We start from the raw sequence: 56,907 nt of genomic DNA, 5'->3' as shown, positions 1-56,907 counted from the left end.
CTTGCGGGCCGTTCAGAAAAAACGTTCCGCAAGGCCGTATTTTACACGATTCTGCCAGCAAATGCAAGAAAATTTTACGGTTTGTCCTCTTCTTCCGGGCTTGTTTCAGCGCTGCGCGCTTCCGCCGGCCCGGATTGCTTCCTCGCAGGGGAAACCGCCGTCGCCTCTGGAGTTTCGTGCAAATAGGAGGAAGGGCTTGTAGGCATGCCGCGCTTTTTCAGGCGACTGTTCACTAAAAACTCCACAAAGGTATTGAAGCACGCAAACACCGGCACGCCGAAAAACATTCCCGGCACGCCGAAAAAGCTGCCGCCCACCAGAATGGCGATGATGACCCAGAGGCTGGAAAGGCCCGTCCGATCTCCCAGAATCTTGGGGCCGATTACGTTGCCGTCCAGCTGCTGGAGGGCCAGAACGAAAAACACGAAATACAGCGCCTTGATGGGAGAGTCCAGCAAAATCAGGAAGGTGCTGGGGATGGCTCCGAGGAAGGGGCCGAAGAAGGGAATCACGTTGGTGACGCCCACGATGACGGACACCAGCGGCGCATAGGGAAACTGGAAGAAGCTGGAGCAGATGAAGCAGAGGATGCCGATAATCAGGGAATCCAGCAGCTTTCCCCGGACAAAGCCGCTGAAAATGCTGTCCGCCTTGCCCACGGCCCGGAAAATCCAAACCGACTGAGAGGGGCGGAAGAAGCCGCACACCAGCTTGCGGACGTATGCTCCGCAACGCTCCTTGGTGGCCAGCAGGTATACGGAAACAATGGCCCCCACCAACAAATTTTTCAAAAAGTTCAGCGCCGAAATAACCCCGCCGCCCAGAGCGGACATCAGATTCCGCGCCTGAGGAAGCACCTGATCGGTGATCAGCGTGGACAGGTCCATATAATACGCATTCAACTGGGCCGTGACCCAGGATTCCAGAGAGGGGTTTTGCTCCAACAATCCGGCAATCCAGACGTTGATGGTATTATAGTAATTTTCCATGTTTGCAATCAGCCGCAGGACGCTCTTATAGACCTGAGGCAGAAGAATGCTCAAAAGCAGATAGCTAAAGACGGTAATGACAATCCACGTCAAAAGCAGGCTTACCGCCCGCACGCCGGTGGCCCGGAGCGTGCCGTCCCCTTTCAGAATGGGGCGCTGGCCCCGGGCAATGCGCCGGTCGAAGAAATCCACCACAGGGGCCAGAAGGTAGGCCATCAAGGCTCCGTAAAGAATCGGTTCCAGCGCTGTGAACAGGCGCAGCAGCAGCACCACTGCCGCCCGCTGTCCAAACAGCACGTCGTAAAACAGAAGAATCGCCGCGGCGGTCAAAAATACGGTGACGCCCACCCTCCAATATCTGCTCTGCCGCACGCGGCGTCGCCTCCTTTGTTCCGGCCGCAAATTGCGAGCCAATTTTCGTTATTGTAACACGGGGGGAAAGAGAATTGCAATACCGCACGGGGCATGCTATACTGTTTCAGCGGGTTTGAAGGCCCTTGTTTTTTAACTATTTACAAATTCTTAATGGCTTACAGACGGGAGGCCCGCGATGAAGGATAAAAAACTGCTTCTGATTGTGAATCCCCGGTCGGGAAAAACGCAGTCCCGTTCCCCGCTGTTTGACGCGCTGGGTGTTTTTTCCGACGCGGGCTACCTTGTGAAAATCCACAGCACCGTGGGCGCCTGCGACGCAACGGAGACGGTGACGGCGGAGGGAGCAAATTACGACGCGGTGGTCTGCGTGGGCGGAGACGGGACGCTGAATGAGACTGTCTCCGGCCTGATGCGCCTTGAGAATCCGCCGATTTTGGGCTATATCCCCCGGGGCAGCACCAACGACTTTGCCGCAAGCCTCGGCATCCCCAGCGGCGCGGTGCAGGCGGCCCGCACGGCCATGGCCGGCGAAGCCCGCAGGCTGGACATCGGGAAATGGAACCGGCGGTATTTTGTGTACGTGGCCTCCTTTGGCGCCTTTGTGCGCACGGCGTATACCGCGTCACAGGACGCGAAAAACGCCTTGGGCCACTTTGCCTATATATTGGAGGGCATGAAGGATTTAAACACCCTGCGGCCCTATCGTCTCCGCATCACCGCAGACGGAGAGCGGCTTGACGGGGAATACCTGTTCGGGGCTGTGTGCAACTCCACCTCCATCGGCGGGCTGATGAAGCTGGACCCGGAGCGGGTGGTGCTGGACGACGGAAAGTTTGAAATGCTGCTTGTCCCCAGCCCCAAAACGCCCATCGAGCTGAACAACCTCATTCTGGCTCTGCTAAATCAGGAGTATGACCGGGGCGGGCTGGTGTTCCGCCATGTGTCCTCCATCCACATGGAGACGGAGGATGAGGTGCCGTGGTCCCTTGACGGTGAGTATGCCCCCGCCGTACCCGCGGTAGACATTGAAAATCGGAAGCAGGCCCTCTCCTTTTTGCTGGGCTGAGGGAGTTTGCAGAAAAAAGGATTTGGCAAGATGAAAGAAATCAACATAAAAACACTTCACGCCCTTTGGAAGGACCACACGCCGGGACTGCTGGGGCGAAAAAATGAATTTGCGGTGCTGTGCCCCTTTGTGCAGAGGGAGGATGGGCTGCACCTGCTTTTTGAGGTGCGGGCCGCCACGCTGCGCCGCCAGGGTGGGCAGGTCTGCTTTCCCGGCGGACGGATGGAGCCGGGGGAGACGGCGGAGCAATGCGCCCTGCGGGAGACGGAGGAAGAACTGTGCATTCCCCCAAGCAGCATTCAACTGCTGGGCCGGTCGGACTATCTTTGCCAACCGGGGCACTTTTTCCTTCAGCCGGTGCCGGGACTGGTGGACGAGGCGGGCTTTTGTGCCCTGCGCCCCTCCCCGGCGGAGGTGGCAGAGGTATTCACCGTGCCGCTGGAGTTTTTCCGCAGCAACCCGCCGGAGATGTACTTTTATACGCTGGAGCCGGAAAGCCCCTCGGACTTTCCCTATGACGCGGTGGGCGTTTCGCCCCCCTATAACTGGGAGGGCGGCGAGGTGGACGTTCCCATCTGGCGCTGGGAGGGCCGGGCCGTATGGGGCATGACCGGGCGCATCGTGAAAAACCTGATTGAAACCATGGAGGCTTTTTAGGGGGAAAGTTCATTCCCTCTGATATAAAACCGGCGCGGCCCACAGGCCGCGCCGGTTTTGCCGTTCCCTGCCAATGGAGGCGCAGGGGACGTGCCGTGGAACGGAGGACTGGGGGCCGGGCGGCAGCTTCGATGCCGCCCAGAGCGCGGTTATTGCAGGGCGGCGATGCATTTGGCGCAGAGGTATGTGCAGCCGTTGAGCTGTTTCAGTGCCTCCGCGGAGCCGCACCGGACGCACACCGCCGAGGCCTTTTGCAGGATGATCTGCCCGCCGTCCGTATCCATCAGGATTTCAAGGCCGTCCTTTTCCTCAATGCCGAAGCGCTTTCTCGTCTCAACAGGCAGGACGACCCGACCCAGCTCATCCACCTTTCTGACAATGCCGGTTGACTGTATCATACGTTCTCTCTCCCGTTCTTTTTATAGCCTTACAACTGGAAAATGGGATTCACAATTACAATGCTAGCATCCATTTTCAGTATGTCAAACCTCTATCCGGGGATTTTTCTACAAATAGATTCTGTTGTATTCGCTTTGTAATGTGTATTCTATTTGTAGATGTTATCCCTGAATAAATGGGGGGTGATGCTATTGGATTCCATGAGCCTTGGTAGGAAGCTGAAAGCATACAGGGCCAAGGCCGGGTGGAGGATTGAGGAATGTTCGGAAAGAATCGGTATCAGCGCCAGATATTTAACCGACATTGAGCGCGGCGCCAAGGTACCCAAGCTGGAGACGTTCATCCTCATTCTCAATACACTGGCGGCCCCGGCGGACGATGTGCTTCAGGACAGTCTGGTGGCGGGCTATGAGGCCAAGAGCAACTACATTCTCAAAAAGCTGGAGGCCCTTGACGTGACCCGCCGAAAGCAGGCGCTGGATATTCTCGACGGCGTGATTTCCTCCCTAAAAAACGATTAAAAACCTTTGAACGTGCGCGTTCAAAGGTTTTTCTTGCAAAAATTGAAGATTCAGCATATAATATAAGGCTGTGCAAAAAAACGTGCAATACTTGCGTGCCCGACAGGTGGGCGCGTGACGCGGGGGCTGCCCGGAACCCTCGCCATACAATAAGGAGAAGAACAAAATATGCAGAATGAACAACTGAGAAACGTCGCCATCATCGCCCACGTTGACCACGGCAAAACCACGCTGGTGGACCAAATGCTTAAGCAGGGCGGCGTGTACCGCGAAAATCAGGAGACGGTGGAGCGCGTGATGGACTCCGGCGATCTGGAGCGGGAGCGTGGCATCACGATTCTGGCGAAGAACACCGCCGTGCGCTTTAAGGACACGAAGATCAACGTGGTGGACACCCCGGGCCACGCGGACTTCGGCGGCGAGGTGGAGCGCATTTTGAAAATGGTCAACGGCGTCATTTTGCTGGTGGACGCCGCCGAGGGCCCCATGCCCCAGACCCGCTTCGTTCTCAGCCGCGCGCTGGAGCTGGGCCATCGGGTCATCGTGGTGGTGAACAAGATTGACCGCCCGGACCAGCGCATCCACGAGGTGGTGGACGAAGTGCTGGAGCTTCTGATGGACCTGGACGCCACCGCCGAGCAGCTGGACAGCCCCATGCTGTTCTGCTCCGCGCGGCAGGGCATCTGCTCTTATACGCCGGAGAATCTGGGGACTGATCTGAACCCCCTGTTCGAGACGATTCTGCAATACATCCCCGCGCCGGAGGCGGACACCCAGCAGCCTTTCCAGATGCTGGTGTCCTCCATCGACTATAACGAGTTTGTGGGCCGCATTGCCATCGGCCGCATCGAGCGGGGCGTTTTGAAGCAGAATCAGGAGATTGCGGTTTGCAACTATCATGCGCCGGAGGCCACGCCCCGCAAGGCGAAGGCCACCGCCATTTATGAGTTTGAGGGTCTTGCCCGCAATGCCGTTACCGAGTCCACCGCCGGCAACATCATTGCCATGAGCGGCATTCCCGACGTGACCATCGGCGACACCATCTGCGAGCCTGCCAACGTGGAGCCGCTGCCCTTTGTGGCCATCTCCGCCCCCACCATGGAGATGACCTTCTCCGTGAACGACTCGCCCTACGCGGGCCGGGAGGGGAAATTCGTCACCTCCCGCCAGATCCGGGAGCGGCTGTATAAGGAGACGCTGAAGGACGTGTCCCTCCGGGTTTCCGACACGGACACCTCCGAGGCCTTCAACGTGGCGGGCCGGGGCGAAATGTCCCTGAGCATCCTGATTGAGACAATGCGCCGCGAGGGCTATGAATTTCAGGTGTCTCCCCCCCGCGTGCTGTACAAGGAGATCGACGGAAAAGAGTGCGAGCCCATCGAGCGGCTGGTGGTGGACGTGCCCAGCGACAGCGTGGGTTCCGTCATTGAAAAGCTGGGCCAGCGCAAGGCGGACATGCTGGAGATGACCCCGCTGGGCAACCGTATGCGGATTGAATTTTTGATTCCCGCCCGTGGCCTGTTCGGCTATCGGAACGACTTTTTGACCGACACCAAGGGCGAGGGAATTATGGCCTCCGTCTTTGAAACCTACGCTCCCTATAAGGGTGATATCCAGCGTCGGGCCAGCGGCTCGATGATTTCCTTTGAAACCGGCGAGTCCATCACCTACGGCCTGTACAACGCGCAGGAGCGTGGATCGCTGTTCATCGGAGCGGGCGTGCCGGTGTACGGCGGAATGATCATCGGCGTGAATCCCCGCAACGAGGACATGACGGTGAACATCTGCAAGAAAAAGCAGCTCACCAACACCCGGTCCTCCGGCTCGGACGAGGCGCTGCGTCTGGTGCCGCCCCGGCAGATGAGTTTGGAGCAGTGTCTTGAATTCCTGGCGGACGACGAGCTTTTGGAGGTCACGCCCAAGAGCCTGCGGATGCGCAAGCGGATTCTGGACCACGAGCGGCGCATGAAGTCCCTCCACGGCAAGAAATAAAAAGCGGGACGAGCGTTCCTCGACCCGAACAAATAAAAAAGGCTGCGGAGGAACTTCCTCCGCAGCCCTTTTAATATATTCAGTTTCGCAGGAGCTTGACCACCTGCTCCGCGTCCTGCGGGGTCATGTCGGTCATGGGTCCCGCCAATCCGTTGGGAAGCTTGCAGATGACAAACACCCCTTTGATATCCAACACGCTTGTATCTCCCTGGGGGTTTACCAGATAGGCAGTCATGTTTTGGGGAAGCTTCTTTTTGTCGCCGTTCCCATCCAGAAGGATGTAATAGAAGCCGCGATATAAGGAAAACGTGTTGACCTCAGTGGATTGCAGCCCGGCAATGCTGCTGTAAATTTTCTCAATCCGGTCGGTGGGGACCTGCATATAACAAAGCGGCTGACCAGGGAATTTCACGAGCACGGTGATTTTTACCATGAAGCTGCACTCCTTTCCGGATGTCCCGGCGGGTCACAGGACGCTTTTGGTGTGAAGATATTTTAACGGATTTACCCGATGATGTCAATGTTCGGAAACTTTTTTGCCGGTTCAAGCGTCTCAAGAGACAATGGCAGACGCGGTGAGAGCCGCGAGGATTTTTAAAGGAGGAATATGCTGTGAAAAAAAAGAGAATGGGTGCGCTACTGGGGTTGGTGCTGTGCGCCGCTTTGATGGCGGTTCCGGCCGCCGGAGCGGAGGCGGAGCCAGTGGCTTCAGCCCCTCTGGGGCCTGTGTTGTTGGACGGCACGGTGAAGCAGACAAGCGAGAAGACCCTGCTGCTGACCAAGGAAAACGGCAGTCAGGTAATTGTGGGTTATAACGAGACAGCATACATTGTGGATGCCACCGACGGTGTGGCCACAAGTATGACCGGACTGAAAGACGGGGAGAGCGTACGGATATATGTGGACCCCATCATGGCTTTGAGTGAGCCGCCGCAGGCCCGGGCCGTAGTAATCCTGCGCAATTTACCAAAAGACGCTAAGGCCCCCACCTATCAGCAGGTGATAGCGGTGGACACCGTGAACGAGAGCGGCGTGGCCCTTACTACCCTCGAAGGAGAGCGGATGACCGTTCCCTTTGACGCCAAGACCTCGCCCTATCTGACGAAAAATCTCGTTACCTATCGGGACCTGATTCCCGGTACGTGGTTTTTGGCCTGGAGCAGCGGCGCGGAGGTGACCCGGGCGGTGCTGTTTGCCTATGACGGTCTGCCCTTTACCGACGTGGAGAAAAACCACTGGGCCTATGACGACATTCTCGCCGTGACTTCCCGTGGCCTTCTGCGGTGCGATTCCACGCTGGCGTTCCGCCCCGGCGATGCCCTGACCCGGGCGGAGCTGGTGAAAGCGCTCTATGAGCTGGCGGGCAGCCCCGTGGTGATTCAGTCTATTCCCGGGTTTGAAGACGTGCAGGACGGCGGGGACTATTTGAACGCGCTGACTTGGGCCGTGGGCAACAAGCTGGTGAACGGCTATTCTGACAACACCTTCCGTCCCAATGAAATTGTGTCCCGTCAGCAGCTGGCCGCGTTTCTCTACCGCTGGGAGCAGCACCGGGGCGGCGGTTTCCAGGGCGCGTGGATGTTCCTGCTGGATTATCCGGACCGGGACAGCATTTCCGAGTACGCCTATGAGGGCGTTGCATGGTGCGTCACAAACAACATCCTCTCCGGCCGCTCCGACGGAACGCTGGCGCCGGGCGCCTCTGTGACTCGCGCGGCTGCCTCGGCCATGCTCCAGCGGTATCTTACCAATCAGGCCAGCGGCCGCAGCAGCGGTTAACGCGTCAGGTGAAAACACCGCAATTTTAATTTCCGATAAAAACGCCCGCCGCGCGGTCCCTTGGGACTGCGCGGCGGACTTATTTTAATCAGCTGTTTAACGCATGACAAATAACATTCCGGCAAAAAGTGGCGGGGACAATCCCGCGAATGCGGGCCAGCGTTTCCGTTTAAGCAAACACCGTTTGAATCAGCACCATGTAAAGCGCGGTTCCCCCGGCGATGGACAAAAGGACGTTTCCTTTCCACCAATGGAGCAGGCCCACGGTAAGAATCGCCGCCGCCTCCGGAATCCCGTGGGACGGGGCAAAAAGGGAGACATTTCGCAGGCAGTATACCACCAGCAGGCCCATAACGGCGGGGGGAAGAAGCTTTCCGAGATACTCGATCGTCTTGGGGACTTCTTTCCCCTCCGGCAACAGCAAAAAGGGAAGCCACCGGGTAAGCTGTGCCCCCACAGCCACGGCCAGAATGAGTATCAGTGTTTGAGGCACGCTCAGGTACACAGCTTTTTCCTCCCTATCAGCAGAATTGCAACGATTGCAAGCATGGAGGGAATCACCAGGTTGTCCGGCCCAAACGCCAGCAGGCACGCCGCTGTGGCAACTATGCCGATGAGTCCGGCGGCTCGATTCTCCCTCTTTTTCCACTGCTCCATAAACAGCACCACAAACAGCGCCGTCAGAGCAAAGTCCAGCCCGGCGGTGTCAAAGGGAATGAAGTCCCCCAGCAGGCCGCCCAGCGCCGTGCCCCCCACCCAGTATAAATAGTCTAGCAGAGAGATGGAGAGGTAAAAGTGTTTTTTATCCACGCCCTCCGGCGGTTCCACCGTGGAGACAAGGGAAAACGTCTCGTCACACAAAACGTAGATCAGCGGAATGCGGGCCTTGCCCAGCCCCCGGTATTTTTCCAGCATAACAATGCCGTAAAACAGGTGGCGGGCGTTTACCATGAAGGACAGCAGCGCCGCCTGAACGGGGTCGAACACCGTGGTCAGCAGGGTAATTGCCACAAACTGCATGCTTCCGCAAAAGGCCACGGCGCTCATTAGGGTGGACCAGAGGGGGCCGTAGCCCTTGGCGTTCATCAAAACGCCGTAGGCGATGCCAAGGAAGAGAAAGCCGGTCAAAACCGGGATGGTGTGGGGAAAGGCGGCGCGCAGGGCGGGGCCAAGGCGGCGCTCTGTGTTGTTCTGGGGTGCGTTCATGAAATTCAGGTCTCCTGTTCCTGCTCCGCCCGCAGGCGATCCAGCTTTTTGTTGCGGAAGTAAAGAAGAACGTCGGTTCCCACCATCAGGAAATTCAGCACATATAGGTAAAACACCCAGTCAAACCGCACCAGGACCTTATTCATCATTCCGCAGACATAGCCTATTTCGACGATGATAAGGAAAAACAGGCTCTTGCCCACGGCGGAACGGGTTACCCAGGATTTACGGATGTTTACCGGCCACGACAGGCCAAAGCAAACCAGCATCAGCGCTTCAAAAATACTCATGAAAGATTCCTTCTTTTTCTTGAAATTAAATCCGCGTCCGATGGGCGTGGGCCGGGCGTTGCCGCCGTGTTACATTTTCTCCGGCGCATCCACGCCGAGCAGTTTCAGTCCGCTGCGCAGAACCGCGCGGGCGCAGTCCGCCAGCTTCAGCCGTGCCTGCGCCAGCTCCGTGGACTCGCCCTTAATGCGGCAGGCGGTGTAGAACCTGTGGAAGCAGGCCGCCAGCTCCTGTAAATAGCGGTTGATGAAAGAGGGGTCATAGTCTCTGGCGGAAAGGCGGACGATTTCGCAAAACTGGGCCAGCTGCTTAATCAGCGCCTGCTCTGCCTCGCCGCTCACTTGTGCCATGTCCACGTCTCCAGCCGCAGGGACGTGCAGCCCCTCAGCCTCCATGGCCCGCAGCAGCGAGCAGATGCGGGCGTGGGCGTATTCCACATAGTACAGGGGGTTTTCGCTGTCCTCCCGGACGGCAAGCCCCAAATCAAACTCCATCTGGGTGTCCGGCTTGGCGTTGAAAAACCATCTTGCCGCGTCCACGGGGACCTCGTCCAGCAAATCGCAAAGAGAGATGGCCTTGCCCGTGCGCTTGCTCATGCGCACGGCCTCGCCGTCCCGCAGCAGCTTCACCAGCTGCATCAGCACAATGTCCAGCCGGTTGGCGCCGTCCAGACCCAGCGCGTCCAGCGCACCCTTGAGCCGGGCAACGTGACCGTGATGGTCCGCCCCCCAGACGTTGATCACCTTGTCAAAGCCGCGGACGGCCAGCTTGTTGCGATGATAGGCGATGTCAGCGGCAAAATAGGTGTAAAACCCGTTGGCCCGGCGCAGCACATCGTCTTTCAGCTCCAGCTTCTCAATGTCCGCTTCCTTTTTCCCCTCACGGCGGAGGTTTGCAGCCATAATTTCCGCAGTTTTCAGCCAGAGAGCTCCGTCCTTTTCGTAGGTGAAGTCCGCGTCGGTAAGCTTGTCCACCGTCTCGGCCACGTAACCGGACTCGTGGAGGGAGGACTCATAAAACCAAGTGTCGTACTGAATTTTATACCGGGCCAGATCGGTTTTCATTTTAGGCAGGTTCACGCTCAAGCCAAACTCTGCCAGCGTGTTCCGCCGGGCCTCTGCGTCCGCGTCGGCCAGTGCATCTCCGTGCGCTGCACGGTAGGCCTGCGCCAAGTCCCGGATGTCCTCGCCCTGATACCCGTCCTCCGGGAAGGGAACCGCGTCCTCGCCCCGGATAAGCTGGAGGTAGCGAGCCTCAATAGACTGGGCAAATTTTTCAATCTGATGGCCTGCGTCGTTGACGTAGAACTCCCGGGACACCTCCGCCCCGCAGAAAGAGAGGACAGAAGCCAGAGTATCTCCCAGCACGCCGCCACGGGCGTTGCCCATGTGCATAGGACCGGTGGGGTTGGCGGAGACGAACTCCACCATGATTTTCCGGCCCGCCAGCTCGTCGTTTTGGCCGTACTGCTCCCCTTCGCTCTCCACGGCGGAAAGCACGTCGCCAAACCACGCCTGCCCCAGATGGAAGTTTAAAAAACCGGGGCCGGCGATTTCGGCGGAGTCAAAATAGCTGCCCTCCAGCGCAAGACGCTCCAGCAGCGCCTGCGCGATGGCCCGGGGCGGCTGGCGCAGGGCCTTGGACGCAGCCAGCGCGAAGGTGGTGGTAAAGTCACCGTTTTTTGTGTCCTTGGGAATTTCCACAGGGACGGAGGCAATCTCCGCCTCGGGAAGCGTTCCGTCGGAAACGGCGGCGCGATAGGCGCTTCTGGTCAGCTCCGCCGCCTGGTCCTTTGCCTTTTGAATCATATGCAGCATGGTATATCCCTCGTTTTCATTGGTGTGGTGACGAAAGGGGCGTTCCCCCGTCAGCTTTTGGGCCGCACGCGAATTTTAAACGCGTTTTTTCCCGTGGCGGTGTGGTCCACCGCGATGGAATATCGGATTTCAAGAAGACCGCCCCGCTCCGTCAGGCTGTGGCGCAGGAAGCTGGTTAAAATGTCCACGCTCAGCTCCCCCATGGGCGTTTCATACAGCGATGTGTGCTGCCGCCCCTCCTCGAAAATCATCTGGGAGTTCACCTTGCCCGCCCGGGTCAAAATCACTTTTTCTCCCCGCAGCTCAAAGGTGGTGACGGTGCCCTCCATCCCGGTGAGGGCGCTTTCCTCATAGCGCAGCAGCAGCCCGTCCGGGAGCGGGCGCAGCGTCCCCTCGGTGGTCAGCTCCGTGCCGTCGGGGTCGCAGCCGTCAAAATACTGCTCTCCCCGCACGGAGATAATCACAGGAAGGGGCAGGCTTTCAGTATCGGTCGATATCAATTTGATTGGCTCCATGGCGCAAATCCTCCCGCAGGAACCAGGAGGCGGTTTCCTCGAAGCTCTCCACCCGGTCGCTGACATAATATGTGGCGTCGCCCTGACGGTCCTCGCTGTTTCGCAGCTCTCCCGCCTTTAAAAGCCGCTTGAGCTCAAAGGCGGACTCCTCCCCGGCGGACACCAGCTCTACCTCCGGCCCCATCACTCCGCCGATAATTTCCTCCAGCAGGGGATAGTGGGTGCAGCCCAGAATCAGGGTGTCCACACCCATCTCCTGCATAGACGCAAGATACTCCCGGGCCACGGTTTCAATCACCGCGTCCCCCTTGCGGAAGCGTCCGTTTTCAACCAGGGGGACGAACAGGGGACATGCCTTGGAAAACACCTGAATCTCCGGGTCCAGCTCCGCAAGGGCCTTTGCATAAGCCCCCGCCCGGACGCTGGCCTGCGTGGCGATCATGCCAACCCGCTTGTTTTTTGTCACCGCGGCGGCTCTGCGGCAGGTGGGCTCCACCACGCCCACCATGGGCAAATCGTTTTCCGCCTGTAGCGTGGGCAGGGAGGTGGTGGACACGGTGCCGCAGGCAATCAAAATCGCCTTGAGGTCAAAAGAGCGCAGGAACCGCACGTCCTGCCGCGCGTATTTCAAAATTGTCTCCCGGGACCGGCCCCCGTAAGGGACGCGGGAGGTGTCTCCAAAGTAAATCAGGTCCTCTTCGGGCAGAATCTCCCGTAGGGAGCGGATGGCGGTCAGTCCGCCAAGGCCGGAGTCGAACACGCCGATGGGTCGCTTATCCATGCAAAGTGCCTCCATATCTGTGGCTGAAAGGGCCATATTCCTATCATATAGCCCCAACTTGACCATTATACTATGTATATGAACACCGGGCAAGACAGATTTTAGGCTTTTTTCCCGGTTTTTGATGTGGAATTTCCAAATGGGATTTGGTATAATGCTGAAAGGATCGGCCTTGGAGCCGAAAAAACCGGATGAGGGAGGTGTTTGCCGTGAAGATCGAGCTGACGGAGCAGCAGTATCGCTATCTGCTGGATCTGGTGTACATCGGGAATTGGGTGATGAACTCCGCCCGTGAGGACGACCGCATTGCGGAATATGATAAGGTGGAGAGCCTGATCTTCTCTCACTGCCCCGCCCACGGAATGCATAAGCTGGCGGAGCATCTGGACGGGGAGATTATTCCTTCCCGCGCGTTTGCCGACGGCGGAATTCACGAGGCCATCGCAGATTACGAGGATGTGGTGTTCTATGAGATTCTGGCGGAGGAGCTGGCCCTGCGGGACATGGACGGAGAGCCCATGACCAGAGAGAATTACAACGAGCTGATGGAGCGCATCGATACTTATATGGACGAATTTGAAGAGCACGGGACGGACCACGTGAACGTGGAGCTGGACGAGTAAGCAAAGGCAATTTCGGGAATAGAACAAGGAAAGAGCATGAAAGAGAACAGGAAGAGAAAACAGGGAGGAAAACTGAAGATGGCAGGAAAGGCAAAGGTTTATTTTGCGGATTTCCGGGCCCCCAGCTGGCGGGAAAATCTGCCCCAGAAGCTGGCACGGCTGATGATGACCGCCGGGTTTGGCGACATTGATCTGGAGGGGAAATACGCGGCGATCAAAATGCATTTCGGCGAGCCGGGGAATTTGGCGTATCTCCGGCCCAACTGGGCCAAGGTAGTGGCGGACCTTGTGAAGGCTCAGGGCGGAAGACCCTATCTGACGGACTGCAACACACTGTATGTCGGCGGGCGGAAAAACGCGCTGGACCACATCGAGTCGGCCTATGTAAACGGCTTTTCCCCCTTTTCCACCGGCTGCCACATCCTGATCGGCGATGGGCTGAAGGGCACCGACGAGGTTCTGGTGCCGGTGGTTGGCGGCGAATACGTGAAGGAGGCCAAAATCGGCCGGGCGGTGATGGACGCGGACGTGTTTATCTCCCTGACCCACTTTAAGGGCCACGAGCAGGCCGGCATGGGTGGCGCGCTGAAGAACATCGGCATGGGCTGCGGCTCCCGGGCGGGAAAAATGGAGATGCACAGCTCCGGTACGCCCTATGTCAAGCAGAAGCGCTGCATCGGCTGCGGCGCGTGCGTGAAAATCTGCGCCCACGACGCACCCTCTGTCACCGACGGCAAGGCGTCCATCGATCCGGACAAGTGCGTTGGCTGCGGCCGGTGTTTGGGGGTCTGCCCCAAGGATGCGATTTTTGCCGCCAACGACGAGGCCCCTGCCATCCTGAACAAAAAAATTGCGGAGTATACCAAGGCGGTGGTGGACGGACGTCCCTGTTTCCATGTGTCGCTGGTGCTGGACATCTCGCCCAACTGCGATTGCCACGGGGAAAACGATGTACCCATCGCCCCGGACGTGGGAATGTTTGCCTCCTTTGACCCGGTGGCGCTGGATCAGGCCTGCGCCGACGCGGTAAATGCCCAGCCCGTGATGGCGGGCTCCGCCCTGTCTGACGGGGCGTGGGACTGCGATTGCGGCGACCATTTTGTTGCGCTCCACCCCGACACCGATTGGCGGGTGTGTCTGGAGCACGGGGAAAAGCTGGGCCTTGGAACCCGGGAATACGAACTGATTAAGATTTAAGAATCAAAGCGCGGGCTTCGGAGGATTCCGAAGCCCGCGTTTTTATACATCATCATGCTTTGTTCCGGGACGGATAAGGCCCCATCAACCCCGCATCGGGGCGCGGCTCTACCAAAAGGACAATGAAGCTGTGTTGAAACCCCAATTTATTTTAGCTGGTCCAGCGTCAGGGAAAAGCTGTCCATAAAGGTCTCGAGAAAATAGTCCACCTCGGGCAGGCCAAAGGAATCCAGCGCGGCGCGGGTTTGCCTTGCCGCGTCCCCAAACTCTCCGTTTCCCGCTTTAACCTCCTCCACGCACTTGATATAGGCGGAGAGCTTGTCCGCCGCCTTTACCAGCGCCCGCAGCTCCGGGTCGGGGATTTCCAACACCGGGGCATAGCTCTCCCGCAGCTCCGGGGGCAGCATTTCCAGAAGCTTCCGGTTGGCTTCCGCTTCCACCTCCTGATAGGCGGAGCGGATGGAGGGGCTGTAATACTTAATGGGAGTGGGCATGTCGCCGGTGAGAATTTCCGACGCGTCGTGATACAGCGCTGCCACCGCCGCAGCGCCGGGGTCCACATGCCCGCCGAAGCGCTTGTTGCGGATGAGGGCCAGCGCATGGGCCAGCACCGCCGTTTGGTGGCTGTGCTCCTGCACGTTTTCCGGGGCGGTGTTGCGCATCAGCGCCCAGCGGGAGATAAACCGCAGCCGGGATATATACGCAAAAAAGTGGCTCTTCATGGCGTTTCCTCCAATTCTCCCATCAGGGAAAATCCCTCTATGCCGATGATGCGGGTGCGAAGCACCCGGTTGTGAAGATTCTCGCCGCCCGGAACCAAAACCTCCGTATAATTGGGTGCGTGGCCGGAAAAGCGGCCCCCTTTGGCCTGCTCGAACAGCACGGGGTACACCTGCCCCACACAGTCGGAAAGGTACTCTGTACGCATTTCGTCTGCAACTGCGGCGGCCCGGGCGGCCCGGCTCTCCTTCACAGCGGCGGGAATCTGCGCGAGCTCCGCCGCCGGGGTTCCGGGGCGGATGGAATAGGGAAAAATGTGCATCCGGGCAAAGCCGCACCGGCGGATAAAGTCCAGCGATTGGGCAAATTCTTCCTCCGTCTCGCCGGGAAAGCCCACAATCATGTCGGTGGTGACGGCGGGGCGGTCGAAATATTCCTTCAGCAGGGCCACGGAGCGGAAATACCGGGCGGTGTCGTACTTCCGGTTCATGCGCTTCAAGGTTTCGTCGCAGCCAGACTGCATGGACAGGTGAAACTGGGGGCAGAGATTGGGCAGCTTCGCGGCCCGGCGGCAAAAGTCCTCGTCGATGGTGCGGGGTTCCAGACTGCCCAGCCGCAGCCGAAGACCCGGCGCGGCGGCGCTGAGAAGCTCCATCAAATCAATCAGGCTTTGACCGGTTTTCAAATCTGCGCCCCAGGAGGAAATCTCGATGCCTGTGAGCACCATCTCGTGATATCCCGCTGCCGCAAGGTCCTTGGCCCGCGCCGCCGCCTCTTCCGGCGGCAGGGAGCGCACGGGGCCCCGGGCATAGGGGATGATGCAGTAAGAACAGAAGTTGACGCAGCCGTCCTCCACCTTCAGCATGGCTCTGGTGCGGCCCTCCAGCCCCCCGGCGGGGAGAATTTCAAAGGCGCGGCGGTCAAACACCCGGTCCACGGCCTCCATGGGCCTGCGGTCCTCCAGCTCCTGCTCCAAAAGGTCCAGAAAGCCCATCCGGTCCCCGGTCCCGGCGATCAGGTCCACGTCCAGCTTGCGCACGTCCTCGGGCCGGGTCTGGGGATAGCAGCCACATACGGCCACCACCGCTCCGGGATGTTCCCGCCGGGCGCGGGAGAGCATCTGGCGGGATTTTTGGTCGCTGACGGCGGTGACGGAGCAAGTGTTTACCACATAGGCGTCCGCCCCGCCAGAGAAAGACACGATTTCGTGGCCCCGGCGGGAAAGCTCCTGCTCCATGGCCTGCGTCTCATATTGATTCACCTTGCAGCCCAGGGTGTAAATGGCGATTTTCATGGATTCTCCTTGCTATTTCAGACGATTTTCTTTATAATAATACGATTGAGCCGCAATGGGCGGCGCAATTCTATTATACGTGTATTTTACCGCTGGGGCAAGCCCCAATCAAAGGAGTGTTTTCATGATTTATCTCGACCACGCCGCCACCACGCCGGTGCCGAGGGCGGTGGCGGAGGAGATGTTCCGCGTACTGACGGAGGAATACGGCAATCCCAGCTCCCAGTACGCCTATGGCCGCCGGGCTAAAAGTCTGGTGGAGGACTGCCGTGAAACCGTGGCGCAGGCCCTTGGCTGCGAGGCGGCACGGCTGTTTTTCACCTCCTGCGGAACCGAGTCGGACAACTGGGCCTTCACGGCCGCCCTGTGGCAGAACCGACGGGTGGGAAAACACATTGTCACCACCGCCGTGGAGCACAGCGCCGTGCTGGAGCGGTGCCGCTGGCTGGAGCAGGACGGGTATGAGATTACCCGCATTCTCCCCGACAGGAACGGGAATATTTCGGCGGAGAAAGTGCTGGAAGCAGTCCGTCCGGATACCGCGCTGGTGAGCGTGATGCTGATAAACAACGAAACGGGGAACGTTTACCCCATTTCCGAAATCGCCGCCGGGCTGGGCGCGAAAAACGAAAAAACCCTGCTGCATACCGACGCGGTGCAGGGCTTTTTGAAAATCCCCTTCTCCGCCAAAACGCTGGGGGCAGACTTTATTGCTCTTTCCGCCCACAAAATCGGGGGGCCCAAGGGCATCGGGGCGCTGTATATCGGCGGGCGGGTCCGTGCTCCCCGACCTTTGCTTTCGGGCGGGGGACAGGAGTCCGGTTTTCGCGCCGGGACGGAGGCCACCGCCCAGATTGCGGGCTTTGCCAAGGCGGTGGAGCTGCGGCTGGAGGATTTTGATGTGAAGCTGCGGCACATGGCGGACATCAAAGCCTACGCCGTGGAGCGGCTGGGGGAAATTCCCGATTTGAGATTCATCGCAAAGGGGACCGCACCCCATGTGCTGTCCATCTCCATGCCGGGGTATCCCAGCCAGAACGTGGTGAACGAGCTGTCCGAGGCGGGCATCTGCATCTCCGCCGGGTCCGCCTGCCATCAGGGAAAGCCCAGTCAGGTGACGGCGGCGCTGGGCCTTGAAAAGCGGGTCGCTGCCGGGGTGGTGCGGCTGAGCTTTGGGCCGGAAACCACGAAAGAGGAGATTGACGCGGCGGCGGACGCCCTGCGCCAACATCACGACGCCCGATTTCCCATGCTGTGACGCGCCCGGTTTTGCTTTGCGCAAACGGACCGGGGCGCGGACATGAAACGTCCGAGACAATTTGGGGCACACGTTGTATGAAATATTTTGAGAACGATTGAGGTAATTATGTTTTCCGTGCTTCGCCAAAAGCCCGGCTTTTACGGTCGGCTGTGGAAGCTGTCGCTTCCCATTATCCTGCAAAATCTCATTACCACATCCCTTGGCTTTGTGGACACCTTCATGGTGGGCCTGCTGGGTAACGACCAGCTCTCCGCCGTCACCGCCGCCAACACGCCGATCTTTCTGGTGCAGGTGGTCATTTTCGGGGTGATGAGCGGCCTTACGGTATTGGTGTGCCAGTACTGGGGCAAGGAGGATACCGTTTCCATCAACCGGGTGATGGGCGTGGCGGCGTATGCGGGGTTTGCTGTCGCCGGGCTTGCGGCGCTGGTGCTGTTTTTATTTCCGGAGTGGGTGATGAGCCTTGTCACGAACAACGCCGGGCTGATTGTGCTGGGTGCGCCGTATGTACGGATTGTGGGCGTGTCCTATGTGTTCAATGCCGTCAGCTCCGTGTATGTGGGAATGCAGCGGAGCACGGAAAATCCCGGCTTTGGAATGATTGTATTTGCCATATCCATGCTGCTGAATACATTTTTGAACTACTGCCTGATTTTCGGTAAGTTTGGCGCGCCCCGTCTGGAGATTGCGGGCGCGGCGCTGGCCACGCTGGCTGCCCGGGTAGTGGAATTTGCTATTGTAGTTGTTTACGCCGTCACCAACCGGCGGATTCCGCTGGCGCCCCGGGCGCTTCTGTGCCCGGGCAGAGCCATGGCAAAAAGCGCGGTGATCTATGCCGGGCCAGTCATTGTGAACGAAACGCTGTGGGGTCTTGGGACTGCGGTAATGACCGCCATTATGGGGCACACGGTCATCAGCGCGGATATGCTGGCGGCCTATGCCATCATGGGCAACATCGACAAATTTGCAACGGTGGCCTGCTTCGGGCTGGCGGGCTCCACCGCCGTCATCGTGGGCAAGCGCATCGGGGAGCGAGCCTCGGAGGAGGAGGTTTACAACCTGAGCTATTGTCTCTTGGTGGTGTCCTTTTTGCTGGGCGCGGCGGTTGCCGTGGTGCTGGCGGTGCTGCTGCCCACGCTGTTTATCCCGATTCTCTATCCGCTGTTCAGCCTGACGGAAACGGCCGTGGAGGTGGCCATGACCATGTGCATGGTCTATATCGTGATGATGCCCATGAAATCCTTTGACGTGTCCAACATCACAGGCGTGTTGCGAGCAGGCGGCGACGCACGGGCGGCGGCGATTTTGGACCTGACTCCGCTGTGGCTGGTGGCGGTGCCGCTGACGGCGCTGACGGGACTGGTGCTGCATGCGCCCATTTGGCTGGTGTGCCTGTCCATTTATTCGGAAAACATCTGTAAAATGCCAGCCGGATTTTTTCGGTTTAAAAGCCGGAAGTGGATTAACGACGTGACCATCCGCGAGGGGGCGGGGGAGGAATGACAAGTCTGCTTCGCTGTCCCCTGTGCGGCGCGGCGCTGGAGCGGACGGAGCGGGTCTATGCCTGCCCCGGGGGTCACAGCTTTGACATCGCAAAAGAGGGCCACACCCATCTGCTCCCGGCAAATCAAAAGCACTCCGCCGCCCCGGGAGACGACCCCGGCATGGCCGCCGCGCGGCAAGACTTTCTCTCCCGGGGTTATTACCGCCCGCTGCTGGAGGCCCTGTGCGCACTGGCTGTCTCCCACACGGGAGCGGAGCCTGCCGTTTTGGACGCAGGCTGCGGAGAGGGGTATTACACCGCCGGAATTTATCATGCGCTGCGCGAGGCGGGAAAGCGCCCCTGCATGACGGGGACGGATATTTCCAAGGCTGCGGTGCGTCTGGCGGCGAAACGGGAAAAGGCTGTGGAGTTTGCGGTGGCATCCTCCTACCGGCTGCCGCTGGCGGACGGATCAGTGGAGCTGCTGCTGAATTGCTTTTCCCCTTTGTGCGTTCCGGAATTTCGGCGGGTGCTGCAACCGGGCGGGAGCTTTTTGTATGTGGTGCCGTCGGCTATGCACCTGTGGGAGCTGAAGGAGATCCTCTATGACGCGCCCTATCCCAACGAGGAAAAGCGCACACCCTACGAGGGCTTTTCCTATGAAGCCGTCGTCCCTGTGGAGGGACGGATCGAGCTGGATTCTCAGGAGGAAATCCACGCACTGTTTCAAATGACGCCCTACTATTGGAAAACACCGAAGGAGGGGGCGGAGCGGCTGGCAGCCGTGGAGCGCCTTTCTGTCCAAATTGGGTTTCACATTCATATTTTTCGGGCGGAGTAGCCCAAAGTGTTCATTTGGATTAAAAGCCGCCTGAAGAATAATCTTCAGGCGGCTTTTTTAATATTTAAAAAAGGCTGCCATAAAAAATTTGTTTGCAGCCGCAGGTGGAATGGCAAAGGGAGAAAAGAAAGCATAGACTGTATTGGGTTTCGCCAGCCTACTATCATGAAAGGAACTTCGTATATGGCTTTCAGAAACTGTTCGCCTTCCAATTCGGGATGCGATAATTCCTCTACAAATTCTGGAGATTGCAGAATGAACATTCATTCCGGCTCCTCATGCAATTCCTATTCTTGCAGCTGTGTTCCCGGCCCTCCGGGCCCTCCCGGCTGCCCCGGCTGCCCCGGACGGCCCGGAGCCACCGGCCCAACCGGCCCTCAGGGCCCTCAAGGCCCCCAGGGCCCCGCTGGTCCACAGGGTGTCGCCGGTCCACAGGGCCCTCAGGGGCCACAAGGTCCTCAGGGACCTGCCGGAGCTAACGGAGCCACCGGCCCTGCCGGCCCTCAGGGCCCCCAGGGACCGCAAGGCCCTCAGGGCCCCTTTGGCCCGCAAGGCCCCATCGGGCCCACTGGCGCTACCGGCGCTAACGGTGTAAACGGGGCAACCGGCCCCACAGGTCCTACCGGCGCAACCGGCGCGACCGGTCCAACAGGTCCTACCGGAGCCACTGGTGTAGGCTCCACAGGCGCAACCGGGCCCACCGGGGCAACCGGCCCCACTGGCCCCACAGGCCCTACCGGAGCCACCGGAGCCACGGGCGTAGGTGCAACCGGCGCAACCGGGCCCACCGGGGCAACAGGCCCCACAGGCCCTACCGGTGCCACCGGAGCCACGGGCGTAGGTGCAACCGGCGCAACTGGCCCCACCGGGGCAACAGGCCCCACAGGTCCTACCGGTGCAACCGGAGCGACTGGTGTAGGCGCAACCGGCCCCACTGGCCCGACTGGCGCTACCGGCGCTGACGGAGCGCAGGGCCTTATCGGTCCGACTGGTCCCACCGGCGCGACTGGCGCAACTGGCCCGACCGGTGCAACCGGTGCTGACGGAGCGCAGGGCCTTATCGGCCCCACAGGCCCCACTGGCGCAACCGGCGCAACCGGCCCGACTGCGCCGCCAGTTTATGCACAACCGTTGTGGAAAAGTTACAATAGGGCTTCTTTGTCCGTGGGCACAGAGTTGTTGGGAATGCCTTCAATGAACTCAGCCACCCGCTTGTACTCGTCGGCAAAGCGGAAGTCTATGGTGAGCTGACCGTCTGCATGAACATAGATGGTATCAATCAGCTCTACCACAATCCCACGATTAAGCGTGTTAATATGTTTGTATTTGAGGAATGCAGCGAGGTACGGATCGACGGCGTTCACGCCGTGTTCCAGAGCGCCAATTTCACGTTCGATATTTTGCATCGCTGCGTTTAGCGCCGCAGATTTTTTATCAAACTCCGCTTTCATGCTGTGGTAATCCTCTTTGCTGATATCGCCGCTTTTCCAGTCCATGTACAGGCTGCTGGCGGCCCTGTCGACCTTATCCAGCTCTTTTTGGCGAAGTGTTTGCATCTCCATCAGCCGATTGAATTGGGGATTTAAAACAGGATGCTTTTGAATTGCATCCAGCGTGTCGCTCAAAGACTGGACCAAATCAATCTGCAAACGAATGGCTTCATAAACAGCCCGAACGATTTTGTCTTCTCGGATGGAGCGCTTGGTACAGGCGCCCTCGCCTTTATCCGTGACCGTGCGGCAGTAATAGTAGACAAGCTGCTTGGAAGTTTTGCGCCGCATGGCCTTTTTGCAGTCTGCGCAGCGCAGCAGTCCGGAAAAAAGATAATTCTCTTTTTTGCCTGGCGCAGCGCGGGTATCCCGGGAATGCAGGGACTGGGCCTGACGGAACAATTCTTCGCTGACAATGGCTTCGTGGACATTTGGCACAACGTACCATTCGTTCTGGTTTGTTTTTATCTGTGTGTGGACCTTATAGCTGATCACCCGATAGCGCCCTTGCACCATGCTGCCAATGTACACCTGATTTTTCAGAATACACAGCACATTGTTTGCGGACCACAGTCCATCGTTTTGGATGGCTCCGGGATTCTGATATTTGAGCTTTTGCACCTGCTGCTTATAGGTGGTGGGGTTCGGAACGCCCAGCTCGTTCAGCCTGAGGGCGATGCCGCGCTTACTCATGCCATCCAGCACATACCAGTGAAAAATGTCCCGGACAATACCGGCCGCCGCGTCATCCACCAGCAGGCTGTTTTTGTCCTCCGGGTCCTTGACATACCCATAGGGGGCAAACGCGCCGATAAATTCACCGCGCCTGCGCTTGGCGTCAAAGGTCCGCCGGATATCCGCGGAGGTCTTGGCGGCAAAACGGTCGTTCATCAGGCCGTTGATGGGAATTTCCATGCCTCCCGTAATCGCATCCGGGTCGTTGTAGCTGTCCACAAAGGGGTTGCCGCTGGAGATAAACCGCACGCCCAGACGCGGAAAAATCTGCTCCAGATATCGCCCCTGATCGGCGTAGTTGCGGAATGCTCTGGACAGCGTTTTCACCACGATGCAGTTGATTCTGCCGTCCTGTGCAAACTCCATCATCCGCTGAAAATTGTCACGGGTGTCGTCGGTGCCGGTCAAGCCGTCGTCCGTAAAATATTCGACTACGGTATACTGCTCTTCCCGAAAGTATTCTGCAACCCACTCGGTAAGCAGTTTGTCCTGCTCCACAATGCTGCCGCTGGAATCGTCCGCCACATTTTGCAGCCGCTTTCGTCCGCTGTGCCCTGCGCCGACCTGTTCTCCGGGCGGCTCCTTATCCTCCCGGGAAAGCCGAATATAAATCCCGATATTCCAATGCTTTGCGGTTTCTGCCTGAATGGATTTGCGTATTCTTGGCATGATTCCTCCCTTCTATGGGCATGGCAGATTCCAATTCCCGTGCTCCCGTGCGGTGCGGAAGTAACAGGTCTACGGCAACCCGCGGGAGTGCCGCTCTGCGGCCTGATGATGTTTGGGGAAAATTCTATCCTTGCTTTAACTGAGAAAAGTAGCTGACCAGACAGTCTGAAAGCGACTTTTCTTCAGTCGTAAAACGAACACGAACCGGCGTATCTCCGCTGAGAAAGCAATAAGGATTGCCCAGTGCCTCAATCACCGAAAGTACCCTCTGCTGGTGTGGCAGCTCCTGAGAAACCGATATGGCCGCAGCCTCCATCAGATCTTTGGTGTTTACCTCCGTGATATCCACCTGGCTCATTTTAAAAAGCGCCTGACTGCTGATCATACGCACCCCTCCCGGAGAAAACATATGCCGTGCCGCCTGTACGCAATGCCCCAACCGGTAAAATTCCGTAAAAAAGCCGCCTGACCATAAAAGCAGGCGGGCGGTTCTTAAAGCTGCATAAAGCGGCGGACATGCGAATTTTATGAGAAAAAGTTCGTATGCCTATTGACGGCGCGGCATCGGTGGTGCTACACTTAGATTGCGACCAATGTTATAATATTGGTCGCAAGATGTGGAAAGGAGATGAGAAGATGCCCCTTAGAGTATTTACGCTGAAGGAACGGGAGGAGCTGCGGGTAAAGATGCTGAACGAGGGCTTTGCCCTGATTAAGCAGCACGGGATGACCCATGCCTCTGTGGAAAAAATTACGCAGGCGGCGGGACTTGGAAAAAGTACGTTTTACAACTTTTTTTCTTCTAAGGAGCAGTTTGTTACCGAAATTATTGAATTTCAGAGGGACCGTTCCAAACAATATTTTGACCAAATTCTTGACGGGCGGGAAAAAATGACTGCCGCCGAGGGCAAAGCATACCTGAAAAAGATAGTTTTCAGCAGGGACAGCATCTATCAATATCTCACGGCAGAGGACATGGAAAAGCTGAAGGCGGTTTCGCCAGCCGAATACTGCAATCCGGACGACAGCGCCTACGATCAGCGGGAAGCCTGGATTATGCACGCCCTTTTTGACCATATGGAGCACGTGCGCAAGGACTTAAATATCCACATCGTTGCAAACTTGATTAAGCTCATGGCACTGGCAAAGGTCAACAGAGATGCGCTGCACGCCGATGCTCTGGATGAAACGCTGGAGCATATTTATGAGCTTCTGTTCCGTCTCGTTTTTGAGGACGGGGTTTGAGCAGGGCTTTTTTTGGCTAATTGGTTAGCTAAAACTAACTTGAGAGAGGAAAAATAATATGAAGAAAACGCCAAAAGCCCCGAAAAGAAAACAGGGGCTTTCCCGCCTTTTTGAGCTGGCGGGCGGAAAAAGAAAAAAGCTGGCCTTCGCATGCTTCCTTGCGGTTCTTTCCTCAGCGGCAAGAATTGTGCCGTTTTTCACGATTTATGGCGTGGTACAAGAGCTGCTGGCGCATTACACGCTTGCGGCGGAGGTGGACGGCGAACGCATTGTTGTTCTTGCCGGGGTAACATTCGGTGCGGCGCTGGTTTACGGCGTATGCGCCTATTTCTCCTCCGCTATATCCCACACGGCGGCTTACGACATTATTTATGAGCTGCGCATACAGTTGATGGGCAAGCTGGCGCGGATTTCCTCCGGCTATTTTACCGGTACCACGCAGGGTGCCATTAAAAAAATTATTTCGGACGACGCTGAGCAATTGGAGGCGTTTATTGCCCATCATATCTGCGATATTGCCGCGGCGATTGCCACGCCGGTGTTTACCCTCCTGTACCTCTTTGGAATGGACTGGCGGCTGACACTGGTGACGCTGCTGCCCATCTGCATTTCCCTGTGTTTGCTTTCCGCCTGTCTGAAGCAGCCCGACAAGGCGGCGTTACAGGTGGAGCTGCACGATAGTCAGGAAAGAATGCAGGGAACCATTGTCGAGTACATTCACGGGATGAGCGTTGTGAAGGTATTCAACCGGTCCCTCAGCGCGTTTCGGCGCTATGAAAACGACCTGAACGCTTTTGCCGATATCGTAAGCCGCACCGCCCATGCCAACGCAAAGCCCATAGGGGCGTATTACGCTTTTTTTGGTGCGCAGCTCATGTTTTTGCTGCCGGCGGCGCTGGTGCTGCTTCCCACGGTGAAAAGCTATCTGGATTTTCTGCCGGTGATTCTGCTGTTCTTTCTGGTGGGCGGTGGGTTGAAGGAGCCAATGGAAAATATGATGCAGATGGTGATTATGTCAAACCGGATTGTGGAGGGCGTGAATCGGATCGATAATATTTTGACGCAGCCGGAGTTGGGGGAGGAAGGCACAGGGGACCCCCAGACCTATGACATTACATTTGAAAACGTATCCTTTTCCTATGGGCAGGACCTTCAAGCGGTGTCGGAGGTAAGCTTTTCAGTTCCGCAGGGAAGCGTGGTGGGCCTTGTGGGGCCGTCCGGCGGGGGGAAATCCACGCTGGCGCAGCTCCTGCTGCGCTTTTACGAACCACAGGCAGGAAGCATTAAAATCGGCGGGGTGGACATACGGGAGATTCCGCCCCACCGGCTGATGAATCTGGTGTCCTGCGTGTTTCAGGATTCCGTGCTGTTCCGGGACACGGTGGAACAGAATATCCGTATGGGGAATACGCAGGCAAGCCTTGAAGAGGTGGAGCAGGCGGCAAAAAATGCAGGCATTCATGACGTAATTCAGGCGCTACCCAATGGATATCAGACGGTGGTGGGCGATTCAAACGCGTATCTTTCCGGAGGAGAAAAGCAGCGGATTGCCATTGCACGCATTTTCCTGAAGGACTCGCCCATTGTAATTCTGGATGAAGCCACAGCCTATGCGGACGCGGATAACGAGGCGAAAATACAGGCGGCCTTTGCCGCGCTTTCCAAGAACAAAACCGTGCTGATGATTGCCCACAGGCTGAAAACGGTGGAAAAGTCCAGCTGCATTCTGGTTTTGGAAAAGGGCCATCTGGTGGGCAGTGGAACCCATGGCGAGCTGTTGCGGGACTGTGCACTTTACAAAAATTTAGTGGATGCGAATGAACGGCGGGACCGCTGGAGCATTCGGCAGGGGGGTGTTTCCGTATGAATATGAAGCAGTGGTTTGAAACCGTAACGCTGGGGCAGCCTGGGCAATACCTGCGGCTGCTGCGCTGGAGCTTATTTGACAGCATTGTAATGAGCGTGCCCTACGGATTGATGCTGGGGGCGGTCTATTATCTGCTGGTGCCCTTAGAAAGTCCGGGCGCGCTGCTGCCCGTGCGGAATTTATGGCTGCTTGCCGGGGGCCTGCTGGCACAGTTTGTTGTCTACAATTTTATTCGCCAAAAGACCTATCTGGACGCGTGCACAGGCTTTGCCGGGATTATCAAGGATTCCCAAATTACGTTGGGAGAGCACCTGCGCAGGCTGTCCATGGGGTTTTACTCCAATCAGGACGCGGGAAATCTCTCCACAGTCCTTCTGCGGGATTATCAGACCATTGGGGACCTGGCCCAGCAATTACTGCCGCAGGTGGCGGTCATTCTGATTCGCTTTGTCTTGGCCATTGCGGTACTCTCCACCTTCGACTGGCGCATGACGGTCTCGGTATTTCTGGTCATTCCGCTGGCGCTCCCCTTTGCGTTTCTCAGCCTGCGGAAGATGAGGCATATCAGCGCGGACCTTCAAAAATCCCAGCAGGAGGTTTCGTCGCGCATTCTGGAATATGTGGGCGGGATTCAGACCCTTAAGGCCTTTAACATGGCCGGGGAGCAGTTTGAAAGCCTGAAAGCGTCCTTTGACCGGCAGCGCAGCTCCGCCATTCGGTTGGAGACGGGGGCGGCGGCTCCCGTAAGTATGCTGGGCCGCTTTGTGCTGAACTGCGGAATGGGCCTTGTAATGCTGGTGGGTGTCGTGCTGCTCACCCGGGGCGAGCTGCACCCATTTTACTACATTGCGTTTCTAATTCTTACCCTTACGATTTACGAGCCTGTGCTGACCCTTTTTACCTTTATTGCCGACTTTGCCCGAACCCGCCGCAGCGGGCAGCGAATTGCGGACCTTTTTGCGGAAGAGCCGCTGGCTGAGCCGGAGGAGCAGGAGGTTCCCGAGGGGACGGACATTACCTTTGACCATGTTTCCTTTTCGTATGGGGAGACGGAGGTCCTCCATGACATTTCCCTCTGCTTCCCGGCGCGCAGCGTGACAGCGCTGGTTGGCCCCTCCGGCTCCGGAAAATCCACAATTACGCGTCTTGCGGCGCGCTTCTGGGACCCGACAAAAGGGGAAGTCCGCCTTGGCGGTGCGAATATCCGGCATATGAAAGCCGACGAGGTTTTAGAGCGCGTCAGCATTGTATTTCAGGATGTCTACCTGTTTCACGATACCATTGAGGAAAATATCCGGATGGGGCGCGCCGACGCCTCGCCGGAAGAAATTATTGAGGCGGCAAAAACGGCGGCCTGTCACGACTTTATTATGGCGCTGCCAAATGGATACCAGACGATAGTGGGGGAGGGCGGGTCAACGCTCTCGGGCGGAGAAAAGCAGCGGATTTCCATTGCCCGTGCCCTGCTGAAGGATGCTCCCATCGTTTTGCTGGATGAAGCCACTGCCTCCCTGGACCCGGAAAACGAGGTGTTGATTCAACAGGCCATCTCCGCGCTGGTGGCGGATAAAACCGTACTTGTGATTGCGCATCGGCTCCAGTCCATTATGAGCGCGGACAGCATTATCGTTCTGGAAAATGGTCGTGTGGCGGAAAGTGGGACTCACGAAGCACTTTTGGCCCGGGAGGGGCTGTATGCCCATCTCTGGGAGGAGCAAAGCCGCGCAGGAAGCTGGCAGCTCGGGCAATAATTGTTCGGAAATCACCCATGTTTTTTTAAGAAAATGGATTTCATGCAATAAGAAAGCATAGGAAAATAGCCTAGGAGTGCGGGCCGTCAGCCTGCACTCCTATACCTTTGTTAAGTGGGGTTTAGATTTTTGTTGAATTAAAAAATGTTTAGGAGTAGAATGAGGTTAGGTAAAACTAACTAAAACCTTCGGGGACCGCTGCCTGCGGAGGAAATGCCGGGCAGTATTTTTTGATTGGGGGAAAGAAGGAATGAAGGTCAGTCACATTATATACCGTGTTCAGGATTTGGAGCGGGGCGTGGAGGCGTTTCGTGAAAAGGGCTTTGTGGTGGAATACGGCAGAGAAAAAAATCCGATCAATGCCTTGGTTTACTTTTCCGAGGGCCCTTATTTTGAGCTTTTGGCAGGCACGAAAATGCCCGCGGCGGCGAAAAAAGTGTTTCGGCTTTTAGGGCAGGGCAAGCTGGTTGACCGACTGGATTCTTACGACGCCCACACAGGTGGTCCCTGCGAGCTGGCATTGGAAAACTACGCTGAAAATTTGGAGAGTGAAAGCGCCATTCTAAAAAAATATGGGTATACAATGTTTCAAACACCTTCCCGCCGCAACGATACGAAGGGCCGGAAGCTTCGATTCAGGGTGGGCGCTCCAAATGATCTCCAAATCCCATTCTTGATGACCTATTTTAACATCGATCCCAAGCCGAAGGGGTTTGTCCACCCCAACGGCGTTTCAAAGATTAGTCACGTTACCTTTGGCACAAGAGGGGAGTTGTTCCCCCTGATACGGGAGCTATGTGATGATGAGCTGTTGGAATTAAAGGAGGGCAACGGGATAACCGATATTGAATTTGCGTACGCGCCGGGCCGAGAGAATACCCTGGTCGTTTTATAGAGCATATCGCCGGATTGAGAGCGGGGCTGAAAAGCCCCGCTCTCAGCGCGTAAGACACAGCTTGTGGATGCCCAGAAAGGCCAGGTAGAAGCAGATGTCCGCTTGCGGCGCAGGGGCTTGTCCGGCTGTGCATATATTGGCGGCTCTACCGGTCCTACCGGCGCAACCGGTGCGGACGGAGCACAGGGCCTTATCGGTCCCACCGGCCCCACCGGCGCAACTGGCCCGACCGGCCCCACCGGGACTTTTGCTCCCGAAGAAGTGCTCTTCAACGTCCTGGGCCCCGTAGGGTCAGCTACCGTAGGGCTTGGTGAAAACCTGACTTTCCAATCTTCTACGCTGGATATCACAGTAACACAGGGCTCTGCAATTGTAACAATTGAAGATACTACCCCTGCCGGACCCACCGGCGCAACTGGCGCAACTGGCGCAACCGGCCCCACTGGTCCCACCGGCGCAACCGGAGCTGATGGCGTAACTGGCCCCACCGGTCCTACCGGCGCAACTGGCGCAACCGGCCCCACTGGTCCCACCGGCGCAACCGGGGCTGATGGCGTAACTGGCCCGACAGGCCCCACCGGCGCAACCGGGGCTGATGGCGTAACTGGCCCGACAGGCCCCACCGGCGCGGACGGCCCCATTGGCCCGACAGGCCCCACCGGCGCAGACGGCCCCATTGGCCCGACAGGTCCCACCGGCGCGGACGGCCCCATTGGCCCGACAGGCCCCACCGGCGCGGACGGCCCCATTGGCCCGACAGGCCCCACCGGCGCGGACGGCCCCATTGGCCCGACAGGTCCCACCGGCGCGGACGGCCCCATTGGTCCGACAGGCCCCACCGGCGCGGACGGCCCCATTGGCCCGACAGGTCCCACCGGCGCGGACGGCCCCATTGGCCCGACAGGCCCCACCGGCGCGGACGGCCCCATTGGCCCGACGGGTCCCACCGGAGCGGACGGCCCCATTGGCCCGACAGGTCCCACCGGAGCGGACGGTCCGCAGGGACTTATCGGTCCCACCGGCCCCGACGGCGCGACTGGCCCCACCGGCCCCACTGGTGCCGGTGCGATTATCCCCTTTGCATCCGGACTGCCCGTTGCTCCCACGGCTCTGCTGACAGGTCTTGTGGGTCTGCCTGCGGTGGTGAGCTTCGGCAATAGCACGGTTCTGCCCAATGTTTTGGGCGCAACCATCGACCTTACCGGCGCGGCGGGGCTGATGGCCAACATGTCCTTCTCCATGCCCAGAGATGGGGTTATCACGGATATCACCGCGTATTTCAGCACCGTGCTTGCCCTGACTTTGATTGGCGGAGCGGCGACCGTCACTGCCCAGCTCTACGCCTCCACCACGCCCGATAACACCTTCTCGCCCGTTGCCGGGACGGCAGTGGCGCTGGCCCCCACGTTCAGCGGAGTGGTGGCGATTGGAGACGTTGCCTTTGGAACGATTACCGGCCTGAACATTCCTGTGACGGCGGAAACCCGGCTGCTGCTTGTGTTCTCCGTCACCACTACCGGGCTTACGATTGCCACCACGGTTACAGGCTATGCCAGCGGCGGCGTGAACATTGCCTGATTTTTAAAGCGCTTCCGGACGGAACGTCCGTCAGCCGGCCCGCCCGCCCACACGCGGGCGGGCCGGTACTTAATTTTTTCCGAGAGGTGAAATGCGGATGAATACCATCAGCTTGTGCATGATTGTCAAAAACGAGGAGGTGCAGCTTGCGGACTGCCTTTCCTCCGTGGAGGGCATTGCGGACGAGATTATTATTGCGGACACCGGGTCCACAGATTCCACAAGGGAAATTGCGAGTAAATTTACAGATAAAATTTTTGATTTTTTATGGGTGGACGACTTTTCCGCAGCCCGCAATTTTTCCTTTTCCAAGGCGACAATGGACTATATTCTCTGGTTGGATGCCGACGACGTGCTGCTGCCCGAGGACCGGGAAAAGCTGAAAAAGCTCAAAGAAGAGCTGGACCCCTCCGTGGACGCGGTGATGATGAAATACAATATCGCCTTTGACAAAAACGGGGCCGTCACCTTCAGCTATTTCCGGGAGCGGCTGTCGAGGCGGGAGCGGCAGTTTTCGTGGAGGGAGCCGGTGCACGAATACTTGGCCACCGACGGAAAAATTATTCATACGGATATTGCAGTGACCCATCGAAAGCAAAAAGTATCCTCGTCAGACCGCAATCTCACCATTTACCGGCGGATTCTGGACGATGGAGGAGAGCTTTCGCCCCGGGGTCTCTATTATTACGCCCGGGAGCTGAAGGATCATGCCCGATATGCTGAGGCGATTCGGTATTTCAGCCTGTTTCTCGACGGCGGAAAGGGCTGGGTGGAGGACAACATTGCCGCCTGCAACGAACTTGGGGAGTGCTATCACCGTGAAAACCGGCGACAGGAGCAGTTAATGGCCCTTACCCGCGCCTTTAGTTATGACACGCCCCGGGCGGAGACTTGCTGTGCGCTGGGCTATGCGTGGAAAGAAAAGGGCGATTTTAAAAGGGCTGTTTTCTGGTTCCGTCTGGCCGCGATGCTGGAGCGGCCGGAAAACAGCTTGGGCTTCACCCGGGAGGACTGCTGGGGCTTCATCCCTTGCATTGAGCTTGCGGTGTGCCTCGATAAGCTGGGTCAGACCCAGACTGCAGAGCAGTACAACGAGCTGGCCGGAAGACTGAAGCCGGAGGATCCCGCAGTGTTGCACAACCGGGTATATTTTCAGTCGCTGAAAGCCGCCAAGCAACCGGAGGGTCAGGAAACCTGAGTAAAAAGGCCCGTCGACTTTAGTCAACGGGCCTTTTTAAAACTTTATCGGGTGGGGAGATTCCATTCTCCCCGCCCGGCGGCAATTTAGGGTTATCCGTTGCGGCTGGCCAAATCAAGCCGCTGCAGCTCCAGAATGGCGGCGCACAGCCGGTCCTCGTCCCGGATACTCATAGACTCGAAAAAACAGCCGAACCGAGTCTCCACCTTGTTGACCGGCTGTGCCCAGCAGATCTGGGTGGTGAATACAAAGGGCTGAGGCTGAGATTCATCCAGCCAAAGATTGGTCAAAAGAAGGTGGTCGCCAGGGCGGTAGCGGTCCTGACTGCGCAGTTGGATGCCTCCAAGGCTTACGTCCACCACCTTGCACAATCGGGCGTAATACTGGCCTTCGCCCCGAAGACTTTCAGGATACAGGGCGTTGATGCACAGCGCGTTGGCCCGTAGGGAAACAGGCTGACGGAAGTTCACCCGCTGCTCCCTGCGATGGCATTTGGACAGGCTGCCAAGCTTCCAGAAGGTGCGAGAACTGCCGTGGATCTTTCCCAGCCACACCTGCGTCGATTTTCGTGGAATGTGCAAAATGAGCTTAAAGTCATCATTGTAGATAACTGGGGGAGCCTCCCGCCCCCCGGCGGGAAAAATCGCCAGCGAGCCGTTGTCCATGCCCTGCACGCGGCCTAAGAAAACCAGCATGTTGTCGTTGGGCTTTCTCACCTCGCACAGGTGGCCCACTGCTTCCCGAAGGTCTGCCGGAGTAGCCGCACAGGGCCCTTCGTCCTCTTCCGGGACGGTTGTTTTGTATGCCATAGACAGCAACTCCTTTTAGAACTGAATTTACAGCGTGATGGCGCGGCAGAGAATCACGGCCATTTGAGCACGGGTAAGAGAGGACTGGGGGTTCAGCTTCCCATTGCTACCGCCCTGAAAAACGCCGAGGCGTACCATGGCAGCCAGATCGGCCGCTGCGTAATCGGAGACGGCGGCGCTGTCGGCAAAGCCGGAGAGGTCGGACCTGCTTCCCGCCGTAAGGCTCCAGCCGGAAGCTCGCATGGCCCGGGCAAGAAACACGGCTGCCTGCTGGCGGGAGAGAGGCTGTGTCGGGTAAAAGTTGGAGCCGCTGCCCTGAGCAATGCCCAGCGTCTGCGCAACCTTCACGGCTTCGGCATAGACGCTGCCTGCAGGCACATCGGCAAAGCCCGGGCCGCCGGAGGCGGTGAACTGAAACGCGCGGTTGAGCATCAGCATAAAGCTGCCCCGGGTGATAGCTGCGCCGGGAGAAAAGGAGCCGCCGCCTGTGCCGTTTACCACACCGGCAGAATACAGGTATTCTACGGAGGAGGAGGCCCAGGTGTAATTCCCCATGTCGGTAAAGGAGCTTGCCTTGGTTTCTGAGGTGACGGTGATGACAACGGAGCCGGAGTAAGAGTTGCCCTGGCTGTCTTTCCCGGTGTAGGGAATGGTGGTTGTGCCGGTATAGCCCGCAGCGGGGACAAAGGACAGGTTGGAAACCAGCGGTGAGCCGGAGGCGGAATAGGTCGTCCCGGAGGTCACGGCCGTGCCGGGTGCGGAGGAGGAAGTGTACTGATACCGTAGCTGCCCCACGCTGGAGGAGGGCTGGGAAAAGGCCGCGCTGACAAAGGAGCCCGCGCCCCGTGCGCTGCACGCAAGCTGGAACGCGGAGACGTCAAAGGACGCTGCTTTCCCGGCGGAAGTTGTGTAGTAAATCACGCCCGCGGACGCCGCTTTCTTTACCTCTACGCTTATGGAGCCGGTATAGCGCTGTCCGCCGGTGTCATAGCCGGTGTAGGAAATCGTCGCCGTGCCGCTCCATCCGGAGGCGGGGACGAAGGTAACGTTATTGAGGTAGGGCGAGGAAGAGCGGTAATAGCCGGTGGAAGCGGAGACGGTGCTGCCGGTGCTGGAGGAGGAGCTGTAATTATAGCGCAGCGTCCCCACAGAAGAGGAGGGTAGGGTAAAGCGGACGTAATTCAGGTTTCGGTCCGTCTCCTCCCGACATACGGTGTCAAAATCGTTGGCGGAAAAATTCACGGGGGTGTCCTGCTTTGTGGAATAGGACACGCCGCTTGCGGCGGAGTCCCGGACGGTGACCCTCACCGTGCCGGTAAAGCGCTGCCCGCCGGAGCTGTATCCGGTAAAGCTGATATCCACCGTGCCACTCCACCCGGAGGCAGGAACGAAATACACGTTGTCCAGATACGGCGAGGAGGAGCGGTAGTAGCTGGTGGAGGAGGAAACCGTGCTGCCGGTGCTGGAGGAAGAACCGTAATTATACCGCAGCGTCCCGTAGGAGGACGAGGGCAGGGTAAAGGTGACATAGTTCAGCCACTGGCCGGTTTCGTCGTCACAGCGGGTGTTGAAGTCGTCCACGTCAAACCGCACGGCGGTGTCCCGCCGGGTGGAATAGGACAACGTACCGGAGGAGGAAGAGGTGGAATCCACGTCCACGGTGACAACGCCGGTGAAGCTCTGGCTGTTGCTTCCGTACCCGGTGAAGGAGATATCCGCCGTCCCGGTCCAGCCGGAGGCGGGAACAAAATACACGTTATCAAGATACGGCGAGGAGGAGCGGTAATAGCTGGTGGAGGAGGAAATATAGCTTCCGGAGCTGCTGGAGGAGCTGTAATTGTACCGCAGCGCCCCCACGGAGGAGGCGGGCAGGGTAAAGCGGACATATTGCAGGCGAACGCCCAGCACGTCCTCGCACAGGCTGTTAAAATCGCTGGCGTTGAACCGGGCGGACCGGTTTTTCGAGGTGGAGTACTGGATGTTTCCCCGACTGCCCGCGCTGGTAGAAACAGTGATGGAAACAGACCCGCCGAAAGAGTTTCCGTTGGTGTCCCGGCCGGTATAGGAGATGGAAAGGGTGCCGGAATACCCATCGGCGGGCACAAAGCTCACATCGGAGAGCAGCGGGGATTTGCTGCGGTAATAAGCCGTGCCGGAGGTGACCTTGTTGTCAAGGTCGCTGCCGTTGTATTTGTAGAACAGCGTCCCCTTGGAGGTCGAGGGCAGAGAAAAGGTCACGTATTGCAGCTCGTGCCCTGTGGCGGCCCGACAGACCGCGCTGAAATCCTCGTCATTGAAATCCACCCGGTTTCGCCCTGTGGTGGAATAGCTGATGCCGGAGACGGCGGCCACGTTTACCTCGATGGTCCCCTGAAAGGACCGGGAGGCGGAGGAGGAATCGTAGCCGGTGTAGCGGATGACGGCGGTGCCGGAGAAATCTGCCTTGGGCACAAAGGTCACGTCGGAGAGCCACCGGGTTCCCCGGTCGCCGGAGTAGGAATAATCCTCGTTGGATCCCACGCCCGTGCCGGGAACGCCCTCGGAAACATAGCCGTAATACAGGGTTCCGGCAGAGGCCGGGACATATAATCCCGTGACATAGGACAGGGAGGATTGCAGCACCCGGCTGCATTCGGTGTTGATTTTTCCGGCGACATAGGAAAAGGACAGGGGATCGTCGTTTCGGGCGGAGTCTGTGATGACGTTTGCAACAGCTTCCTCCGCCGTGACCTGACATGTGGCGGAATAGGCCCCCGCCGTGGCGGTAATGACGGCAGTCCCGGAACTTCCGGCAGTGACAAGCCCGCTGGAAGACACCCGGGCAACCAATTCGTTGCTGCTGCTCCACGTCACCGTCTCGTCAATGCCGATGGGGAGAAACAGCGAGGCGGTAAGCTGGCGGCTTTCCTGTGTTTTCATAGAGAGGGATGCATTGCTGAGGACAATGCCCGGAAGAAGGACGCTCCGGCTGACCGTGGCGGAATTTGTGACCGTAGGGTCCGTGTCCCACGTGGCGGTCACGGTGACGGAAACGTCGGTCCGCCCGGGCCGTTCGCCCCGGAGGATGGAAACCGTCTCTCCAACGCCGCTGACCGAGGCCACGGCGGTGTCGCCGCTGGTCCAGGCATAGGTATAGGTCAGGGCCGCGCCCGTCGGCGCGCCGGAAACGTCCACGGTCACGGTGCGGCTGCTCTCATTGAGGAGCAGCTCGCCGGTGCCGTCTCTGAAGCTGACGGAAAGACCGGAGAGGTCCGGCCCGGCGGGGGGAGGCTCTGCCTCGTCCGCCGCCGCGGGAAGAATCAGGGAGACGGACAGCAGCGCCGAAAGCAGAAGCGCCGACCCCCTGCGGAAAAGTTTGTTATTCATGGAGGACTCCTTTTCGTTCCGGGTCATGTGGTCATATCCCAGTCCTGCGTTACCACAAAGCGCGGCAACGCGCCGCTGGTGTCCAGCTTAACGGTCAGGGGGATTGCGTGGACGTTGCCGCCCTTATCGCCCAGCTCCGTGGCTGCGTAAATGTACGCGCCGTTCTGGGCGTTGGTAAAGCTAAAGGTGACAGAGGAAATTTTCTGGGCGGCTGTGCCTGGGGTCAGGGAGAACGCCGCACTTTTGTTAAAGGCCAGCCCCGCGGAATAGAAGCCGGACGAAGACATGCTGATGGTGGCCTCCAGCGGTGTCACTGTCTGATTGGAGGTGCCGGGGTCCTTCACAACCCAATAGAGGTCCTCGTTAAATACCAGCGTCACGGTGCCGGTGTAGGCGGTTCCGGCCGCATTTAGCTGGATATCGGACAGGCAGTCCGTCACCATGGGGGGCGTTGCATCCGTGTTGAACACGGGGCGGATGGCCCGGAACGCATCGCCGGAACCGGCGGAGCTTTTGGCCACGGTCAGGAAGGTGTACCACGTCGTGCCCACCATGCCGGGGGAGCAGTCCACGGTTTTGTTGCGGATGCTTGTGGCCTCGCCGCTCATAGTCACGTCGCCGCTGGTGGTGGTCTGAGATCGGATGAACTCCGCAAAGTCGTCTTTTGCCGTCTGGGTGGCGTACTCGTCAAACACGGAGCCTGCCAGCTCGTTATTCTTAAAAAAGCTGTTGCTCATGGCGTCCAGCACTGTGTAGACCTTGCCCGTGCCGGTGCCTTTTCCGGCGTATGCAGTATTGAACTCGTCCTTTTTGTCGAGAAGCACATAATCGACCATAGGTCGGCTCAGGTTGCCCGGCTCGCTGCCGTTCACCGCCAGCAGATAGTTTACGTCTGAGGTGGTGTCCGTCTTAATGGAGACGTTGGGATTGCTGATGGTCAGCTCAATGATGGGACGAGAGGTTTCGGAGGTGTCAAAGCCGAAGAGATACGGCTTCTCGGAATAAATGGTAGAGGCGCTGCCCTGAAGGACGAAATAAGCCACATACTGCGTCTTCGGGCTGAGGCCCCGCAGGGGAATGGTCACATTGCTTCCGAAATAAGAGACGCTGCCCTTGATAATGGAATTGTCGTTATAGGGGGGCGTCATAATATTGCCGCTGGTGGGAACAGAGGAGAATGCCAAAAGACTGGTGTCGACGGTGGTGCTTTTGGGAAGCTTGTCCCAGTTGGCAGAGGTAAGAGATACACTGCCGCCCAGCTCCTGGGAAAGCGTGGTGGTAATGGTGGACACGGGGGCAATTACGTAGTAAATCTTACCGGAGGTGCGGGTGAGCTGGACGCTGATGGAGCCGCTCACGTCCAGCGCGTCAATCTTGGGATAGCCGGTGACGAATTCCGGAATCATCGTGTCACTGAAAATGTGCTTCATCGTGTAATCCGAAGGACTGCCCACCTTCACAAGGCCGTCGGACACAGCCTGCGTCAGGTCTTCGTCCTGCATGGCGCCCACGGCCAGATTGTGCAGTGCGCTCTTATCCGACCCGGCGACGGCCTGCACCTGCATTTCCACCTTGCCGCTCCAGGTCTTACGCCCCTCCTCGCCGTCTACGTTTTTGATGGAGGTAAAGCGGATGCCGTAATACCGGGTGGTGGTCACGTCCCGCAGCAGCTCCGCGTTGGTGGAGGAGCTGGTGTTTCCGTCGCGGAAATAGCGGGTGTAGCTTGCGCCGTACATCGTTCCGTCGGTGGAGTTGATCTCGGCGGAGTTGGCATGCTTTTTCCATGCGCCTTCCACCACCGAGCCGTCCGAGGCGATGGTATTCACCTTTTCATAAAGGTCGAATTTGGCGGGGATGTTCATGCGGAACAGCAAGTCCCAGTACACGCCGTCGCCCGCGTTGCCGGTGGAGAGGGGAAGCGCCCGGAACGACATGTCAAAGTCTACGTTCACGCCGTTTACCATGGCAGAGACATCCGTGCTGGAAAACTGAATCTGGGCGAACACGGTGGTAAAGGCCGACAAGGTGATGGGATTGGGCTTGATGATATTTTTGGCGGTGGACGTGTCGGCAATGTTCTGGATTTTAAAATAATACTTCGCGCCGCTTTTCAGCTTCAGCGCCTGCCCGGATTTAAAGGTGACGACGGTTTTGCCGTCCTCGGAGGTAATTTCCACATAGCGATAGTCAATGGTCCAATCTGTGCTGGAGCCGCTGGCCGCGGTTCGCTCTACCACCCGCTCCGCGGGCGCAACGTCGGCGGACCAGAGCTGGATATCGTCCCGCAGAAGGCTGGTGAGGACTTCTGTGGCGGCATCCCGCTCCGCCTGCGTAGTCGAGGTGTCGCGGGATTTTTGGTAGAGGGCCAGAAGCTGGTGGTTGGTCCCGGAATCCTGTACGTTTTCGCTGAAAACAAGGCGAATGTCCGTGTCTGCCAGAGGAGAGGTGCCCGCTGCGTCGTTGGTACGGGTGAACTCCTGGGTGATGGACGGCGGGTTGGTGTCCAGCGTGTGGACGGTGAGCTTGCCCACGGGGTCGGAGTAGTTTCCGGCCTTGTCCTGCGCCACGTAATACACGTCATAGGCCGATTCGGAGGTAAGCCCGGTGATGCTGATCAAGGCCTCCTTATTGGCGGTGGCGGACACCTTTCCGGATTTCAGGCCGTTGATGCCGCTGGACACCTGAAGCTTGGCCTCCGGACTGCTGAGGGAGGGCTTAGTGGTCTGGCCGTTCATGGGCTTGGGGTATTCGTCCCCCTGCTTCACCGCCACCCAGAAGATGGTGGCGGCTTCGTCCACCACGGCGCTCATCCCCACGGAGGTTTCCTTAATGGAGGTAACGGTGGGGCCGGATACAAAGGTGGGCGGCGTGCCGTCCAGCGTCGTAAACGAGACTTTTTTTACAGCGGAGCTTTTTGCCCCGTCCGCGTCGGTGAGCCAGAGGAATAGGTCGTAATCCGTCAGCTCCTTCAAGGTTCCCTGCCGGTTGACCAGGAAGGTGTCGGTCACGTTTTTCACCATGTTCCACGAGCCGGAGCCCAGATTTCCGGACAGCGACCCGGATTTGAAGTCCGCGGCGGTGGGCGCTGTGGCGTTTTTGGGCATCAGCGCGTAATACAGCCGGCAGGATTTGGTGGTCATCACCGTAACCTCGCCGGAAATGTTGGTGATTTTGGACATGTAGGGATAGCCCGTGGCAAAGGCCGGAACAGAAGCGTCCGACGTTGCGAAGGACACGGCCTTCACGGGGCTGCGCTGCTCCCGCTGGTCCACCAGCATGGCGGAGAAGTAGTAGGACCCGTCGGAGGTAAGCCCGGTGAGGGAGGCAGTGTAGTCCGTGTTGGACTTCTCGGCCTTGATATTGCCGCTTTTCAGGATGCGGGCGTTGTTGGTGGGTTTCAGCAGATCGGCCTCGCCCACGGACCCGTCGGTCACAGAGGTGACGGCCCAGTAAAGCGTGCCGGACTTGTTGGTGCGCATCAGTCCCTTTGCCGAGACGGAGGCTACGTCGGTCATTTTGGGATAGCCCGCCAGAAGCCGGGGATCGGCGGAGGATTCCGCGGCCAGCGTGGTGTCCATCTTCTGGCCGTGGATATCGGCGTTGACGCCGGGGCGAATATTAATGACGTCCGGCAGCATGTCGGCCTTGGTGCCGTCGGCATTTACGTTGAGCTGCTCCACGTCGCCCCGTCCGGTGAGGGTGGTGCCGGTATCCAGATTCAAAACCTTGGCAACAGCCCCGTTGAGCACCGCCACGGAGGAGCCTGCGGCCCGCTCGTCCACAGTCAGGGAGAGGACGGAGCCCTTTGCTATGTTGACAACGGATTCGGGAGTGACGGTAACGATTTCCTTGAGGTTGCCTGCGGCAGTGAGGGTGGTTCCGGCTTCGCCGTCCACCCGGATGGCGGTCAGGCCATAGCTGTTTTCAGTGGCGTCTTCCACGTAGGAGGGGGTGCGGATCAGGGTTTCGTCAATTTTGGTGCTGCCCTCTGCCCGGATGGAGACGATGTTGTTGGCCAGATTGTCCATCACCAGCGTGGGGGCGGTGACACCGCGGAGAATCACGCTATTGTTGCCCTTTTCACTCTCACCCGCACCGCACACCACAATTTTGCCCAGCACGGTGACGTTTTCCAGCGTCACATTGCCAAGACCCAGTCCGCCGGTGATGTACAGGTTTCCGGCGATGGTGGTGTCCTTCAGCGTCACGCCGGAGGTGGAAATGGTGACGTTTCCGTACACGCCGCCAAGGGTGTGGGTCCCGGATTTATTGACGGGGGTGCCGATGGCGTTTACCAGCAGCACGGCCATCTGGCCCCGGGTGATGCTCTGTTTGGGGCGGAAGGATCCGTCGCCGTAGCCGCTGAGAATCCCCTCGGTCACGGCGCTGCGGATTAGCCCCCTGCTGTAATTGGAGAGCTTGCCGCTGTCGGTAAAGTCGATGCTGGCGCCCGGCTCGTCGTCCAGCACCAGATTGCGGCCCAGGAGAACCGCCGCCTGCTCCCGGGTGACAGAGCTTTTGGGCGCGGCGGTGTTTTTGCTGGTGCCGTTAAAGTAACCGGTGGTGTAGCCGATGTTGATATCATCGTAATACCAGTCGGAGGCCTTCACGTCCCGGAACGGAACAGTGGCGCTGACGTCGTCATAGCCGAAGGCCCGGTTGACCAGCACCACAAATTCCGCGCGGGTCAGTGTGCGGTCGGGGTGGAGGTTGCCGGAGGAGTCCCCCCGCATTACGCCCCAGCTCACCAGCTTTTCAAGATAAGGCTCCATCCAGCCGGCGGCGGAGGCGGGGACCGCCAGACCGGGCAGCAGGGACAGAGCCATCGTCAGGCAAAGCACGGCGGACAGCAGCCGCGTTCCCCAGCGGCTCTTTCGGATTCCGTTCAGTTTCATAGCGAGGCTTCCTTTCTCTATCTGGGTCTATCTCTTTAAGTACTCTTTTTTAAGACGGTGCTATTTCCGCGCGTCGCGGTTTGTGATCTGCTGGGAAAAAACAGTCTCCCGCAGCAGGACCTCCTCGTCGTGAATCAGGTCCACAAATTTTGCAGCGTACAGCGGGATATTGGAGTTGGACGGCCGCAAACGAAGAATCTGCGTCCGCAGAATCAAGGGCTGGGAGGTGATGGGTACCACCACCTCCACAATTTCGGAGAGATTGAGGGGGAAATTGCAGAAAAAGGCGATTCCCCCGCAGCTCAAATCATGACACACGATGGGCAGACGCCCCGTCCACGAGCCGGTGACGGGATAGAGGAAGCTTTCAAACCGGACGGGAACCCGCAGGTTTTGCCGCGGGCTTTCTCCCGCCTCGTTCAGCGGATTCACTTCAATCATGTCCGCATGGTCGGTGGAGATAATAATCGCGATCATGTTGGGTCGGTCTGCATCCATGGAGATCAGGTTGATAATTTCGTGCTCCAGCACCTCGGGAAGGTCGGTTTCCTCCAGTCGGAGCCGCCAAGGCGTCTTTTCCGGCGGCGTTTCAAGGCGGGCGTGGGCCAGCGGCTCGTTTCGGCTGTCGGAGAGCATATAGCGATTAGAATATTCGGGCATCATTCAGCCTCCTTTTCTGGGGCGGGAGACGGCGCGCGGCGCCGTCTCGGCTTATCGGGCTGCCTGGGGTCAAATTCCAGAAAGTATACGTAGATGTCCACGATGGCCTGATAAAGAGACGGGGGAATTTCCTGTCCCAGCTCCAGCTGGGAGAGCATGGTGGCCAGAGAATTGTCCTCGTAGACGGGGACGCCGCTGTCCGCCGCCACCTCCACAATCTTCTCCGCCAGATACCCCATGCCCGAGGCCACCACCACCGGGGCCGCATTGGCCCCGTATTGCAGCGCCACCGCCTTGCCGGCGGGTCTTTTTCTCTCAGGCTCTGACATTGACACTGTCCTTTCCACTGAAGATTTTAGGAAAAATTTCCGACACAGTCAAGGGCTTGACCATTTTTTCCACGTCCACGGAGCCGGCGGAAAAGCCGTTGTCCGCCAGAATGCCGCTTAAAGAGGCGCGGATAATGTCGGAAAACGGAGCCACAGACTCGGGGCAGCGCACCGCCAGATCCACGGAGGTTCCCTTGCTGGATATCACGATGTCGAACAGGCCCAGAGGCTCCACGTCCGCCTTCAGAAGAAAGCGCAGTGTGCGCGCTTCGTCCTCCTGAGGACGGTCGTCCCGGTCTGCGTCCGGGTCTACCCATATCTCAGAATACATCATTCTTTCATTCCATACAAGCGGGAGAATGAAATGATTTAAGGGCATATACACGCTTTCATTCACAAGCAGGGACGCGACCATGGCGCCAAACCGCTCCTGCGCCTCCACGCCGGCGGAGCCGCGCAGAGCCATATCCGCGGCGGAGGCCAGACGGTCGGCGAAGGCATTATTCCTCCCCATGCGCTCAAAGGGCGTGTTTTTCAGCATCCGAAGCAGCGCCGCGTCCTCCGCCCCCCGCAGGTCCCCAAGGGTGCCCCGCAGAGACGGATGGTCAAACAATCGGCGCAGCGCATAAAGCATCCCATCCTGCGAGCCGCTTTCATACCGGGCGATGTCCAGCGTCAGCATGGACAGGGCGGAGCGGACCCGCCCCATGTCGTGGGAACGGGAGATATAGTCGGACAAATACGGAATGATCTGGCCCTGTAAAAGCTTCAGCGCCCCGGCCCGGTCCCCGGCCAGCATACTGTTTTGAAGCTGCCCGGTGAGATCCGACACTTGCGCGCCCCAGCTCCGGGGGAGAGAGGAGATAATTCGATTCAGGCCCCGCAGGAGGTTATCCTCAATGTGGGCGGTGGAAGAAAAATCCCCGTATTGCTTGAGAAACTGCAAAATGTCGCTCCGCAGGCTTTGAGAATCCGCTGCGCGGTAGGCGTTTCGCAGCGCCGCGAAAAACGCCCCGCCAAAGCGGCTGGCGGAAACCGACTGGTCCTGAAGAAACCGCAGAAACTCTCCCTCGTTCATCCGCAGCAGGTCCAGAATCTGAGACAGGTCCCCCGCGCTTCCCGCCCGCAGACCGGAGGACACGGAGGTCCTTGCACCTCCTGCCAGCGTGCGGAGCAGGTCTGCGGAGATACTGTTGCCGCTTTCCGACACCCTCTGGAGAAAGGCCTGAAAGTTGGAGTCATACCGCAGGGGGAGGGAGCCGGACTCCTCTCCGGCGGCATGCTGCTGGCCGCTGTTGGAGTCCGACCGGTTGACGCGGCCCGGGTTGGGGACATTCTGAATGCCGGGGTCATAGGCCGTGTTGGGAATGGAACGGTTGGCGGCGGCTGGTTCCCGTGCGGGGACGGGATTGGTGACGTTCATAATTTCCGGCATAGGTTCAGCTCCGTTTCGTTACTTCAAAAATTTCACAAATCTGCAACAAATTTCAAGGCAATTCGTTGACGCGGGACGCGGAAGACATTATAATGAAAAAAACAGGAAACCTGTCGTTCTTTGCGGATACGCAAAAAGCGGCTTTTGGAAATATTTTTGCAAGGCGTTAACTTTTTCCTGAAAACGGTCGATATGTCAGGTGAATTGCTGAATATTTGGAAAGGGGGGCGGTGCTCCCCTTCCTTGAAAAAGAGAGGGGCGGCTTTTTATGGACAACGGCGGAAACGAAAGCATTCTGGAAACTTATCTCTACGAGACAAATACCCTGCTGGAGCAGCTGGACAGCATCGTTCTGGCGGCGGAGCAGGCGGATACCTTTACGGAAAACGACGTGAACGAAATTTTCCGCATCATGCATACCATCAAGGGCGCTTCCGCCATGATGGAATATGAATCCCTGACCACGGTGGCCCACCGGATCGAGGATATGTTCTTCATCGTCCGGGAGCGTTCCATGGATGTGATTCCCCACGCGGAGCACGGGTTGCTGTTTGACATGATGTTCACGGCCATCGATTTTTTCCGCGGCGAGGTAGAGAAGGTCCAGAGCGGCCAGCCTCTATCTGATGACATCGGCAAATTACTTGAAAAAATTAATAGTCTGATTGCCAAAATTCAAGGTGAGGCAGAGACTGCCGGGGCCGCCGGCTCCGCACCCTCCGCCCAGCCTGCCGCAGCGCCTGTCCCCGGGACGGAGCCCGGCTTCCCTTACGGGCTGCGGGTGTTCTTTGACGAGGGCGCGGGCATGGAAAACCTGCGGGCATTCATGCTGGTGACGGAGCTGCGTGGCATCTGCGGAGAAGAAAATTTCACCTTCTCCCCCGCCGACGTGGAGACGGACACCTCCACCACCGAGACAATTGTAACCCAGGGCTTTGTGCTCTTCTTCCGCATGGCGGCGGACCGCACGGGAGCCATTCACGTGGTGTCGGGCTCCGGCTCCGTCCGGGGCTATCAGACGTTTGACGGGCCTACGGCTCCCGCGCAGGAGGAAACCAAGCGCACCGCGCCCGCCGCCGAAGCCGTCCGGCATGCAGAGCAGAAAAGCACCGTTTCCGCGCCGAAGGCGGCGCGGGAGGAAGCCTCCCCGGTCAAAAGCGCGGCGGCTGCTCCGGCTCCCGCGCAGGCGGGCGGCGCTCATCCCAAGGAAAGCCTGATCAGCGTGAACCTCAGCAAGCTGAACCAGCTGATGGATGTGGTGGGCGAAATCGTCATCACCGAGTCAATGGTCACTGCCTCCCCCGATTTAAAGGGGATGAAGCTGGACAACTTCACCAAGTCCGCCCGCCAGCTCCGCAAGCTCACCGACGAGTTGCAGGACGTTTCCATGTCGCTGCGGATGGTTCCGGTGCTGGGCACCTTCCAGAAAATGCAGCGCATTGTGCGGGACATGGGCAAAAAGCTGGGCAAGCGGGCGCGGCTGACGCTGGTGGGCGAGGACACGGAGGTGGACAAGACCATCGTGGACGGCATCGGCGATCCTCTGATGCACATTGTCCGCAACGCTATGGACCACGGCATTGAGGAGACGGAGGAGGAGCGCATCGCCGCGGGCAAGGACCCCGAGGGCGAAATCATCCTCTCCGCCAGCCACACCGGCGGCGAAGTCATCATTCAGGTGAAGGACGACGGCCGGGGCGTGGATTATGACCGGGTTTTGAAAAAGGCGGTGGATGCGGGCCTTGCAAGCCCTGATGCGGAATACAGCTCCAAGGAGATCATTAACTTCCTTCTGATGCCCGGCTTCTCCACCAACACGGAGGTGACGGAGTTTTCCGGCCGGGGCGTTGGGATGGACGTGGTAAAGAAAAACGTGGAGGAGGTGGGCGGCGCCGTGGTGCTGACCAGCGAGCCCGGCAAGGGCATGACCGCCACGCTGAAAATTCCCCTGACTATGGCGATTCTGGACGGGATGGAGGTTTCCGTGGGCTCCTCCATTTTCACCATTCCCATCAACAACATCCGCCAGTCCTTCAAGATGAGCGGCGCGGATATCATCCACGACGCGGCCCACGGCGAGATGGTGAAGGTGATGAACAACTTCTATTCCGTCATCCGGGTGAAGGACGTATACGGCCTGAGCACCGGATGCGACGAAATTGAGGACGGAATTTTGATGTGGGTGGAGTCCGGCGAGTGCACCTACTGCCTGTTTGTGGACGAGCTGATGGGTGAGCAGCAGGTGGTGGTGAAGCCGCTGCCCAATTATATCAACACCTTTAATATTAAGCAACACGGCATCACCGGCTGCACAATTCTGGGCGACGGAAATATCAGCGTCATCCTGGACGTGGCCAACCTCTACTCGGCCATCCAGTGAGCGCGGCGTCGATGCAGAAAGAGAGGGTTATGAAAGTATGAATAACCAAGTGATGAGTTTTATGGAGGACGGAACCTCCGCCCGGGCGGCTCTGACAGAGGAAATGGAGCAGTTTCTGGTGTTTCAGTGCGATGCGCTGCGGGTGGGCATCCGGGTGGACTGCGTGGTGGAGGCCCTGATCAATCAGAGCATCACGCCGCTGCCCATGCTGCCGGGCTATGTGTGCGGCATCATCAACCTGCGGGGTGAGGTGGTTCCCGTCATCAGCATTCGCCTGCGGCTGGGCAAGCCCGCCGCCGACGAGCAGTCCGTCATTGTGCTGAATATCAACGGAATGCAGCTGGGTGTTCTGGTGGACCGGGTGGACCAGATGGTGAAGCTGCCCCACAGCTCGCTGCTGCCCATGCCCTCCACCAACGGGCAAAAACTGATGTGCGGCATGAGTTCCCTGCCTGACGGCGGGACCATGCTAGAGCTGGACGCGGCGGCACTACTGGAGCACTGAATATGGGGGAAGAGCAGAAGAACACGGCGTCCTCCTTTGCCCCCATGGAAATCAGCGACGGGGACTTCCGGCGGCTGGTGAGTTTTATCCAGCAGCACTACGGAATCGACCTGAGCAAAAAGCGGCAGCTGATTTCCGGGCGGCTTTCCTACACGGTAAAGGCGAAGGGGTATTCCGGCTTCGGCCCGTTTATCGATCAGGTGCTTGAAAAGCAGGACCCCGGCGATATCGAGCTTGTCATCAACAAGCTTACAACCAACTATACGTTTTTCATGCGGGAGCAGGAGCATTTTAACTTTTTTCGCAACACCATTTTGCCGGACGTGGTAAAGCGCCGCCAAGGCCAGCGGATGCTCTCCATCTGGAGCGCGGGCTGTGCCTCCGGTGAGGAGCCTTATACCATTTCCATGTACGTGAAAGACTTTTTGGGACCGGAGGCCGCCCACTGGGATACCCGGGTGCTGGCGACCGATATCTCCCAGCAGGCGCTGGACAAGGCACAGAAGGGGGTTTACGCCCTGCCGGATACCATTCCCGGGGCATGGAAATCCAAATTTTTTGTTCCCTCTGCGGAGGAGGGCCAGTATCAGGTGGCCCCCGTCATTCGGGATAATGTGATCTTCCGCACCTTCAACCTGATGGACCCCATCCGTTTCCGGCTGAAATTCGATGTGATTTTCTGCCGCAACGTGATGATTTATTTCAACCAGCAGACAAAGGACGAGCTGCTTGCCCGCTTTTGCGAGGCGACGGAGCCCGGAGGATACCTTTTAATCGGCCATTCGGAGACGATGGGCCGCAATCCCGGATATCGCTATCTGGCACCGGCCACTTTCCAGAAGCGCTAGGGAATTCAAAGGATAAAACCTGACGCGGAAAAGGAGAGACACTATGGCAATGTCGGGAAAAGTGATTCGTGTGATGGTGGTGGACGATTCCGCCGTGGCGCGGAGCTATCTCATCAGCGGACTTTCCGCAAAGCCGAACATTCAGATTGCGGGCTTTGCCGTGGACGCGGCGGACGCCCTGCAAAAGGTGGGAGAGCTTCGCCCGGACGTGATTACCATGGACGTGGAAATGCCGGGGACGGGCGGTATTGAGCTGATTCGCAAGTTGCTTCCGGCTTATCGGGTGCCGGTGATTCTGGTGTCGTCTTTGAACCTGAGGGTGTTTGACGCGCTGGACGCCGGGGCGGTGGATTTTGTCCGCAAGCCGGACGGGACCCAGAGTAAGGAAGAGTTTATTAATACGCTGGCCCAGAAAATCGTGGTGTCGGCCTATGCAAAGGTCCGTCCGGGCCGTCCGGCGCGGGCCGCGCGGGCGGAAGTCACGGCGGAGCCCACGGCTCCGTTGGGTCCCCGGCCCATTCTGGATGGGGCGGTGATCGGGTTGGGGGCCTCCACCGGAGGGACGGAGGCCACGCTGGAGGTGCTGCGCCGTCTTCCGTCGGACATTCCCCCAATGGTCATTGTGCAGCACATGCCCCCGGGCTTTACAAAAATGTACGCCGAGCGGCTGGATAGAATCTGCGCCATGGAGGTGCGGGAGGCCGTGGACGGCGACGAGCTGCACCGCGGCCTTGCGCTGGTGGCCCCGGCGGACTTTCAATGCCGCGTGGTGCGGTCGGGAAACCGGTACCGGGTGGCCTGTAAGCCGGGCGAGAAGGTCAGCGGACACCGCCCGTCGGTGGACGTGCTGTTTCGGTCCATGGCGGAGAACGTGAAGGGACCTATGGCGGGCATCATCATGACCGGCATGGGCCGCGACGGAGCGGACGGGCTTTTGTCCATGCGAAAGGCAGGGGCTTATACCATCGGGCAGGACAAAGAATCCTCCGTGGTATATGGGATGCCCATGGTGGCCTTTGACATCGGCGCGGTGCAAATTCAGGCGTCCTGCGAAAATATTGCGGGGGTGCTGCTCCGCCGTCTGCGGGAGCTGTGAGCAGCATGACGCGACCGTGCATCAATTGAAAAACAAGGGGGCCTTCGGCACAGCCGAAGGCCCCCTTGCGCGAATCTTCCAAGAAATTTATAGAAAATAAACGCTTTTACACTTTTTTTGAATTATCATCTTATGTTTTTGGCATAGCTGCCGAAATAAAAGGTAGATATAGTGGACTGTGCCGCAGCACGCGGCGCCGCCCCGAAAAGTGTTTGAACCACCTAAAAGCCGCTTCCCTGAGTCAGGGAAGGGATTCGCAGAAAACGGAGGAAATGCCGCATGATGAGGATAGTCAACGAGGCCGCCGGAGCGGCGGCGTATGCGCAGACGGTGTCTGCGGCGCAGAACCTGCAAGGCGCCAAAACCGTTCGAGGCGCTGAAAAAGGACGGGAGTCCGGCGGCGCGTTCGATCAGGTCGATATTACCGGGGCGTCCTCCGGCGGATCTTTGTTTCAAAAGGAACTGGCGGCCCGCTTGGTGCGGGATGTCCGCGCATCTTCCAGCATCGGCGGTGTTCAGCAGGTGCGCCAGCAGGTTCAAAGCGGTACCTACCAGTTGGACCCCGTCTCCATTGCCAAGGCCATGCTGTTGGAGAGATAAGCCATGGATAGAAATGATTTTCGGGAATACCTTGGCTTTTTAAAGGTTCTGGGCGACACGCTGGAGGAAATTACCCGCGTGGAGCAGGAGAAGACGGAGTTTGTCCGTACGGATGATCTGGACGGGCTAAACGAGTGCATGAAGCGGGAGCAGGCGCTGTCCTTGACCATGCGGTCCCATGACCAGAAGCGGGAGGCCGTGCTGCGGACGCTGGGACTGGAGGACGTGCCCCTGCGCAGTCTGATGGACTACGCGCCCGCGCAGGACTATGAGGAGACAAAACGGACTGTGGAGCAGCTCTGCCGCCAATATGCGCTGTTTCGCGGCGCGTTTGAGGTGGCGCGGGACACGCTGGAGTGCAACCTCCACCAGATTGAAAAGATGATTCAGGCGGAGGACCCGGACGCTGCGGTGTCCGGCGGCTATCAGGATGCACCCGCCGAGCTTCCGCCCCGCATGAGGACGGATTTCAGAGCCTGACCCGACCCACGGGTGAAAGAGAGGAAAGCACCATGCTGACGACAACCTTTGGAGCGTTTACCACCGCACGCCTGGGCATCTATGCGGCGCAAAAGGCCCTGGAAGTGACGGGACACAATATTTCCAACATCAATACCACCGGCTATACCCGCCAGCGGGTGGACCAGGTGAGCCTGCGGGTGGACGGAGTGGACCGCTATGCCTCTGCCTTCGGCGGCGCCAGCGGGTCCGGCGTCCTGATTACGGGCATGTCCCAGTTCCGGGACCCCTATCTGGACATTCGCTTCCGCAATGAGAACTCCAGTGTGGGCGCCATGGATACCAAGCTGGGCGGTCTGGATGATCTGTCCGCGATTCTGGACGAGGTGGGCACAGGCGATACCGGCGAAGAGGGCGAGGGCATTTTGGCCGCGCAGTTTCTGGACCTGCGGGAAATGCTGGCAAAGCTGACCGGTGACCAGACCACGGAGGAGGAAATGCTTTCTCTGGTGCGCACCTCCGCCGATTCACTGGTGGGGATTATGCGCAGCTATGCTGAGCGGATTGCTGGCGTGAAGGCGGATCAGGAGGACGGCTTGACGGACGATGTCAAGGCCGTTAACGACATTCTCAAAAGCATTCAGTCTCTGAATGAAAATATCCAAAAAAGCGAGCTGTATGGGGACAATTCTCTGGAGCTGCGGGACCAGCGAAATCTTCTGATTGACGAGCTGTCCGGCTACATGAAAATTGACGTGACTTATGAGCCGGTGAGCGTGGGCGCGGGAAAGACCGTGGACAAGCTGGTTATTAAGGTTCCCGGCGACCCGTCTACCAAGCTGGTGGACGGCGCGTATATAGGCCAGCTTTCCGTGGGGGACGGGGTTCAGAAAAATCCGGACTATGACCCCAATGCAACGCCCCCTGTTTTAGAGCCTTATTTGGATGCGGATGGAAATCCTGTTACAGACCCTGCCGACGCGGCGAAGCTGCCCTACGCAATCACCGTCTCGGCACTGGAGGACCGCAATGGCAACGCTTTGAAGGAAAAAGACGGCAGTATTTCGGCGGCGTACCAATTTGGCGATACCGAGCTGTACGGCGGGCTGCAGGCAAGGCGCGAGCTTTTGACCGAGGCAGGAGAATTTGCCAGCGCCGACATGACGGCGGCAGATTCGGCTTCCGCAACCAAGCGGGGCATTCCCTATTACGAAAATGCGCTGGACTCTCTGGCACAAAAGTTTGCCTCCGTGATGAACGCGGCCAACACTGGATATCTGCGGGATTCCGACGGCAATATTCTGGATGGAACCTCGGGAGATGTCCTTGCCACCAAGGAAGCCGACGGGACGTATAGCATGAACGGGACCAACTATGCCAATGTGGAAGCGATGATTACCGGCGAGGGGACCGCGTTTACCGATAAGGCAAAGCTGATGGGCGGAAACCTGTTCAGCAGCAGCGGCACCAGCGACGACGCCTCTGGCATTACCGCCGCCAACATCTCCATTTCCTCAAGCTGGAGCCTCAGCCCAAGCTTCCTGCAAAACTCCTTTGAGGCGCTGGCGGGGAAAACCACCGTGGGAAGCAGCGACAATCAGAACATCGTGCATATACTGGCGGAGTTTGACGGGAAGCAGGAATACAGGCCCGATGAAACCGACCCCACCGGCAAGCCGTTTTTCCGCGGCACCTTTGAGGGGATGTTCACCAATATCGAGCGGACGCTGGCTGACGACGTGAAGAGCACCACCACTCTGCTAAACAATTATGTGGTTTCCGCCACGGGGCTGGAGACGAGCCGGGACAGCGTTTCCGGCGTGGACCTCAACGATGAGGCCATGAACATGATGCAGTATCAGAAGTCCTATGCCGCCGCGTGCCGCATGATGACGACCATTGACGAAGTATTGGAAAAGCTGATTAACGGGACCGGCGTCGTCGGTCGATAAAGGAGGGGACTTAAAATGATCCGTGTGACAACGAACGGAACGCTGCGGGGCTACCGATCCAACCTGACGCGCTCGGCCGCCACGCTTAATAATACGAGAAACAAGGTTTTGACCCAGAGCAACTACACCAGCTACGCAGAGGACCCGGCGGCTGCCACGCAGGCATTCAAGCTGCGCCGCTCCTTTTCTCGCGTCAGCTCCCAGTTGGAGAGCGCCCAGACCCTGAACAGTAAATTCTCCGCCGCCTGCGATGCGCTGAGCAGCATCAAAAGCGACCTTGCGGACGGGCAGGCGAAAATCTCCGCTCTGGCGGGCCTGAACGACGCCAACGCCTCCGGCCGCCAGCCGTTGGGCGAGGTGATCGGAAGCGCGGCGGACTCGATTGTGCAAATTCTAAACTCTCAATACGGTTCCTCGTTCATCTTTGGGGGTAAGGACTCCCTGGGCGATGCGCCCTTCAAGATGGAGGAGATCGACGGAGAAAAGGTTTTGACCTACCGGGGTATTCAGGTGGACGCGGAGGAGGGAACTCCCGAGTACGAAAAGCTGAAAGCCATGACCAGGGAGGAAAGCTATGTAGACATCGGCAGCGGCCTCACGGAGGTGGACGGAAAGCTGGTTTCCACCAGTGCCTTCAACGGGGCGCTGAGCGGATTGAGCTTTGTGGGCTACGGCGTAGATGAGGATGGCGACCCTAAGAATATGGCCTCCGTCATGAACAAGCTATCTGAAATTTTCAAGCGCTGCGACGCGGATACCGGTGCGTGGGCCTCGGATCAGGACAAGGAGGACGCCACCCGCCTGACGGAGAAGCTGAAGGACGGCATCGACGAGATTACCAACCAGTGGACCGCGCTGGATGGGCGGACCACCTATCTCGAAACCAGCAGCAACCGCCTGTCTCTTCTGGCCACCAACCTCAATGAGCAGATTTTGGGCATTGAGCAGATTGACCTGGCCAACGCCATCACGGACTTTTCCTGGGCGCAGTATTGCTATAACGCGGCGCTGAAGGTTGGAAACAGCATTTTGTCCCAGTCGCTGATCGACTATATGAATTAACGGGCATAGCAGGGCTGCGGGAGCATGCCCGACGTGCTTTTAATGCTTAAAAGGAGTGAAGGCAATGACCTATCCACTAATCGAGATCAAATCGGTACCCATTGAGCTTGAGATGCGGGTCACGGACGCGAAGCTGGAGTACAGCCGCGCCACGGTGGATATGGAGATTACCCGGAATGAGGGTGGTCTGAGCATTCGCAGCAAGCCCATCCGCGTGAATCTGGACACATTTGAGGCGCGCAATTCCGTCACCCCAACGCTGGCAACCCGCATGAGAAACAATGCCCAGGCCGGAAAGCAGGCGGCTTATGAGGCCACCGCCACCTATGCCCGGCAGGGCCAACTTCTGCTTCAGGCGAAGATCGGCGAGGAAATGGTGACAAAATTTGCCGCCGAGGCACAGACCCGGAACTTGAAAACCAATGTGGGGATTACATTCCTTCCCACACAGGGCGCGGACATCTCCTGGGACAAGGGCGAGCTGAACATCCGCTACGAAATGGACAAGGTCAACTTCGACTGGCGCAGCCAGCAGGGGAACTTCGAATTTACGCCCGGAGACATTCAGTTCGAGGTGACGCAGCAGCCGGACGTTGTAATTAAATACGTGGGCGGGGCGCTGTATGTGCCGCCCTCCGCGGACCCGCAGTATGTCCCTGTTGACATGGAGATCTGACGCGCGGGAAAGAAAGGAAGCCCCCATGGAACTTACCACAAAATATTTTGGGCAGATCGCCTATGAAGCCGGGGATGTGCTCTATTTTAAGGACGGCCTGTTCGGCTTTGAAGAGGAGACGCAGTTTCTTCTGCTCCCCTTTGCTGACAGCAACGGAACGTTGCTTTGTTTTCAGAGCGTGACCACCCCGGGTCTTGCCTTTGTGGCAATGAACCCGTTTTCCTTGAAGCAGAACTATGCGCCGCGGCTGCGCCCGGCGGAGCTGAAGGCCATGGGCGTGACCCAAAGCGAGGAACTCAGCTTTTACGTGCTGTGCGTGGTACGCCAGCCCGTATCCGAGAGCACGGTAAACCTGAAATGCCCCGTGGCGGTGAACGAGGATACCGGAACCGCCATGCAGACAATTCTGGAGGACGGCGGCTATGAGATGCGCCACCGCCTGTCGGAATTTCAGGAGGGGCAGTCGTCATGCTGATTTTGCAGAGAAAGCCGGGAGAGTCCGTGCTGATTGGAGACGAAATCGAGGTGACGGTGGTTTCCGTGGAAACCGGCGGACGGGTCCGGCTTGCCATCAGTGCGCCCAAAAGCCTGACCATCCTGCGCAACGAGCTGCGGGGCGCCATGGACGCCAACAAGGAAGCGGCGCGGGAGGAGGCATCTCCTCTGGCGCTGTTGGAGCTGCTTCCAAGGCAGGGCGACCCAGAGACGAAGAAATAGAGAAACGCGCCCCGGCCGACAGGCCGGGGCGCGTTTTAGTTTGTAGGAGACGCAATTTTGACGTCTTCCATAAAGGAGATTGCAGTCTGCCGCATGCCTCACTGTCGGCCAAAAACGGATGGCTCGACATTTGCGGCCTGAGAAGTGTTTTCTCCGATGTGCACGCCGCCGGAGAAAAGGAATTTACCTTTTTCTTCGCTTTCATCGCGGCGGCGCAGAAATTCCAATTGTCTGTTCCGCCGCGCGTGGTATACGGCTCCCCTAAAATCAATCCTTTAAGGAGGGGGGGTATGCCCCTGCAGCGTGCAGGGCTTTCAGTTCCTCCGCCACCCGCTCCCGGTCCTCCCGGTAGGTCATGCCGAACCAGCGGTCGGCGGAGTGAAGCACGGAGATTTCCAGAGTGCCGTTCTCAAGCTGACTGCCCACCATCATGGGCAGCAGGCACTCCGCCTTTAAATCGTCCCCGGCCTCCGTGCGGAGAAAGCTTTCAAAATAGGCCCGCAGCGGGGCGAAAATTGAAGGGGTGAAGCCCCAGAAGTTCATGGATACCACCGTGTCCGGAGAGAGGGTGATATCCTCGGCCAAATCCCGCAGGGTTCCGTCGGAATAGAGCTGGATTTTCAATGCCTCCCGCACGGAGAGAAGCTTTCCGTTCTCCACGGCGCACACCCCTCGGGAAACCGTCCCGTGGAGACTGGCGGTGTTTTTCAGAAAATAGCCCACCATGGCCCCGTGGCCTTCGGGAGATAACGCTGTGAGCTGCTCATACATGGCGCGATAGGCATCGATTCCGTAGTAATCGTCGGCGTTAATCACGCAGAACGGCTCCCGGATAGAATCCTCCGCGCACAAAAGCGCGTGAACCGTCCCAAAGGGCTTCGTCCGCTCCGGAGGAATCGGGTAAAAGTCCGGAACGGAGGAAAAATCCTGAAACGCGTAGGCTACCTCCACGGGGGAGCCGTCCTTTGCGGTGCGGCGGCGAAGATACTCGCCGCAGATACGCTCCATCAGCGGCTTCATCTCCGGCTTGATAATGAACACCACCTTGCCAAAGCCTGCCCGCAGCGCGTCGTGCACGGAGTATTCCATCAAAATTTCGTTGTTGGGGCCGATGCCGTCCACCTGCTTGTTTCCGCCGTACCGGGAGCCAAGCCCTGCCGCCATGATTACCAGTGCTGCCTTCATAAACCCTCCATACGTCCGCTGCGCCGCCAAAAAAACGAGACGCGCCTTGGCGTAATTTCATGTAATATGCGGGCCGCGTGTTGCAGCCCTGCCCCTACCATACACTGTTGCGCCGCCCTTTGCAACCGCTAAACGATTTCCCTTGACAATTTTCCGTCTCGGTCTATAATATGAAAATGATTATCATTCTTGAAAAAGGAGGCCGCATATGGCCTATTCTACAAAGCAGCAGCAGGCGATTTTAAGCTGTTTGGAGGCCCGGAGAAGCACGCCCATGTCCGCCGGGGATTTGGCGGCAGAGCTGCGTCGTCGGGGAGAGCCGGTGGGTCTTGCCACGGTGTACCGCCAGACGGAAAAGCTGGTGGCTATGGGCCGGGTCCATAAAATCAACACGGAGGAGGGCGCGTATTTTCAATACTGCACCCACCAATCTGGGGAGGAAAAGCAGGACTGCCTGCTTTTAAAGTGCGAGTCCTGTGGGCGGATTGCCCATCTGGACTGCACGCATTTGCAGCCGCTGTACCGGCATTTGCAAAAGGAGCATCATTTTGTGGTGGACCACAGGCGGACTTTGTTTACCGGCCTGTGCGAGGCCTGCGCGGAGAAGGAGCAAGCCAATGGAGAAACATGAACTGCTTGTTTGCCGGAATACCGCGCTGGGCTACGAGGGCCGGGCGGTGCTGTCGGGACTGAACCTCACCGTTTCAGCGGGGGATTACCTCTGCGTGGTGGGGGATAACGGCTCGGGCAAATCCACGCTGATGAAGGGGTTGCTGGGCCTCATTAACCCCATGGAGGGAAGCATTGACCGGGCGGTGGAGCTGAAAAACGGCGCGATTGGGTATCTCCCCCAGCAGACCCGCGCCCAGCGGGACTTTCCCGCTACCGTATACGAGGTGGTGCTCTCCGGCTTTTTAAATCAGAAGGGCTTTGGCTTTTTTTACACGGCTGCTCAAAAGACCGCGGCCATTCAGGCCATCGGAAAGCTGGGGATTCTGGAGCTGAAGGACCGGTGCTACCGGGACCTCTCCGGCGGCCAGCAGCAAAGGGCGCTGCTGGCCCGGGCGCTGTGCGCAGCCGGGCGGCTTTTGATTCTGGACGAGCCGGTGACGGGGCTGGACCCTGCTGCCGCGCAGGACCTTTACAAGACCTTGCGCTATCTCAACGAAAAAGAGGGCATGGCGGTGGTGATGGTGACCCACGACCTTCGTTCCGCGCTGGAAAACGCCCGGACGGTGCTGCACATCGGCAGGAACAGCTGGTTTTACGGTACGGTGGAGGACTATCTCCGCTCGCCGGAGGGCTGCCGCTTCCGAAAGGGGGAGCAGTGATGGAACTGATGGAAATGCTCGCCTGGCCCTTTATGCGCCGGGCGCTGGTCGCAGGCGTGCTGGTAAGCCTGTGCGCCGCGCTTTTGGGCGTGCCGTTGGTGCTAAAGCGATACTCCATGATCGGAGACGGACTGAGCCACGTATCCTTCGGCGCGCTGGCCGTGGCGGTGGCCCTTGGGGTCACGCCGCTGTACTTTTCTATCCCCGTGGTGATTCTTTCGGCGTTTTTTCTGCTGCGGCTGGCAAACTCCGGTAGCCGCATGGGGAGTGACGCGGCCATCGCCGTGGTGAGCGCATCCGCCCTTGCCATTGGCATCATGGTCATCTCCCTCACCACGGGCATGACCACCGACGTGGACAATTACATGTTTGGCAGCGTTCTTGCCATGACGGAGACGGACGTGCTGCTGGCGGCGGCGGTGTGCGCCGCGGTGCTGGTGCTGTTTGTGCTGTTTTACCACCGGCTGTTCGCCATCACCTTCGATGAAAATTTTGCCCGGGCCACCGGGATGCGGGTGGAGCTGTATAACACGCTTTTGTCCATTCTCACGGCGCTGACCATTGTGCTGGGCATGCGGATGATGGGCGCCATGCTCATTTCGTCCCTGGTGATTTTTCCGGCCTTGACGGCTATGCGGCTGTTTCGCAGCTTCCGGGGCGTGGTGCTGTGCGCGGGAACGACCGCTGTTCTCTGCTTTTGCACAGGATTGACGGTTTCCTATGTGAAATCCACGCCGGTGGGCGCCACGGTGGTGACGGCGAACCTGCTGGTCTTCCTCTTGGCCTGCGGGATGGAGCGGCTGCGGAAAAGGGGCTGAATCGCCGCCGCATGTCTGCGGACTGTATTCGAAAACCCCCGAGGGAAATCGCGGGTTCAGTGACTTGAATCGAATTTTTGGAAATGAAACCGGAGCGGTCTTCCCGCTCCGGTTTTTAATTATTTTTTAACGGCTTTTCTTTGCAAATTCCAAGAAAACACTTGATTTTGGTGTAAAAGCGTGCTATTCTAATCAAAGTAGAGATGGTAGTTGTGTGGAGTGGACCTTGTGTCCGCTTTTTTTGTCGGCCTTTTTAAGGGGCCGGAATTTGAAAAGACCGAAGGCTTTTCCTGAAGCTGACGGCATGAAAGGAAGGCGTTTCCATGAAAAAGATTGCGGAGCTCACCGCCGAGCTGGCGGCCCCCGTGGCTGCGGAGCGGGGCTGTACTATCTGGGATGTGGAATACGTGAAAGAGGCGGGGACTTGGTATCTCCGGGTTTTGCTGGATAAAGAGGGCGGCGTGGACATTCTGGACTGCGAGGCCATTTCCCGCGAAGTTTCGGATCTGCTGGACGAAGCGGACCCTATTGAGGGGAGCTATACGCTGGAGG

At 58.4% G+C, this 56,907-nt stretch carries 53 protein-coding genes and 1 pseudogene (1 of these 54 running past the window's edge); 32 read left to right on the top strand and 22 right to left on the bottom strand.

Annotation, left to right across the window (positions count from 1 at the left end; genetic code table 11):
* Positions 1-74 precede the first annotated feature (74 nt).
* A complete protein-coding gene (locus ABVS15_RS08140) occupies positions 75-1,361 on the bottom strand; it encodes an AI-2E family transporter (protein WP_369283231.1) in 1,287 nt (428 codons plus the stop codon).
* A gap of 178 nt (positions 1,362-1,539) precedes the next feature.
* Here ABVS15_RS08140 and ABVS15_RS08135 point away from each other — a divergent pair, with 178 nt between their 5' ends.
* Together ABVS15_RS08135 and ABVS15_RS08130 are read left to right on the top strand one after the other, a co-directional pair.
* A complete protein-coding gene (locus tag ABVS15_RS08135; protein ID WP_369283230.1) occupies positions 1,540-2,430 on the top strand; it encodes a diacylglycerol kinase family protein in 891 nt (296 codons plus the stop codon).
* Positions 2,431-2,460: 30 nt separating this feature from the next.
* Positions 2,461-3,087 carry a CoA pyrophosphatase gene (locus tag ABVS15_RS08130; protein ID WP_369283229.1) on the top strand — a complete coding sequence of 209 codons (627 nt, stop codon included), beginning with the start codon at positions 2,461-2,463 and terminating at the stop codon, positions 3,085-3,087.
* Positions 3,088-3,236: 149 nt separating this feature from the next.
* Here ABVS15_RS08130 and ABVS15_RS08125 read toward each other — a convergent pair whose 3' ends face one another.
* Positions 3,237-3,485 (bottom strand): AbrB/MazE/SpoVT family DNA-binding domain-containing protein, encoded by a 249-nt coding sequence (locus tag ABVS15_RS08125; protein ID WP_369283228.1) that lies wholly within the window; start codon positions 3,483-3,485, stop codon positions 3,237-3,239.
* Positions 3,486-3,671: 186 nt separating this feature from the next.
* On the opposite strand from ABVS15_RS08125, the gene ABVS15_RS08120 reads away from it, so the two are divergent.
* Positions 3,672-4,007, top strand: a complete 336-nt coding sequence (locus ABVS15_RS08120; protein ID WP_369283267.1) for a helix-turn-helix domain-containing protein — start codon at positions 3,672-3,674, stop codon at positions 4,005-4,007.
* A gap of 168 nt (positions 4,008-4,175) precedes the next feature.
* Positions 4,176-5,999, top strand: coding sequence for a translational GTPase TypA (typA, locus tag ABVS15_RS08115; protein ID WP_369283227.1), 1,824 nt, complete (start codon positions 4,176-4,178; stop codon positions 5,997-5,999).
* A 79-nt stretch (positions 6,000-6,078) separates the two neighbouring features.
* On the opposite strand, the gene ABVS15_RS08110 is transcribed toward typA, so the two are convergent.
* On the bottom strand, positions 6,079-6,432 hold the full coding sequence (locus ABVS15_RS08110; protein ID WP_369283226.1) for a hypothetical protein: 354 nt from the start codon (positions 6,430-6,432) through the stop codon (positions 6,079-6,081).
* A 179-nt stretch (positions 6,433-6,611) separates the two neighbouring features.
* Here ABVS15_RS08110 and ABVS15_RS08105 point away from each other — a divergent pair, with 179 nt between their 5' ends.
* A complete protein-coding gene (locus ABVS15_RS08105; protein WP_369283225.1) occupies positions 6,612-7,778 on the top strand; it encodes an S-layer homology domain-containing protein in 1,167 nt (388 codons plus the stop codon).
* 169 nt (positions 7,779-7,947) lie between these two features.
* On the opposite strand, the gene ABVS15_RS08100 is transcribed toward ABVS15_RS08105, so the two are convergent.
* The 6 genes from ABVS15_RS08100 to murI form a co-directional block, all read right to left on the bottom strand.
* Positions 7,948-8,283 carry a branched-chain amino acid transporter permease gene (locus ABVS15_RS08100; RefSeq protein WP_369283224.1) on the bottom strand — a complete coding sequence of 112 codons (336 nt, stop codon included), beginning with the start codon at positions 8,281-8,283 and terminating at the stop codon, positions 7,948-7,950.
* Complete coding sequence (locus ABVS15_RS08095; RefSeq protein WP_369283223.1) at positions 8,274-8,984, bottom strand: AzlC family ABC transporter permease; 711 nt, start codon at positions 8,982-8,984, stop codon at positions 8,274-8,276. The genes ABVS15_RS08100 and ABVS15_RS08095 overlap by 10 nt, the downstream gene beginning before the upstream one ends.
* A gap of 5 nt (positions 8,985-8,989) precedes the next feature.
* Positions 8,990-9,274, bottom strand: coding sequence for a hypothetical protein (locus tag ABVS15_RS08090; RefSeq protein WP_369283222.1), 285 nt, complete (start codon positions 9,272-9,274; stop codon positions 8,990-8,992).
* Positions 9,275-9,343: 69 nt separating this feature from the next.
* A complete protein-coding gene (gene argS / locus ABVS15_RS08085; RefSeq protein ID WP_369283221.1) occupies positions 9,344-11,089 on the bottom strand; it encodes an arginine--tRNA ligase in 1,746 nt (581 codons plus the stop codon).
* A gap of 50 nt (positions 11,090-11,139) precedes the next feature.
* Positions 11,140-11,604, bottom strand: coding sequence for a DUF1934 domain-containing protein (locus ABVS15_RS08080; RefSeq protein WP_369283220.1), 465 nt, complete (start codon positions 11,602-11,604; stop codon positions 11,140-11,142).
* The gene (gene murI, locus ABVS15_RS08075; RefSeq protein ID WP_369283219.1) at positions 11,570-12,385 is read right to left on the bottom strand and encodes a glutamate racemase; all 816 of its coding nucleotides are present in this window, start codon (positions 12,383-12,385) and stop codon (positions 11,570-11,572) included. The genes ABVS15_RS08080 and murI overlap by 35 nt, the downstream gene beginning before the upstream one ends.
* 209 nt (positions 12,386-12,594) lie before the next feature.
* Between murI and ABVS15_RS08070 the strand changes: the two genes are divergently transcribed.
* Together ABVS15_RS08070 and ABVS15_RS08065 are read left to right on the top strand one after the other, a co-directional pair.
* On the top strand, positions 12,595-13,008 hold the full coding sequence (locus ABVS15_RS08070; RefSeq protein ID WP_293008175.1) for a hypothetical protein: 414 nt from the start codon (positions 12,595-12,597) through the stop codon (positions 13,006-13,008).
* A 78-nt stretch (positions 13,009-13,086) separates the two neighbouring features.
* Positions 13,087-14,205: a DUF362 domain-containing protein gene (locus ABVS15_RS08065; protein ID WP_369283218.1), complete on the top strand. Its 1,119-nt coding sequence runs from the start codon at positions 13,087-13,089 to the stop codon at positions 14,203-14,205.
* Between the two features lie 146 nt (positions 14,206-14,351).
* Here the strand turns inward: ABVS15_RS08065 and yfbR are convergent, their stop codons facing one another.
* A complete protein-coding gene (gene yfbR, locus ABVS15_RS08060) occupies positions 14,352-14,927 on the bottom strand; it encodes a 5'-deoxynucleotidase (RefSeq protein WP_369283217.1) in 576 nt (191 codons plus the stop codon).
* Positions 14,924-16,219, bottom strand: coding sequence for a tRNA (N(6)-L-threonylcarbamoyladenosine(37)-C(2))-methylthiotransferase MtaB (mtaB, locus tag ABVS15_RS08055; protein ID WP_369283216.1), 1,296 nt, complete (start codon positions 16,217-16,219; stop codon positions 14,924-14,926). The genes yfbR and mtaB overlap by 4 nt, the downstream gene beginning before the upstream one ends.
* Before the next feature lie 124 nt (positions 16,220-16,343).
* Between mtaB and ABVS15_RS08050 the strand changes: the two genes are divergently transcribed.
* The 3 genes from ABVS15_RS08050 (at position 16,344) to ABVS15_RS08040 (ending at position 19,804) form a co-directional block, all read left to right on the top strand.
* Positions 16,344-17,477 (top strand): cysteine desulfurase family protein, encoded by a 1,134-nt coding sequence (locus tag ABVS15_RS08050; protein ID WP_369283215.1) that lies wholly within the window; start codon positions 16,344-16,346, stop codon positions 17,475-17,477.
* A gap of 87 nt (positions 17,478-17,564) precedes the next feature.
* A complete protein-coding gene (locus ABVS15_RS08045) occupies positions 17,565-18,983 on the top strand; it encodes an MATE family efflux transporter (protein WP_369283214.1) in 1,419 nt (472 codons plus the stop codon).
* Positions 18,980-19,804: a putative RNA methyltransferase gene (locus tag ABVS15_RS08040; RefSeq protein ID WP_369283213.1), complete on the top strand. Its 825-nt coding sequence runs from the start codon at positions 18,980-18,982 to the stop codon at positions 19,802-19,804. The genes ABVS15_RS08045 and ABVS15_RS08040 overlap by 4 nt, the downstream gene beginning before the upstream one ends.
* Positions 19,805-19,848: 44 nt before the next feature.
* On the opposite strand, the gene ABVS15_RS08035 is transcribed toward ABVS15_RS08040, so the two are convergent.
* Positions 19,849-20,067 (bottom strand): hypothetical protein, encoded by a 219-nt coding sequence (locus tag ABVS15_RS08035; RefSeq protein WP_369283212.1) that lies wholly within the window; start codon positions 20,065-20,067, stop codon positions 19,849-19,851.
* A 298-nt stretch (positions 20,068-20,365) separates the two neighbouring features.
* Here ABVS15_RS08035 and ABVS15_RS08030 point away from each other — a divergent pair.
* Positions 20,366-20,911, top strand: a pseudogene (locus tag ABVS15_RS08030) (hypothetical protein); the annotation flags it as partial.
* A 35-nt stretch (positions 20,912-20,946) separates the two neighbouring features.
* On the opposite strand, the gene ABVS15_RS08025 reads toward ABVS15_RS08030, so the two are convergent.
* A complete protein-coding gene (locus tag ABVS15_RS08025; RefSeq protein ID WP_369283211.1) occupies positions 20,947-22,698 on the bottom strand; it encodes a recombinase family protein in 1,752 nt (583 codons plus the stop codon).
* 124 nt (positions 22,699-22,822) lie between these two features.
* The gene (locus ABVS15_RS08020) at positions 22,823-23,083 is read right to left on the bottom strand and encodes a DUF6870 family protein (protein WP_369283210.1); all 261 of its coding nucleotides are present in this window, start codon (positions 23,081-23,083) and stop codon (positions 22,823-22,825) included.
* A gap of 251 nt (positions 23,084-23,334) precedes the next feature.
* Here ABVS15_RS08020 and ABVS15_RS08015 point away from each other — a divergent pair, with 251 nt between their 5' ends.
* From ABVS15_RS08015 to ABVS15_RS07990, 6 genes are all read left to right on the top strand, one after another.
* Positions 23,335-23,943, top strand: coding sequence for a TetR/AcrR family transcriptional regulator (locus ABVS15_RS08015; RefSeq protein ID WP_369283209.1), 609 nt, complete (start codon positions 23,335-23,337; stop codon positions 23,941-23,943).
* A gap of 58 nt (positions 23,944-24,001) precedes the next feature.
* A complete protein-coding gene (locus ABVS15_RS08010) occupies positions 24,002-25,810 on the top strand; it encodes an ABC transporter ATP-binding protein (RefSeq protein ID WP_369283208.1) in 1,809 nt (602 codons plus the stop codon).
* Positions 25,807-27,561, top strand: a complete 1,755-nt coding sequence (locus tag ABVS15_RS08005; protein ID WP_369283207.1) for an ABC transporter ATP-binding protein — start codon at positions 25,807-25,809, stop codon at positions 27,559-27,561. The genes ABVS15_RS08010 and ABVS15_RS08005 overlap by 4 nt, the downstream gene beginning before the upstream one ends.
* 250 nt (positions 27,562-27,811) lie before the next feature.
* Entirely contained in the window at positions 27,812-28,456 is a 645-nt protein-coding gene (locus ABVS15_RS08000) for a VOC family protein (RefSeq protein ID WP_369283206.1), read from the top strand.
* A 117-nt stretch (positions 28,457-28,573) separates the two neighbouring features.
* Entirely contained in the window at positions 28,574-30,034 is a 1,461-nt protein-coding gene (locus ABVS15_RS07995) for an exosporium glycoprotein BclB-related protein (protein WP_369283205.1), read from the top strand.
* A gap of 97 nt (positions 30,035-30,131) precedes the next feature.
* The gene (locus tag ABVS15_RS07990; RefSeq protein ID WP_369283204.1) at positions 30,132-31,232 is read left to right on the top strand and encodes a glycosyltransferase; all 1,101 of its coding nucleotides are present in this window, start codon (positions 30,132-30,134) and stop codon (positions 31,230-31,232) included.
* A 92-nt stretch (positions 31,233-31,324) separates the two neighbouring features.
* On the opposite strand, the gene ABVS15_RS07985 is transcribed toward ABVS15_RS07990, so the two are convergent.
* Genes ABVS15_RS07985 through ABVS15_RS07960 form a run of 6 tightly spaced genes read right to left on the bottom strand, consistent with a single transcriptional unit; the run spans position 31,325 to position 42,726 of the window.
* Positions 31,325-32,041 carry a PilZ domain-containing protein gene (locus ABVS15_RS07985; protein ID WP_369283203.1) on the bottom strand — a complete coding sequence of 239 codons (717 nt, stop codon included), beginning with the start codon at positions 32,039-32,041 and terminating at the stop codon, positions 31,325-31,327.
* A gap of 27 nt (positions 32,042-32,068) precedes the next feature.
* Positions 32,069-35,407 carry an S-layer homology domain-containing protein gene (locus tag ABVS15_RS07980; RefSeq protein WP_369283202.1) on the bottom strand — a complete coding sequence of 1,113 codons (3,339 nt, stop codon included), beginning with the start codon at positions 35,405-35,407 and terminating at the stop codon, positions 32,069-32,071.
* Between the two features lie 23 nt (positions 35,408-35,430).
* The gene (locus tag ABVS15_RS07975; protein WP_369283201.1) at positions 35,431-40,302 is read right to left on the bottom strand and encodes an S-layer homology domain-containing protein; all 4,872 of its coding nucleotides are present in this window, start codon (positions 40,300-40,302) and stop codon (positions 35,431-35,433) included.
* Positions 40,303-40,362: 60 nt separating this feature from the next.
* The gene (locus tag ABVS15_RS07970) at positions 40,363-40,962 is read right to left on the bottom strand and encodes a PilZ domain-containing protein (RefSeq protein ID WP_369283200.1); all 600 of its coding nucleotides are present in this window, start codon (positions 40,960-40,962) and stop codon (positions 40,363-40,365) included.
* Entirely contained in the window at positions 40,962-41,291 is a 330-nt protein-coding gene (locus tag ABVS15_RS07965; protein WP_369283199.1) for an EscU/YscU/HrcU family type III secretion system export apparatus switch protein, read from the bottom strand. The genes ABVS15_RS07970 and ABVS15_RS07965 overlap by 1 nt, the downstream gene beginning before the upstream one ends.
* The gene (locus ABVS15_RS07960) at positions 41,278-42,726 is read right to left on the bottom strand and encodes a hypothetical protein (protein WP_369283198.1); all 1,449 of its coding nucleotides are present in this window, start codon (positions 42,724-42,726) and stop codon (positions 41,278-41,280) included. The genes ABVS15_RS07965 and ABVS15_RS07960 overlap by 14 nt, the downstream gene beginning before the upstream one ends.
* 268 nt (positions 42,727-42,994) lie before the next feature.
* Between ABVS15_RS07960 and ABVS15_RS07955 the strand changes: the two genes are divergently transcribed.
* From ABVS15_RS07955 to ABVS15_RS07905, 11 genes are all read left to right on the top strand, one after another.
* A complete protein-coding gene (locus tag ABVS15_RS07955; RefSeq protein WP_369283197.1) occupies positions 42,995-45,106 on the top strand; it encodes an ATP-binding protein in 2,112 nt (703 codons plus the stop codon).
* Positions 45,107-45,143: 37 nt separating this feature from the next.
* Entirely contained in the window at positions 45,144-45,611 is a 468-nt protein-coding gene (locus ABVS15_RS07950) for a chemotaxis protein CheW (RefSeq protein WP_369283196.1), read from the top strand.
* A gap of 2 nt (positions 45,612-45,613) precedes the next feature.
* Entirely contained in the window at positions 45,614-46,459 is an 846-nt protein-coding gene (locus ABVS15_RS07945) for a protein-glutamate O-methyltransferase CheR (protein ID WP_369283195.1), read from the top strand.
* A gap of 43 nt (positions 46,460-46,502) precedes the next feature.
* On the top strand, positions 46,503-47,555 hold the full coding sequence (locus tag ABVS15_RS07940; protein ID WP_369283194.1) for a chemotaxis response regulator protein-glutamate methylesterase: 1,053 nt from the start codon (positions 46,503-46,505) through the stop codon (positions 47,553-47,555).
* A gap of 279 nt (positions 47,556-47,834) precedes the next feature.
* Positions 47,835-48,155, top strand: coding sequence for a flagellar biosynthesis anti-sigma factor FlgM (locus ABVS15_RS07935; RefSeq protein ID WP_369283193.1), 321 nt, complete (start codon positions 47,835-47,837; stop codon positions 48,153-48,155).
* A 3-nt stretch (positions 48,156-48,158) separates the two neighbouring features.
* Positions 48,159-48,635, top strand: a complete 477-nt coding sequence (gene flgN, locus ABVS15_RS07930) for a flagellar export chaperone FlgN (RefSeq protein ID WP_369283192.1) — start codon at positions 48,159-48,161, stop codon at positions 48,633-48,635.
* A gap of 32 nt (positions 48,636-48,667) precedes the next feature.
* Positions 48,668-50,566 carry a flagellar hook-associated protein FlgK gene (locus ABVS15_RS07925; protein WP_369283191.1) on the top strand — a complete coding sequence of 633 codons (1,899 nt, stop codon included), beginning with the start codon at positions 48,668-48,670 and terminating at the stop codon, positions 50,564-50,566.
* Positions 50,567-50,581: 15 nt separating this feature from the next.
* Positions 50,582-51,628: a hypothetical protein gene (locus ABVS15_RS07920; RefSeq protein WP_369283190.1), complete on the top strand. Its 1,047-nt coding sequence runs from the start codon at positions 50,582-50,584 to the stop codon at positions 51,626-51,628.
* A 64-nt stretch (positions 51,629-51,692) separates the two neighbouring features.
* Positions 51,693-52,304: a DUF6470 family protein gene (locus ABVS15_RS07915; RefSeq protein WP_369283189.1), complete on the top strand. Its 612-nt coding sequence runs from the start codon at positions 51,693-51,695 to the stop codon at positions 52,302-52,304.
* A gap of 25 nt (positions 52,305-52,329) precedes the next feature.
* Positions 52,330-52,779: a flagellar assembly protein FliW gene (gene fliW / locus ABVS15_RS07910; RefSeq protein ID WP_369283188.1), complete on the top strand. Its 450-nt coding sequence runs from the start codon at positions 52,330-52,332 to the stop codon at positions 52,777-52,779.
* Entirely contained in the window at positions 52,773-53,021 is a 249-nt protein-coding gene (locus ABVS15_RS07905; RefSeq protein WP_369283187.1) for a carbon storage regulator, read from the top strand. Before fliW ends, ABVS15_RS07905 begins: the two co-directional genes overlap by 7 nt.
* A 98-nt stretch (positions 53,022-53,119) precedes the next feature.
* Here the strand turns inward: ABVS15_RS07905 and ABVS15_RS07900 are convergent, their stop codons facing one another.
* Both ABVS15_RS07900 and ABVS15_RS07895 read right to left on the bottom strand, forming a co-directional pair.
* A complete protein-coding gene (locus ABVS15_RS07900) occupies positions 53,120-53,248 on the bottom strand; it encodes a hypothetical protein (protein ID WP_369283186.1) in 129 nt (42 codons plus the stop codon).
* 40 nt (positions 53,249-53,288) lie between these two features.
* Entirely contained in the window at positions 53,289-54,206 is a 918-nt protein-coding gene (locus tag ABVS15_RS07895; protein WP_369283185.1) for an NDP-sugar synthase, read from the bottom strand.
* Between the two features lie 208 nt (positions 54,207-54,414).
* Here ABVS15_RS07895 and ABVS15_RS07890 point away from each other — a divergent pair, with 208 nt between their 5' ends.
* The 4 genes from ABVS15_RS07890 to rimP all read left to right on the top strand — a co-directional run.
* Positions 54,415-54,837, top strand: a complete 423-nt coding sequence (locus ABVS15_RS07890; RefSeq protein ID WP_369283184.1) for a Fur family transcriptional regulator — start codon at positions 54,415-54,417, stop codon at positions 54,835-54,837.
* Positions 54,824-55,537, top strand: coding sequence for a metal ABC transporter ATP-binding protein (locus ABVS15_RS07885; RefSeq protein ID WP_369283183.1), 714 nt, complete (start codon positions 54,824-54,826; stop codon positions 55,535-55,537). Before ABVS15_RS07890 ends, ABVS15_RS07885 begins: the two co-directional genes overlap by 14 nt.
* Positions 55,537-56,355, top strand: coding sequence for a metal ABC transporter permease (locus ABVS15_RS07880; RefSeq protein ID WP_369283182.1), 819 nt, complete (start codon positions 55,537-55,539; stop codon positions 56,353-56,355). The genes ABVS15_RS07885 and ABVS15_RS07880 overlap by 1 nt, the downstream gene beginning before the upstream one ends.
* Before the next feature lie 323 nt (positions 56,356-56,678).
* Positions 56,679-56,907 carry the start of a ribosome maturation factor RimP gene (gene rimP, locus ABVS15_RS07875; RefSeq protein ID WP_369283181.1) on the top strand. Its footprint extends 236 nt past the window's final position, so only the first 229 of its 465 coding nucleotides appear in the window; its start codon is at positions 56,679-56,681; its stop codon lies off the right edge, out of view.

The organism is Oscillibacter sp. GMB15532, from assembly GCF_041020825.1.
Lineage (GTDB): Bacteria > Bacillota > Clostridia > Oscillospirales > Oscillospiraceae > Oscillibacter.
The sequence above is the reverse complement of the archived record's forward strand: the minus strand, read 5'-3'. Positions and strand labels throughout refer to the sequence as shown.

Excerpts from the sequence above, each read along its gene's own strand:
- ABVS15_RS08135 (WP_369283230.1), top strand. The coding sequence starts at position 1,540 with ATGAAGGATAAAAAACTGCTTCTGATTGTGAATCCCCGGTCGGGAAAA.
- ABVS15_RS08130 (WP_369283229.1), top strand. The coding sequence starts at position 2,461 with ATGAAAGAAATCAACATAAAAACACTTCACGCCCTTTGGAAGGACCAC.
- ABVS15_RS08125 (WP_369283228.1), bottom strand. The coding sequence starts at position 3,485 with ATGATACAGTCAACCGGCATTGTCAGAAAGGTGGATGAGCTGGGTCGG.
- ABVS15_RS08120 (WP_369283267.1), top strand. The coding sequence starts at position 3,672 with ATGCTATTGGATTCCATGAGCCTTGGTAGGAAGCTGAAAGCATACAGG.
- typA (WP_369283227.1), top strand. The coding sequence starts at position 4,176 with ATGCAGAATGAACAACTGAGAAACGTCGCCATCATCGCCCACGTTGAC.
- ABVS15_RS08110 (WP_369283226.1), bottom strand. The coding sequence starts at position 6,432 with ATGGTAAAAATCACCGTGCTCGTGAAATTCCCTGGTCAGCCGCTTTGT.
- ABVS15_RS08095 (WP_369283223.1), bottom strand. The coding sequence starts at position 8,984 with ATGAACGCACCCCAGAACAACACAGAGCGCCGCCTTGGCCCCGCCCTG.
- ABVS15_RS08090 (WP_369283222.1), bottom strand. The coding sequence starts at position 9,274 with ATGAGTATTTTTGAAGCGCTGATGCTGGTTTGCTTTGGCCTGTCGTGG.
- argS (WP_369283221.1), bottom strand. The coding sequence starts at position 11,089 with ATGCTGCATATGATTCAAAAGGCAAAGGACCAGGCGGCGGAGCTGACC.
- ABVS15_RS08080 (WP_369283220.1), bottom strand. The coding sequence starts at position 11,604 with ATGGAGCCAATCAAATTGATATCGACCGATACTGAAAGCCTGCCCCTT.
- murI (WP_369283219.1), bottom strand. The coding sequence starts at position 12,385 with ATGGATAAGCGACCCATCGGCGTGTTCGACTCCGGCCTTGGCGGACTG.
- ABVS15_RS08065 (WP_369283218.1), top strand. The coding sequence starts at position 13,087 with ATGGCAGGAAAGGCAAAGGTTTATTTTGCGGATTTCCGGGCCCCCAGC.
- yfbR (WP_369283217.1), bottom strand. The coding sequence starts at position 14,927 with ATGAAGAGCCACTTTTTTGCGTATATATCCCGGCTGCGGTTTATCTCC.
- mtaB (WP_369283216.1), bottom strand. The coding sequence starts at position 16,219 with ATGAAAATCGCCATTTACACCCTGGGCTGCAAGGTGAATCAATATGAG.
- ABVS15_RS08050 (WP_369283215.1), top strand. The coding sequence starts at position 16,344 with ATGATTTATCTCGACCACGCCGCCACCACGCCGGTGCCGAGGGCGGTG.
- ABVS15_RS08040 (WP_369283213.1), top strand. The coding sequence starts at position 18,980 with ATGACAAGTCTGCTTCGCTGTCCCCTGTGCGGCGCGGCGCTGGAGCGG.
- ABVS15_RS08035 (WP_369283212.1), bottom strand. The coding sequence starts at position 20,067 with ATGTTCATTCTGCAATCTCCAGAATTTGTAGAGGAATTATCGCATCCC.
- ABVS15_RS08025 (WP_369283211.1), bottom strand. The coding sequence starts at position 22,698 with ATGCCAAGAATACGCAAATCCATTCAGGCAGAAACCGCAAAGCATTGG.
- ABVS15_RS08020 (WP_369283210.1), bottom strand. The coding sequence starts at position 23,083 with ATGATCAGCAGTCAGGCGCTTTTTAAAATGAGCCAGGTGGATATCACG.
- ABVS15_RS08015 (WP_369283209.1), top strand. The coding sequence starts at position 23,335 with ATGCCCCTTAGAGTATTTACGCTGAAGGAACGGGAGGAGCTGCGGGTA.
- ABVS15_RS08010 (WP_369283208.1), top strand. The coding sequence starts at position 24,002 with ATGAAGAAAACGCCAAAAGCCCCGAAAAGAAAACAGGGGCTTTCCCGC.
- ABVS15_RS08005 (WP_369283207.1), top strand. The coding sequence starts at position 25,807 with ATGAATATGAAGCAGTGGTTTGAAACCGTAACGCTGGGGCAGCCTGGG.
- ABVS15_RS08000 (WP_369283206.1), top strand. The coding sequence starts at position 27,812 with ATGAAGGTCAGTCACATTATATACCGTGTTCAGGATTTGGAGCGGGGC.
- ABVS15_RS07990 (WP_369283204.1), top strand. The coding sequence starts at position 30,132 with ATGAATACCATCAGCTTGTGCATGATTGTCAAAAACGAGGAGGTGCAG.
- ABVS15_RS07985 (WP_369283203.1), bottom strand. The coding sequence starts at position 32,041 with ATGGCATACAAAACAACCGTCCCGGAAGAGGACGAAGGGCCCTGTGCG.
- ABVS15_RS07980 (WP_369283202.1), bottom strand. The coding sequence starts at position 35,407 with ATGAATAACAAACTTTTCCGCAGGGGGTCGGCGCTTCTGCTTTCGGCG.
- ABVS15_RS07975 (WP_369283201.1), bottom strand. The coding sequence starts at position 40,302 with ATGAAACTGAACGGAATCCGAAAGAGCCGCTGGGGAACGCGGCTGCTG.
- ABVS15_RS07970 (WP_369283200.1), bottom strand. The coding sequence starts at position 40,962 with ATGCCCGAATATTCTAATCGCTATATGCTCTCCGACAGCCGAAACGAG.
- ABVS15_RS07965 (WP_369283199.1), bottom strand. The coding sequence starts at position 41,291 with ATGTCAGAGCCTGAGAGAAAAAGACCCGCCGGCAAGGCGGTGGCGCTG.
- ABVS15_RS07960 (WP_369283198.1), bottom strand. The coding sequence starts at position 42,726 with ATGCCGGAAATTATGAACGTCACCAATCCCGTCCCCGCACGGGAACCA.
- ABVS15_RS07955 (WP_369283197.1), top strand. The coding sequence starts at position 42,995 with ATGGACAACGGCGGAAACGAAAGCATTCTGGAAACTTATCTCTACGAG.
- ABVS15_RS07950 (WP_369283196.1), top strand. The coding sequence starts at position 45,144 with ATGAATAACCAAGTGATGAGTTTTATGGAGGACGGAACCTCCGCCCGG.
- ABVS15_RS07945 (WP_369283195.1), top strand. The coding sequence starts at position 45,614 with ATGGGGGAAGAGCAGAAGAACACGGCGTCCTCCTTTGCCCCCATGGAA.
- ABVS15_RS07940 (WP_369283194.1), top strand. The coding sequence starts at position 46,503 with ATGGCAATGTCGGGAAAAGTGATTCGTGTGATGGTGGTGGACGATTCC.
- ABVS15_RS07935 (WP_369283193.1), top strand. The coding sequence starts at position 47,835 with ATGATGAGGATAGTCAACGAGGCCGCCGGAGCGGCGGCGTATGCGCAG.
- flgN (WP_369283192.1), top strand. The coding sequence starts at position 48,159 with ATGGATAGAAATGATTTTCGGGAATACCTTGGCTTTTTAAAGGTTCTG.
- ABVS15_RS07925 (WP_369283191.1), top strand. The coding sequence starts at position 48,668 with ATGCTGACGACAACCTTTGGAGCGTTTACCACCGCACGCCTGGGCATC.
- ABVS15_RS07920 (WP_369283190.1), top strand. The coding sequence starts at position 50,582 with ATGATCCGTGTGACAACGAACGGAACGCTGCGGGGCTACCGATCCAAC.
- ABVS15_RS07915 (WP_369283189.1), top strand. The coding sequence starts at position 51,693 with ATGACCTATCCACTAATCGAGATCAAATCGGTACCCATTGAGCTTGAG.
- fliW (WP_369283188.1), top strand. The coding sequence starts at position 52,330 with ATGGAACTTACCACAAAATATTTTGGGCAGATCGCCTATGAAGCCGGG.
- ABVS15_RS07905 (WP_369283187.1), top strand. The coding sequence starts at position 52,773 with ATGCTGATTTTGCAGAGAAAGCCGGGAGAGTCCGTGCTGATTGGAGAC.
- ABVS15_RS07895 (WP_369283185.1), bottom strand. The coding sequence starts at position 54,206 with ATGAAGGCAGCACTGGTAATCATGGCGGCAGGGCTTGGCTCCCGGTAC.
- ABVS15_RS07890 (WP_369283184.1), top strand. The coding sequence starts at position 54,415 with ATGGCCTATTCTACAAAGCAGCAGCAGGCGATTTTAAGCTGTTTGGAG.
- ABVS15_RS07885 (WP_369283183.1), top strand. The coding sequence starts at position 54,824 with ATGGAGAAACATGAACTGCTTGTTTGCCGGAATACCGCGCTGGGCTAC.
- ABVS15_RS07880 (WP_369283182.1), top strand. The coding sequence starts at position 55,537 with ATGGAACTGATGGAAATGCTCGCCTGGCCCTTTATGCGCCGGGCGCTG.